Here is a 56,680-nt window from a genome sequence, read left to right as displayed (position 1 = left end):
CGCTCGACCGCTCCGCCCGGGTGAACCGCCCCCGGCACCGGGACATCGACTGGGACCGCACCATCCGCGCCAACCTCAAGAACTACCTCCCCGGGGCCGGCCCGGATGGCAGGGGCACCGTCGTCCCGGAGCGGCTGATCGGCTACGCCCGGGCGCAGCGCGCGGTGAAGAAGGACGTCGTGCTCTGCATCGACCAGTCCGGCTCGATGGCGGCCTCGGTGGTGCACTCGGCGGTGTTCGGCGCGGTGCTGGCCTCGATGCGCAGCCTGGACACCCGGCTGGTCGTCTTCGACACCTCGGTGGTCGACCTGACCGAGCAGCTGAACGACCCGGTCGACGTCCTGTTCGCCACCCGGCTCGGCGGCGGCACCGACATCAACCGCGCCCTCGCCTACTGCCAGTCGAGGATCACCCGGCCGTCCGAGACGATCGTGGTGCTGATCAGCGACCTGTACGAGGGCGGCATCCGCAACGAGATGCTCAAGCGGGTCGCCGCGATGAAGGCGGCCGGGGTGCAGTTCATCGCCCTGCTCGCGCTCTCCGACGAGGGCGCCCCCGCCTACGACCGGGCGCACGCCGCGGCCCTGGCGGAGCTCGGCGCCCCGGCCTTCGCCTGCACGCCGGACGTCTTCCCGGAGATCATGGCCGCGGCGATCGAGAAGCGCCCGCTGCCGGTCCCGGACAACGGCTGAGCCGCCTCACCCGTTCGGGTGCGGCATGTCCGCATCTCACGGCATCGGCATTGTCGATGAGAGACCGGCCTCCGGCCTGCCGGGTGCACCCGTTGTGACGGTTCTCACCAAGCCCGACCCCGCCACGGGCGAAACACGCCCGTCGTACGGGGATAACCTGCCACACGGACGTGACGCGCGTGTTGATTGACGGTGCGCCCGGCGCTGTACGGACCGCAAGGCCGTAGCTCTGCGTACCCGCGCAGCCCCGACGACCCGCAGCGAAGATCCTGCCGTGGCACGCTCGAAGAGACACAATCCGCGACCACGAACAAGGACAAACACGTGGACCTGTTCGAGTACCAGGCGAGGGACCTCTTCGCCAAGCACGGTGTGCCCGTGCTTGACGGCGATGTCATCGAGAACGCCGCAGACGCTGCCGCCATCGCGGAGCGCTTCGGCGGCCGCGCCGTCGTCAAGGCTCAGGTGAAGGTCGGCGGCCGAGGCAAGGCCGGTGGCGTCAAGCTCGCCTCCGACCCGGCGGACGCCGTCGCCAAGTCCGAGGCCATCCTCGGCATGGACATCAAGGGCCACACCGTCCACAAGGTGATGCTGGCCCAGACCGCGGACATCAAGGACGAGTACTACGTCTCGTTCCTGCTGGACCGCACGAACCGCACCTTCCTGGCGATGGCCAGCGTCGAGGGCGGTGTCGAGATCGAGGTCGTGGCGGAGGAGAACCCCGACGCGCTCGCGAAGATCCCGGTCGACGCCAACGAGGGCTGCACCCCGGAGAAGGCCGCCGAGATCGTCGCCGCGGCGAAGTTCCCGGCCGAGGTCGCCGACCAGGTCGCCGAGGTCCTGCAGCAGCTGTGGAAGGTCTTCATCGCCGAGGACGCGCTCCTCGTCGAGGTCAACCCGCTGATCAAGTCGGGCGAGGGCAAGATCATCGCCCTTGACGGCAAGGTCTCGCTGGACGAGAACGCCGACTTCCGCCAGCCGGAGCACGAGGCGCTCGAGGACAAGGCCGCCGCGAACCCGCTGGAGGCCGCGGCCAAGGCCAAGGGCCTGAACTACGTCAAGCTCGACGGCCAGGTCGGCATCATCGGCAACGGCGCGGGCCTCGTCATGAGCACCCTCGACGTGGTCGCCTACGCCGGTGAGAACCACGGCGGCGTGAAGCCCGCCAACTTCCTCGACATCGGCGGCGGCGCCTCCGCCGAGGTCATGGCGAACGGCCTGGAGATCATCCTGGGCGACACCGACGTCAAGTCGGTCTTCGTCAACGTCTTCGGCGGCATCACCGCGTGCGACGCGGTCGCCAACGGCATCGTGCAGGCCCTGGCCCTCCTCGAGGAGAAGGGCGAGGCGGTCACCAAGCCCCTCGTCGTCCGTCTGGACGGCAACAACGCCGAGCTGGGTCGCAAGATCCTGACCGACGCCAACCACCCGCTCGTTCAGCAGGTGGACACCATGGACGGTGCGGCCGACCGCGCCGCCGAGCTGGCCAACGCCAAGTAAGGAAGGGGACTTTCACATGGCTATCTTCCTTACCAAGGACAGCAAGGTCATCGTCCAGGGCATGACCGGCTCCGAGGGCATGAAGCACACCCGCCGCATGCTCGCCTCCGGCACCCAGATCGTCGGCGGTGTGAACCCGCGCAAGGCCGGCACCACGGTCGACGTCGACGGCACCGAGGTGCCCGTCTTCGGCTCCGTCGCCGAGGCCATGGAGAAGACCGGTGCCGACGTCACCGTCATCTTCGTGCCGCCGAAGTTCACCAAGGACGCCGTCGTCGAGGCGATCGACGCCGAGATCGGCCTCGCGGTCGTCATCACCGAGGGCGTGCCGGTCCACGACTCGGCCGCCTTCTGGGCGTACGCCGGTGCCAAGGGCGGCAAGACCCAGATCATCGGCCCGAACTGCCCCGGCCTGATCTCCCCCGGACAGTCGAACGCGGGCATCATCCCCGCCGACATCACCGGCCCGGGCAAGATCGGCCTGGTCTCCAAGTCCGGCACCCTGACCTACCAGCTCATGTACGAGCTGCGTGACCTGGGCTTCTCCTCGGCCGTGGGCATCGGTGGCGACCCCGTCATCGGCACCACCCACATCGACGCCCTCAAGGCGTTCCAGGAGGACCCGGAGACCGAGGTCATCGTGATGATCGGCGAGATCGGCGGCGACGCCGAGGAGCGGGCCGCGGCCTTCATCGCCGAGCACGTCACCAAGCCGGTCGTCGGCTACGTCGCGGGCTTCACCGCGCCCGAGGGCAAGACCATGGGCCACGCCGGCGCCATCGTCTCCGGCTCCTCCGGCACCGCCCAGGCGAAGAAGGAGGCCCTCGAGGCCGCCGGCGTCAAGGTCGGCAAGACGCCGTCCGAGACCGCCCGCCTGGCTCGCGAGCTCTACGCGACCGTCAAGTAAGGCCCGGCGGGCCCCAGGGCCGACGCCACGTACGAGGGCGCCGCGGACAAATCGTCCGCGGCGCCCTCGCCGTTTCCGGCAGTCCTCCCCGGCTCGGCGGGGCACGGGTCAGGGGAGCAGCCGGGGCACCTCCGTCGGGGCGAGGGTCGGGCAGGGCCAGAGCGGTGCGCAGGGCACCGAGAGCGGCAGCGCGTCCGAGGGGCGGCCCAGCGCCACGGGGCCGGTGACCGGCTGCCCGTCGTGCGGGGCCGCGCCCTCGGTCACCGTCCCGCCGCCGCCGGCGCCGTCCGTGCCGACCGTGCCGTCCGTGCCGACCGTGCCGTCCGTGCCCTCCTGCGGGGCCCCGGTGGGCGTGCCCGCGTCCGGGGCGTCCGTGCCGCCGTCCGCCGGTCCGGCCGGGACGGTGACCGGCCGCGGGGCGGTCGGACTGCACCAGGGGCTCCGGAGCCCCGGCTCCCGTCCCGGCGCGGCCGGGCCCGCGCTGCCGGTACCGGCGGAGGAGCACACCTCCGGCGGCGGGGAGACGTCCGTCTGCGGCGCCGCCGCGGGACGGGCGGGGCGCGCCGTGTCGTCCGGCCCGCCGACGACCAGGGTGACGACCATCGCGCCGGCCGTGCCGAGCACCAGCAGCCCCGCGGCAGCGGTCACCGCGTGCTCCCGACGGCGGCCGCCGGTGGCCAACCGGCCCGCAGAAGGGACCCGCGGGGACGGGCAGGCCCGCACCGCCGCCTCGAACAGCAGCGCACCGAGCGCTTCACCGAAGCCCGGCGCCGACGGGTCGGCACCCACCACCTCCGGCACCGACCGGGCCAGCTCCTCGCGTGCCGCCAGGACCCGTCCCCGGGCCGCCGCCGTACTGGACTCGACCTCCTCCGCCACCGCTTCCACCGGCAGCCCCACCGCGTCGTGCAGCACCACCGCCCGGCGCTGCGGCCGGGTCAGCCGGTGCATCGCGGTGAGCAGCGCCCGGTCCCGGGCGGTCGGACGGCTCTCGTCGGTCCGGCGGCGGCGCTCGCCCTTCACCTTGATCGTCCGGTGCGGCAGGAGGTGCCCGCCCGCGCGCCGCGGACCGCCCCGCCGCCACGGCGAGAGCGCCGACTCGAAGGCCGCCGCCCGGACCCAGCCCTCCGGGTCCGGCAGCTCGGCCACCTCGGCCCACCGCAGCGCCGCCGCGCCCAGGGCGATCCGCACGCTGCGGGCCGCCCGGTGCGGCGACCCGGCGACCAGATAGGTCTGCTGCACCAACCGGGTGTGCACGGCCGTACTGAACGCGGCGAACTCCGGCCGTCGCCGCGGCGGACGGGGGGACGCCGCGGCCGGCCGCTCCCGCACCGCCCGCGGGGCCTGCTCCTCGTCCCGGGCCTGCTGCGGGGACGCCCCCGCTGGCTGCGTCGGTGCCGTCTCGGTCGCGGCTGCGCCGGGCACCGGACCGGCGTCGGGCTCCGGTCCGACGGTCCCGGCGGGTTCGGCCTCCCCGGCCTCCCCGGTTGGCGCGGGCGGACCGGGCGGACCGGGCGGACCGGTCTGTGCGGCGGGCCCGGCCGTCCCCAGCAGGGCGGCCAGCCGGACGGCCTCGTCGCGCGTGCCCACGCCGAGCTTGCGCATCGCCCGGTCGAGGTGGTTGCGGACGGTCGTGGGCGCGATGCCGAGCGCGGCGGCGACCGCCCGGTCGTCCTCCCCCGCGGCGACCCGCGCGACCACCTGCGCCTCACGGGGGGTGAGCCGCCGCAGCAGCCGGGCGGCGTCCTTCCGGGCCCGCGCGGACGGTGCCGTGGCGGAGGTCCGGGCAGCAGCGGTGGGGCCGGTGGGGTCGTCCCCGGCCCGGTCGGCCTTCGAAGGTGCGGTCACCGCGGCTCCCCGCGGCGGCTGCAGAGTCGAAAAAGGCACATAAGCAAATAATCCGGGACACGGCGAAGGTTTGCCGCTTCACGGGGCGCAACGGGTGATCTTGGGAGCATGTGGCCCATGACGCAGTTGATGGGCCGTCCGATCCTGGGCCTGCCCGACGATCTGGGCTCCCGCTCCCCGTTCGCCGACCTGCTCGTCGGCGCCCGAACGGCCCTCCTCGCGCTCTCCGTGATCGCCGTCCCCGTCCTCGGCCTGTGGGTGCTCACCCCGTACGGCGACGTCACCGCGCGCGGCGCCCTCCGGCTCGCCTGCGCCCTCTGGCTGCTGGGCCACGGTGCGCCGCTCACCCGCGGTCCGGGCGGTGCACCCTTCACCCTCACCCCGCTGCTGCTCACCGCCGTCAGCGTCGGCCTGCTCCGCCGCGCGGGCGCGCGGGCCGGGGCACGCACCCCGTACGGGGCCGGGGCCTGGCGGGCCACCCTGCCCCTGGGCGCCGGATACCTCGGGGTGGCCGCCCTGGCCGTCGCCGAGTGCAGCGGCGGCGACGCCGTCCTCACGGCCGACCCGGTCGCCGACCTCCCGGTCGTCGCGGCCGTCACCGCCGCCGGCCTCGCCTGGGGATTCTGCGCCGGCCACGGCATCCCGCGGCCGGCCCTGCCGGCCTTCCTCCCGGCGGCCCTGACCGCACGGCTCCGCTCCTGGGCGGCGTCCGAGTGGGCGCCGCCGGAGGACGCCGGCACCGGTCTGCGCCGCACCGCCGGCGGCTGGCTGCTCGGCCTGCTCGCCGCCGGAGGCCTCCTGCTCACGGGGGCGGTCGCCGTCGGCACCGCGGGCCGCTCCGCCGCCGGCCTGGCGGACGGTCCCGCAGGTGTCCTCGGGCTCCTCCTCGCCTGCACGCTGCTGCTGCCGAACGCCGTGCTGTGGGCCGCCGCCTACGCACTGGGGCCCGGCTTCGCCGCCGGCACCGGGACGGCCGTCTCACCGGTGGCCACCCACGTGGGCGCGCTGCCCGACTTCCCGCTCTTCGCCCTCGTCCCGACCGGCAGCCCCGGAGCCGCCGGGCAGGCCGTCCTCGCGGTCCTGCCCCTGCTCACGGGCGCCGTGCCGGCCCTGATCCTGGGCCGCACCGCCGCCGGCCGCGGCACCGACCGCGCCTGGCACCCGGCCGGTACCGCGCTGGTCGCGTTCGCCGCCGTGCTCACGGTCTCCGCCGTCTCCGCCGCGGCCGCCTGGCTCTCGGGCGGCGCCCTCGCCGCCGGACGGATGTCCGCCCTCGGCCCCGTCCCCTGGCAGGCCGCCCTCACCGCGGCCGGCTGGTCCGCCGCGGTCGTCCCGCCGGGGGCCCTGCTCGCCCGCTGGCTGCTCACCCGCACGGACGACCCGGCCGGTGCCCGCCTCGCCGCCCGGTCCGCCGCAGCCCGCTGCCCGCGCCTGCGCCGCACCCTCCACCAGGCCGTCACCCGCCTCGCCGACCTCCACCCCTCACCCCGGGCCTGAACTCGGGGGCACGTGGGGACGCCTCCCGGCCGAAGGCCGGGGGAGAACTGCGCAGCACGAGACCGGCCCACCGCACAGCTGGGGCCGACCCGGCACCGGGCCGCGAGCCCCCGCCGTCAGCGGTTGCCGGGATTGGTGAGCTGGGTGATCACGTCCGGGGCGAGGTTGTCGCAGCTCTGCGCCGCCTCGTTGGTCAGGGCGTCGTTCACGCAGGTCACGTAGTCGTGGTAGTAGAGCTGGAAGCCGAACACGGACAGCGTGAAGATCAGCGCGACGCCGCCCGTGAGCAGCCCGCCGAGGGCGGCCGGCACCTGCGGCCGCGTGGGCTGGGGCTGCGGCTGCGCCCAGCCGGCGACGCGGGCGGTGCCGAGGGCGTGCGGGTTCACGTTCCCCGCGCCGTGCGGGGCGGGGGCGGCGGCCGCGGCCGGACGTTCGGCCCGCAGCGCGCTGATGCCCCAGTACAGCGCGAGTGCGCCGAGCAGCAGCGCGAGGGACCGCATGCCGGTGATCGCGCAGAACAGGCCGGCCATGCCGGCGCTCAGCGCGTACCGGGCACGCCGCTGCACCGGGTCGGTCGGGTCGAAGCGGGGCTGCTGCGGCTCGGACCATCCGCCGCGGTAGCCGGGGCTCCAGGGGTGCGGCGGCGGCACCCGGTCGTCGTCCCGGTCGTCCTCCTCCGGGCGCTCCGCCGAGGGCCGCTGCGGGGCGCGCGGCTGCCACGGACGGTCGGGGGCATCCGCCGGCGGCGGCGCGAACGGGTTGCGCTCGCCGGTGTCGTCTCCGCTGCTCATGGTGTCGGCCATTCCTTCTCGTCCGGGTCGACGGACCGTTCCGGAGCGGTCCGCGCCTCCAATGATCCCGCAGGGCGGTACGGGCTCGGCGGCGCCCTGCCGGGTCGGCCTCCGGACCGCACCGGGCCCCCCGCCCGGCCCGCCGCGGAGCCGTCACCGGGCACCCCGCCCGACCACCCGCAGCCCCACCGCGTCGCCGCCGGCCCGGCCCCCGCCAGGGCGTCCGGCCGTGGCCTCGACCCCGGTCCGGGCGTCCGGCCCGGTCCGTCCGCGGCGACGCAGCCCTCCTACCCGCTCGCCGGCCGCCCACCCGTGTGCGGCCCCGGTCCCGCACGGCGAGATCCGTGTCTCAACTACGCGCGTAGCGTGGCCTGCTGGTGACAGAACGCCTTCGACCAGCCGTTATCGTGGTGACGGTCAGCAGTCCACAGCGGTGCCCCGGGCCCCCGCAGCGCAGCGGAGTCCCCCCGTCGGCACCGTCCGGCTCGACCTGCCGCCGCCCGTAGTGGCCCCACCGACGGTGGACGTACCAGCGGGCGACACGACGTACGGAGATTCGCGCAGTGGCCGCCGCTTCCGCCCAAGTCTTTCCGCCGCGCACGCCCGGACCGGCCCGTCTGGTGGTCCTGGTCTCCGGCTCCGGCACCAATCTCCAGGCGCTGATCGACGCGGTGCAGGACCCGGCCTACGGCGCGGAGATCCTGGCCGTCGGGGCGGACCGCACCGACATCGCGGGGCTGAAGCGGGCCGAGGCCGCCGGCATCCCGACCTTCGTCCACCGGATCGCCGACCACCCCGACCGGGCCGCCTGGGACGCCGCGCTGACCGCCTCGGTCGCCGGGTACGAGCCGGACCTGGTGGTGACCGCGGGCTTCATGAAGATCCTCGGTCCGGAGTTCATCGGCGCCTTCGCCGGCCGGATCGTCAACACCCACCCCGCCCTGCTGCCGGCCTTCCCCGGCGCGCACGGCGTGCCGGACGCCCTCGCCTACGGCGTGAAGGTCACCGGCTGCACCGTCCACCTGGTCGACGCCGGCGTGGACACCGGGCCGATCATCGCGCAGGGCGTCGTGGAGGTCCTCGACGCCGACCACGCCGATGGCGGCGAAGCGCTGCACGAGCGCATCAAGACTGTCGAGCGCACGCTGCTCGTCGAGGTCGTGGGCCGGCTGGCCCGCGAAGGCCACCGCATCGAAGACCGAAAGGTATGGATTCCGGCATGAGCGCCGCCCACAGCACGCCCCCCGTCTCCGAGGACGTACGCCCGATCCGCCGTGCGCTGATCAGCGTCTACGACAAGACCGGACTGGAGGAGCTGGCCCAGGGGCTGCACGCCGCCGGGGTCGCCATCGTGTCCACCGGTTCCACCGCGGGCCGGATCGCCGCCGCGGGCGTCCCGGTCACCGAGGTCTCCGAGCTGACCGGCTTCCCCGAGTGCCTGGACGGCCGGGTCAAGACCCTGCACCCGCGGGTGCACGCCGGCGTCCTCGCCGACCTCCGCCTGGAGTCGCACCGCGCCCAGCTCGCCGAGCTGGGCGTCGAGCCGTTCGACCTGGTCGTGGTGAACCTGTACCCGTTCACCGCCACCGTCGCCTCCGGCGCCACCCCGGACGAGTGCGTCGAGCAGATCGACATCGGCGGCCCGTCGATGGTCCGCGCCGCGGCGAAGAACCACCCCTCGGTCGCCGTGGTCGTCGACCCGGCCCGCTACGACGACGTGCTCTCCGCGGTGAAGGGCGGCGGCTTCGACCTGCTGACCCGCAAGCGCCTGGCGGCCGCCGCCTTCGCGCACACCGCCGCCTACGACGTGGCCGTGGCCTCCTGGTTCGGGGAGTCGGGCTACACGGAGTCGGAGGAGTCCTTCCCGGCCTTCCTCGGCGCCACCTGGGAGCGCCAGAACGTCCTGCGCTACGGCGAGAACCCGCACCAGCAGGCCGCGCTCTACACCGACGGCACCGGCGGCCTGGCGGGCGCCGAGCAGCTGCACGGCAAGGAGATGTCCTACAACAACTACATGGACACCGACGCCGCGCGCCGCGCCGCGTACGACCACGCCGAGCCGGCCGTCGCGATCATCAAGCACGCCAACCCGTGCGGCATCGCGGTCGGCGCGGACGTCGCCGAGGCCCACCGCAGGGCGCACGAGTGCGACCCGGTCTCCGCGTACGGCGGCGTCATCGCGGTCAACCGCCCGGTGAGCGTCGAGCTGGCCGAGCAGATCGCCCCGATCTTCACCGAGGTCGTCGTCGCCCCCGGCTACGAGGACGGCGCCCTGGAGGTGCTGACCAAGAAGAAGAACCTGCGCGTTCTGCGCGCCCCCGGGGCGCCCGCCGACGCGCTGGAGGTCCGCCGGATCAGCGGCGGCGCGCTGCTGCAGCAGGTCGACCGGGTGGACGCGGCCGGCGACGACCCGTCGACCTGGACGCTGGCGACCGGCGAGGCGCTCTCCGCGCCGGAGCTCGCCGAGCTCGCCTTCGCCTGGCGGGCCTGCCGGGCCGTCAAGTCCAACGCCATCCTGCTCGCCAAGGGCGGCGCCTCGGTCGGCGTCGGCATGGGCCAGGTCAACCGGGTGGACTCCTGCAAGCTCGCGGTCGAGCGGGCCGGCGAGCGCGCGCAGGGCTCCTACGCCGCCTCGGACGCCTTCTTCCCGTTCGCGGACGGCCTGGAGATCCTGGTCGCCGCCGGCGTGAAGGCCGTCGTGCAGCCCGGCGGTTCGATCCGCGACGAGGAGGTCGTCGCGGCCGCCGCGAAGGCCGGCGTGACGATGTACCTCACCGGCACCCGCCACTTCTTCCACTGAGCCCGGACGTCCCCCGGACGCCGTGACGCCGAAGGCCCCCGCACTCCGAGGAGTGCGGGGGCCTTCGGGCTCGCCGGACGGATCAGGCGGCCTTGACGACCACGGTGCTCATGATCTTGTCGGCGAAGGTCTGCTTCTTGGCGTCCCACAGCGGCCACAGGTAGCCGACGCAGCAGAAGCCGTCGACGACGTGGCAGATCTGCCGGACGAAGGCCATGCCGAAGCCCATGGGCTGGCCGTCGGCCTCGCGGACCAGGCGGATGTTGACGGCGCGCTGGCCGAGGCTCTGGCCCTTCACACCCTGCAGGTAGGCGAGCAGCAGCAGGGCGCCGACGTACAGCAGGGCGCCGAGGCCGAGCAGCAGGCCGCCGCCGCCGCCCGAGGACGTGGTGGTCGTGGCGGCGACGTACTCACCGGTGACCGGGTCGATGTGGCCGGCACCGATCGAGTTGACCGTGTCGCTGATCATCTTGAAGTAGCCGATGTTCAGCAGGACGGTCGGGATCAGGAAGATCGTGAAGGCGTCGATGATGCGCGCGACCACGCGCGAACCCCAGCCCGCGTAGAACTGCTGCACCTGGGCCGCGTTTCCGTACGGACCCGGCTGCGGCGGGATGCCGTAGCCGCCGGGGGCGCCGTAGCCGGGGGCCGGCGGCGGGGCCTGCTGCGGGTAGCCGTAGCCCGGCGCGGGCGGCGGGGCCTGCTGCGGGTAGCCGTAGCCCGGGGCCGGCGGCTGCTGGCTGTACGGGTTGTTCGGGTCGGGCGGGTAGCTCATCGAATGCCTCCGGGCAGGAAGGAGTGTGGACGGAACTGCAGGAAAACCCTGGGGACGGACGGGCAGTTGAGGCACCGACCGGGTGGGACACTAGCGGAAGGCCCTGACATCGCGGGGTCAATAACCGCAGGGTCCGGCGGACTTCAGGGACGCGAGATGCCGAGGCGGTTCAGCTGCCACGTCCAGGCCAGCAGTAAGGCGGCGCCGATCACCGCGTTGCGCCGCTTGTCCGGCAGCTCCCACCACCAGCGGCCCGGGCCGAGCGGTGCGAGCAGCAGGGCGACCGCAGCCACCGCGGTGACCGGGTTGGCGGCCAGGGCGGCGCCGAAGTGGCCGTGGCCCGCCTCGATGAAGACCGTGGTGCTGCCGCAGCCCGGGCAGGGGATGCCGGTGAAGCGGCGCAGCAGGCAGAGCACGCCGGGGTCGTGGGAGTCGTGCAGCTGGGCCACCGCGACGGCGGCGACCGCGCCGCCCGCGCCGCGCAGCAGCACGCGCATCAGCGCGCCGGACAGCGTGTCGGCGGTGCTCCGCCAACGGCCGGCCAGCGCACCCGCGAACGAGGGCGCCGGGACGGTCACGGCTTGACGCTGAAGTAGAAGACCACGATCGCGATGGAGATCAGCACCGAGAGCACGTTCAGCACGATGCCGCCGATCGCCGCGTTGCGGCCCACCCCGGTCTGGTTCGACTTGTTCAGGCCGGCGATGCCGACGCCCAGCCCGATCAGACCGAGGAAACCGCCGTAGAAGCAGGACGTCAGGATGCCGATGAAGCCCAGCACCACGGACGCGGTGGCCGGCGAGTTCGCCTGGACCACCACCGGGCCGGCGGGCGGGTACGGCTGGGGCTGCTGCTGCGGGTACCCGTAGCCGGGCTGCGGCTGGGGCTGCGGCTGCGGGTACTGCGGTGCGCCGTACCCGGGTGTGCCGTAGGGCGGCTGCTGCGGCTGGCCGTAGCCGCCGTAAGGATCCGGCTGGTACGGATTGCTCACTGTGGTCTTCCCCCGACGATCGTCCCCCGTGGTCCCCGACGGCCTGTCACCAGGACGCGGGCAGCAGAAATTGCTCGGGCCATCGTGGTCGTCACCACGGCGCGCTGTCCAGCCACGACCGCCCCGCGGACGCAACTGTGGCGCAACCGCAACCGGCCCGCGCGCTCCGTGCCGCCTTTGCGGCGGTTCGTTCCGTCCCCGCGCCGGGCGGCCGGCCCGGGGCCCCCGTCCGGCGCGCGCACCGTCCGGCGCGCCCCCGGCGGGCCGTCCGGCCCGCGGCGCGTCCGCCCCCGGCGATCCGGGAGAATGGGGGCCATGACTGCCCAGATTCTCGATGGCAAGGCCACTGCTGCCGCGATCAAGTCCGAACTCGCCGTCCGCGTGGCGGCCCTCAAGGAGCGGGGCGTCGTCCCCGGCCTCGGCACCGTCCTGGTCGGCGACGACCCGGGCAGCCGCTGGTACGTCAACGGCAAGCACAAGGACTGCGCCGAGGTCGGCATCGCCTCGATCCAGCGCGAGCTGCCCGCCACCGCCACCCAGCAGGACGTCGAGGACGTCGTCCGCGAGCTCAACGCCGACCCGGCCTGCACCGGCTACATCGTGCAGCTGCCGCTGCCCAAGGGCCTCGACCAGAACACCGTCCTGGAGCTGATGGACCCGGACAAGGACGCCGACGGCCTCCACCCGACCTCGCTCGGCCGCCTCGCCCTCGGCATCCGGGGCCCGCTGCCCTGCACCCCGCTCGGCATCGTCGAGCTGCTCCGCCGCCACCAGGTCGAGATCGACGGCGCCGAGGTGGTCGTGATCGGCCGCGGCGTGACCGTGGGCCGCTCCATCGGCCTGCTGCTGACCCGCCGCAGCGAGAACGCCACCGTCACCCTCTGCCACACCGGCACCCGGGACCTCGCCTACCACCTGCGCAAGGCCGACGTCGTGATCGCCGCCGCCGGTGTGCCGCACCTGGTCAAGCCGGCCGACGTCAAGCCCGGCGCGGCCGTCCTCGACGTGGGCGTCAGCCGCAGCGAGGGCAAGATCGTCGGCGACGTGCACCCCGGCGTGGCCGAGGTCGCGGGCTGGATCTCCCCGAACCCGGGCGGCGTCGGCCCGATGACCCGCGCCATGCTGCTCAACAACATCGTCGAGGCGGCCGAGCGCCGCGCCGACCACTGAGCCGATGGCAGTCGTACGCGCGCCCCGCACCCGGCGCCGCCCGCTGAGGACCACCGGCACCCTGCCGCCGGAGGGCTCGGCCGCGGCGCTCGGGCGCAGCCACTCGCTGCCGGTGCGGCAGTGGCCGATAACGCTCGTGCTGGCCGTGGCGGGGCTCGGCCTCGCCGTCATCTGGTTCGCCGATTTCAAGATCGGCCTGCTGGTCGTCGGCATCGCGCTGCTGCTGGGCGCGGCCCTGCGCCTCGCCCTGCCCGAGGTCGGCATGCTCGCGGTGCGCAGCCGCTTCACCGACGTCGGCGTGCTGGCGTTCCTCGGCGGCGTGATCGTGCTGCTCACGCTGGTCGCCCAGCCCGATCCGTGGCTGCACCTCACATGGCTGGACGACATCGGGCGGCTGGTCGGCCGGCCCCGGCACTGACCCGGCGCGACCCGGCACGGGCGCGGGGAGGACCTCCCCGCGCCCGCGCCGGAGGGCGGCCCGAGCGCTGTGTGACGCAACAGCCACGCCCGGCGAGGCGGCATACGCTTGCCTTTGCGATAACCTGACGCAGGTCTCTCGACGTCGAGAGATCATCCTCGGCTCCAGTGCGCCGACGACGTGCCTGGGGCACCTGGCGATTTGCTGGAGAAGGTAGAAATGACTCGCACCCCCGTCAACGTCACCGTTACCGGAGCGGCCGGCCAGATCGGCTACGCCCTGCTCTTCCGCATCGCCTCGGGCCACCTGCTCGGCGCCGACGTCCCGGTGAACCTCCGCCTCCTGGAGATCCCGCAGGGCCTCAAGGCAGCCGAGGGCGTCGCGATGGAGCTCGACGACTGCGCCTTCCCGCTGCTGCGCGACATCACCATCACCGACCAGGCCGCCACCGCCTTCGACGGCACCAACGTCGCCCTGCTGGTCGGCGCCCGCCCGCGCACCGCCGGCATGGAGCGCGGCGACCTGCTGCAGGCCAACGGCGGCATCTTCGGCCCCCAGGGCAAGGCCATCAACGACCACGCCGCGGACGACATCAAGGTCCTGGTCGTCGGCAACCCGGCCAACACCAACGCCCTGATCGCCCAGCGCAACGCCCCGGACGTCCCGGCCGAGCGCTTCACCGCGATGACCCGCCTCGACCACAACCGCGCCGTCGCCCAGCTCGCCAAGAAGGCCGGCGTCACCGTCGAGGACGTCAAGAAGGTCACCATCTGGGGCAACCACTCCGCCACCCAGTACCCCGACGTCTTCCACGCCGAGATCGCCGGCAAGTCCGCCTTCGAGGCCACCGGCTCCGACCAGGCCTGGGTGCAGGACTTCTTCATCCCGAAGGTCGCCAAGCGCGGCGCCGAGATCATCGAGGTCCGCGGCGCGTCCTCGGCCGCCTCGGCCGCCAACGCCGCCATCGACCACGTGTACACCTGGGTCAACGGCACCCCGGCCGGCGACTGGACCTCCATGGGCATCGTCTCCGACGGCTCGTACGGCGTGCCGGAGGGCCTGATCTCGTCCTTCCCGGTCACCACCGAGAACGGCACCTTCACGATCGTCCAGGGCCTGGAGCTCTCCGAGTTCGACCGCGCCCGCATCGACGCCTCCGTCAACGAGCTCGCCGAGGAGCGCGACGCGGTGCAGGAGCTCGGCCTCATCTGAGCCGGGGCCCGACGCGGCCAGCACGTGGAGGACGGCCGGGTGCCCAGGGGGCGCCCGGCCGTCCTTCTACACTCCTGCCGTGACCGAAAACATCGAGGACGCCGCGCTCGTCCTCGTCTTCATCATGCTGGGCGGTCTGTTCAACGTCGCCGAGATCTCGCTGATCTCGCTGCGCGAGGGCCAGATCCGCGCCCTGGAGTCGGCCGGCACCCGGCGCGCCGCCCGGGCCGCCCACCTCGCGGCCGACCCCAACCGCTTCCTCGCCGCCGTCCAGGTCGGCGTGACCTGCATGGGCTTCCTGTCCGCCGCGTTCGGCGCCGACACGCTGGCCGGCAAGGTCGCCCCGCTCTTCGTCCGGCTCGGCCTCTCCGAGGGGCTCGCCGACACCGTCGCCCTGGTCGGGCTCACCCTGGTCATCAGCTACGCCTCGCTGGTGCTCGGCGAGCTGACCCCCAAGCGGATCGGCCTCCAGCGGGCCGACTCCATCGCGGTGCTCGCCGCCCCGGTCGTCGACGTCATGTCGGTGGTGCTGCGCCCCGCCATCTGGGTGCTCGGCCTCTCCACCAACCTGATGGTGCGCCTGCTCGGCGGCGACCCGACGGCCGGCCGCGGCTCGATGAGCTCCGAGGAGCTGCGCGGCCTGGTCGCCGCCAACACCGAGCTCGGCAGCGACGAGCGCGCCCTGATCAACGACGTCTTCGCGGCCGGCGAGCGCCAGCTGCGCGAGGTGATGAAGCCGCGCACCGAGGTCACCTTCCTCGACGCCGAGCGGCTGGTCTCCGAGGTCCGCCCGGAGACCGACTCCGCCCCGCACTCCCGCTACCCGGTCGTCGAGGGCTCCTACGACTCCGTCACCGGCTTCGTCCACGTCCGGGACCTCTACGGCGCCCGCGGCGCCAAGGCCGTGCGGGTGCGCGACCTCACCCGGCCGGTCAAGCTGCTGCCCGCCACCAAACGGGTGCTGGAGGCGATGGGCGAGATGCGCCGCGAGGGCCACCACCTCGCGATCGTCGTCGACGAGTACGGCGGCACCGCCGGCATCGTCACTCTGGAGGACCTCGTCGAGGAGGTCATCGGCGAGATCCGCGACGAGTACGACGCCCTCGACACCACCGCCACCCGCCGGCTCGCCGGCGGCGGCATGGAGCTCGACGGCATGCTGAACCTCGCCGACTTCTCCGACGAGACCGGCGTCGCCCTGCCCGAGGGCCCGTACGAGACGGTGGCCGGCTACCTCGTCCGCGAACTGGGCCGGCTGCCCGAGACCGGCGACCAGGTCACCACCGAGGACGGGGTCCGCCTGACCGTCGCCAAGCTCGACGGCCGCCGGATCGAACGGATCCGGGTGAGTGCGGTCACACTGGCGGAACCTCCAGGGGCAGATGTTTCCTGAGCGGTCGGTGAAACTGGAACAATGGCCGACATGGTCAACGCAGCGGTCGCAGGTCCGGTCAAGGACCGTCCCCGGGTGCTCTCCGGCATCCAGCCCACCTCGGGCTCGTTCCACCTCGGCAACTACCTGGGCGCCGTCCAGCAGTGGGTCGCCCTGCAGGACGCCAACGACGCCTTCTACATGGTCGTCGACCTGCACGCGATCACCGTCGAGCAGGACCCGGCCCAGCTCCGCGAGAACACCCGGATCTCCGCGGCCCAGCTGCTCGGCGCCGGCCTCGACCCGGAGCGCTGCACCCTGTTCGTCCAGTCGCACGTGCCCGAGCACGCACAGCTCGGCTGGGTGATGAACTGCCTCACCGGCTTCGGCGAGGCCTCCCGGATGACCCAGTTCAAGGACAAGTCCGCCAAGCAGGGCAGCGACCGCACCACCGTCGGCCTGTTCACCTACCCGATCCTGCAGATCGCCGACATCCTGCTCTACCAGGCCGACCTCGTCCCGGTCGGCGAGGACCAGCGTCAGCACCTGGAGCTCACCCGCGACCTCGCGGACCGCTTCAACTCCCGCTACAGCCCCACCTTCACCGTGCCGAAGCCGCACATCCTGAAGGAGACCGCCAAGATCCTGGACCTCCAGGACCCGACGGCGAAGATGAGCAAGTCGGCCTCCTCCGCCAAGGGCCTGGTCAACCTGCTCGACGACCCCAAGGCCAGCGCCAAGAAGTTCAAGAGCGCCGTCACCGACACCGGCACCGTCGTCTCCTACGACGAGGAGGAGAAGCCGGGCGTCTCCAACCTGCTGCGCATCCACTCCGCGCTCAGCGGGCAGTCGATCGAGCAGCTGGTCGCCCACTTCGAGGGCAAGATGTACGGCGCGCTCAAGACCGAGCTGGCCGAGCTCTTCACCGAGTGGGTCACGCCCTTCCAGGCCCGCACCCGCACCTACCTCGACGACCCGGCCGAGCTCGACCGGGTGCTCGGCCTCGGCGCGGAGAAGGCCCGCGAGGTCGCCTCGGAGACCCTCGCCACGGTCTACGACCGCATCGGCTTCCTGGCGCCCAAGCGCTGATGCCACCCACCGCCGCAGCAGGCGCCGACGGCGGCGGCCCCCCGGAGTTCCGCGGACTCCCGGAGGCCGTCACCATCGGCGTGTCGATATCGGTGCCGGAGCCCTACGGCTCCGCCGTCCAGGACGCCCGCGCGGGCCACGGCGACCCGCTCGCCCGGTCCATACCCACGCACGTCACGCTGCTGCCGCCGACCGAGGTGCCCACCGTGCGGCTGCCGGAGATCGAGGCGCACCTGCGCGCGGTCGCCGCCGCGCACCGGCCGTTCCCGATGCTGCTGCAGGGCAGCGGCACCTTCCGGCCGGTCTCCCCGGTGGTGTTCGTCCGGGTCGAGGGCGGCGCACAGGAGTGCCGCGCACTGGAGGCCGCGGTGCGCTCCGGTCCGCTCGCCCGCGAGCTGGCCTTCCCGTACCACCCGCACGTCACCGTGGCCCACGGGCTGGCCGACGACGTCCTCGACGAGGCCCAGGAGAAGGCCCGCGCCTTCCACGCCGCCTTCACCGTGCCCGGCTTCGGCCTCTCCCGCTTCGGCCCCGACGAGGTCTGGCGGCCCTGGCGCGACTACACCTTCGGGGGGTAGCCGCGCCGGGGCCGCCCGGCCCGGCCGCCTATCATGGCCCGCATGGTCGAGCAGGCGATACCCCAGGTCAGCGTGGTCATTCCGGTCTACAACGCGGTGGACCACCTCGACGAGTGCCTGCAGTCGATCCTCGACCAGACCCTCGGCCGTGACCGCCTGGAGGTCGTCACGGTCGACGACGGCTCCACCGACGGCAGCGGCGAGGCACTGGACCGCTGGGCCGCCGAACACCCGCAGGTCACGGTCGTCCACCAGCCCAACAGCGGCGCCCCGGGGGGCCCGCGCAACCGCGCGATCGCCCTCGCCCGCGGCGAGTACCTCTTCTTCGCCGACCCGGACGACCACCTCGACACCGACGCCCTGCGACGCATGGTCGCCGCCGCCGAACGGGACGGCTCCGACGTCGTCCTCGGCCGGATCCGGGGCGTCGGCCGCAGCGCCGCCCACATCCCCTTCGAGACCGGCGTCACCGTCGGCGACGTGCACACCACCCGCGCGGTGTGGAGCCTCACCGCGCACAAGCTGTTCCGCCGCTCCCTCGTCACCGAGCACGGCCTCCGGTTCGCCGAGGGGGTCCGGCTCGCCGAGGAGCAGGCCTTCGTCGTCCCCGCCTACTTCCTGGCCCGCGCCATCTCGGTGGTCGCCGACCACGACTGCTACTACCTGGTGCAGCGCGACGGCTTCGACCACCTCACCCGCCAGGTCGTCGACCCCGAACCCTTCTACGCCCAGGTCCGCGGCGCCGTGGAGACGGTGCTGGCGCACACCCGGCCCGGGGACGCCCAGGACGCGCTGCTGCTCCGCTGGGTCCAGGAGGAACTGCTCAACCGCTTCCGCGGCGAGTTCCTCGACTGGTCCGAGGACCTCCGCGCGCGGTACGCCCGCGAGTCCGGCGCCGTCCTGACCGACCTCGTCCCCGACTCCGTGCTCACCGCGCTGCCGCCGCTCGACCGGATCCGCGTCCGGCTGCTGCGCGAGGGCCGGCTCGCCGACCTCGAAACCCTCGCCCGCCTCCAGCAGGCCGGCTGCCCCGACCACGCCGCCGTCCACCGGGACGGCCGCGGCTACCGCGTGGAGACCCGCACCGCGTTCACCCTGCCCCCCGGCGCCTTCGGACCGGACGAGCCGCGGCAGAGCCTGCTGCTGCGCCGCACCGGCGGCGGGCCGGAGGTCGAACTCCCGCTGCCCGCGGCGGACGGCGCCCTGTTCACCGCCGGCGTCCGGGTCGACCCGGCGGCCCTGCCCGCGCCCGGCAGCTGGCAGTTCCTGCTGCGCCTGCGGCTCGGGGCCGGCACCTACGACATGCCGCTGCGCCCGGCCGACCTCGGCCCGGCCGGACGGACCAGGCCCGTGCTGGCCGGCGGCCGGCCGCGCGTCACCCGGATCCGCACCGACCGCAAGGGCGAGGCGCTGCTCGACGTCCTGTCGCCGCGCGCGGCGGCCGGCGCCCTGCGCCGCCGCCTGCTCTGACCGGGACACCCGCGGGGCGCCGCTGCGGGCCGCAGCGGCGCGTCCGCGACGGCTACTTCCGCCCGCGGACCTGCCGCGCCGCCGCGAACAGTCCGAGGCAGAGCGGCCCGATGAACAGCGGGGCCACGTTGTAGCGGAACAGCCCGGCGGGCGTGGAGACCATCAGCATCAGCTGCATGCCCAGCAGCACGCCGGCCGTCCCCCACACCGCCCGGTTCCGGCGCCCCATCGCGTAGCAGGCCAGCGCCGCGTACGCCAGGTACGTCCAGGTGGCGCCGCGCCACAGCAGGGTGTCGAAGTGGCGGGCCTTCGAGAGCTCGGTGAACCAGGTGGCGGCCAGGTTCAGGCGCTTCGACAGCGGGTGGCTGCGCAGCGCGGGGAGGTACGGGCTGTCGGCCATCCGGCCGGTGATCTGCACGGCACCGGCCTCGGGACGGGCGGTGCCGGACGAGGCGGCCCAGCCCCACAGGTCACCGGGGCGCTCCAGCGGCGCGATGATGGTGGCGCCGGCGTCCACGCTCCAGTCGGAGAACGGGTCCCACGCGATCGCCCCGCGGCAGAGCCGGGCGTCGACCAGCACGTCCGGCCGCTTCTTGAAGACCTTCATCCACAGGCCGACCAGCTCGTCGTTGTGCTGCTGGGCGGCCTGCCGGTCGAACGGGGCACCGCTGTTGGAGAGCAGGTCGGCGGTGCGGCAGTTGGAGCCGATCTCCCAGGTCGACATCGGCGCGACCTCGGCCAGCAGCCGGCGGTCGGCGCCGCTGAACACCCACGGCACCTCCTTGTAGGCCACCGCGATGTCCGCGTAGTTCATGCCGAACACGGAGTTCGCCGGCGGCTGCGCGACACCGAGCATCCGGTAGCCGCCCAGCTGCGCGGCGCCCGGCAGGACCACCGCGACGAGCGTCAGTGCCGCCAGTGACTTGCGCAGGCCCGGCAGGAACGGCAGCAGCACCAGGCCGGCGAGGAGCGCGACGATCAGCCCGTTGTTGCGGAACAGCCCGAGGCCCAGCAGACCGGCGGAGAACACCAGCAGGTCGAACCGGTAGCCGCCGGGCCGCAGCCAGCGGCCGGGCTCCATCGCGGTGCCGCGCCGCGCGACCAGCCGGGCCGCCGCGGCGAACACCAGCAGCGCGCTGATCGTGAAGGGCACGTCCTTCCAGACGAACACCACGAAGGTCCCGGTCGGCGGCAGCACGGCGGTGGCCAGCGCGGCCGTCGCGCACCAGCGGGCCCGCACACCGAGGTCCCGGACGGCCGCGCAGGCGTAGCCGAGCGCCACCGACATCGCGGTGGTCTGCGCCAGCGTGAGCAGGGCGAACTTGCCCGGCAGGTGCAGCGCCAGCCAGACCATCGCGTCGTACAGCACGGAGTGGTCGGAGGTCCAGTGCCCGGTGGTGACCTGCCAGGTGTACATCACCGAGTCGAAGCTGAGCAGCCCCGGGTAGAAGGCCGCCCAGTAGAACAGCCAGACCACCTGGCAGCCGACCGTCACCAGCAGCGGCATGCGCCACCGTGGCGCGACCCGCCGGGCCGCCCGGTGGAGGCGTCGGCCGGCGGCGGGACCGACGGCGACGGCTGAGGTGTCCAGCACGGTTCTCTCCGTATCGCGGGTGCGGGGTCGGCGCGGAACGGGTGTCCGAGCGGTGCCACCCTATCGGGCGGTTCCCGCCCGGCCGCCGCGGGCAGTAGGCGTCAGCCGGCGAGCATCCGGTCGACCACCCGGGCGCTCGCCTTGCCGTCGTCCAGCACGCAGTGCAGCGCGCGGAACGCCGCGTACCGCTCGGCGTGGTCCGCGGTGGCGGCCGTGACGTCGCGCAGCGCCTCGACCAGCGCCTCCGAGGTCGGGATCAGCGGACCCGGGGCCTCGGTCTCGAAGTCGAAGTAGAAGCCGCGCAGGACGTCGCGGTAGCGCTCCAGGTCGTAGGTGAAGAAGAGGATCGGCCGGCCGGTGATCGCGAAGTCGAACATGATCGACGAGTAGTCGGTGACCAGCACGTCGGCGACGAGCAGCAGCTCCTGGACGTCCGGGTAGTCGCCGACGTCGTACAGGAAGCCGTCGCCGGCGCCGGGCAGCGGCTCCCGGACGTGCGCGTGCGGGCGCACCAGCAGCACGTGGTCCTCGCCGAGCGCGGCCCGGGCCGCCTCGGTGTCCAGCTGCAGGTCGAGCCGGAAGCCCGCGCCGTTGTCCCGCTGCTGGTCCTCGCGCCAGGTCGGCGCGTACAGCACGATCCGGCGGCCCTCGGGGATGCCGAGCCGGGCGCGGACCTCGGCGGCGAGGGCGTCGTCGCCGGTGGCCAGCAGGTCGTTGCGGGGGTAGCCGGACTGCAGGATCTCGCCCTCGTAGCGGAACGCCCGGCCGAGGATCGGGGTCGCGAACGGGCTGGGGGAGACCAGGACGCTCCAGTGCGGCGTCTCGTGGTCCAGCGCCTCCAGGTAGCCGACGTCCGCCAGGTAGGCGTTCTCCACGTCGTGCGCGATCCGCTTCAGCAGCGAGCCGTGCCAGGTCTGCACGACCACCTGGCCGGGCCGGCGCTCGACGAAGTCCGGGAAGTGCGTGTTGCCGACCAGGTAGCGGCTGGTGGCCAGCGCCTCGTACCACTCCGGGCTCTGCACCCGCACCGTCCGCACGCCGGCCGGCACCTGCCCCTGGGCGTCGTTGACCGCCCAGATGTGCTCGACGTCGACGCCGCGGCGGACGAGCTCGCGGTGGACGGCGCCCGGCGAGTCGGCGTACCCGCGGCCGCCGAACACGTCGTAGAAGACGGCCTCGCGCAGCGCGTCCCGGCCGGCCGCCGGGTAGTCCACCGTGCGCAGCCGGTGCTGGGCGAAGGCGCTGCGCTCCTCGGCGGTCAGCACGGAGGAGGAGTCCACGAAGAGGGAGTCGAGGTGGCGGCGCTCCAGCTTCACCGTCTTCGGACCGACGGTGACGGTGGCCGGCAGGGCCTCGAAGGCGCTCGGCGCGACGGTCAGCGGGCGCTCGGCGCCGTCGGCCGTGCGCAGCAGCAGCTCCCACACGCCCATCCGCAGCGGGAGGCGGTCGCCGCCAGCGGTGGTGGTGCCGGCCGGCAGGGTGGCCCGGAAGCGCTCGGCGCTGGTCGCGGTGGCCGGGTGGCGCAGCTCGGCGATGCCGTCCGAGTGCCGCAGCACGAGCTCCAGCGGCCCCTGACCGGTCGTCGGGGTGGAGCCGCCGAGGACGAAGCCGTCCTGCAGCTCGGTGATCTCGTCGACCCGGGCGACGGGCGGGCGGACGGCCAGTTCGAGGCCGTCCCGGCGGTCCCGTGCGACGTGCAGCAGGTCCGCGGTGCCGGCCAGCGGGAACTGGCCGGTGACCGGGCCGCCGCGCTCGTCGACGACCAGCGGCTCGGTGCGGCCGTCGGTGTGCACCAGCTCGGCCTGCCACGCCTCGGTACCGGCCCCGCCGGCGGTCAGCACCGCCAGGGGTATCCGGGCGGTGAAGCCGGCGCCGTCGGCGGTCAGTCCGACGACCGCCCCGGCGTCGCCCTCGCCGCGGTGGAGCCGGAGCGCGGTGCCCTCGACCGGGCCCGTCGCGGCGCCGGCGAGTTCGAGGGCGTCCTCGGTGACGGCGGCCGACCGGACCCGGAAGGGTATGCGCTCGACCCGCAGCCGCAGGTGCTTGGCGCGGAACACCGGGACGACCCGGACGTCGTCCGCGACCCAGTGCGCCGGGGGCGTCTCCGCGGTGCCGCACCAGTGGCCCTGGAACCCGCCCTGGCTGCGCTTCAGACCGGTGAAGACCGTGGCGGACACCCGCCACTCGCCCTCCGTCCACGCGCCGCGGCGGCGGAACCGGGCCGGGTCGATCGCGGCGGTGAATCCCGCCCAGTCGTGGTTGAGCTCCGGCAGGCCGCTGTCCTCGGTGGACTCCGGGAGGTACACCGGCCGGGTGCCCACCCAGCCGAAGGACCTGCTGCCGGTGCGGCGGAGCACCAGCACCGTCCGGGCGCTGCCCCGGGTGGCCGCGGGCCGGTCCTGCGGGTGCGCGAACCCGGTCAGCAGCAGCCTGCCGTCCTCCCAGCGCAGGGAGCGTATGACGGCGCGCGGCTCGGTCGGCGACGCGGCGCCGGCGGGATTCACAGACACGGGGGCGGCCCTTCACGGGGGGAGCCGGTCAGGAGGACATGACCGGCGGACCCGGCCGCCGTGGGGCGGTCCGGGTCCGGGACATCTCACACCGTGACGCCCCCGCCGGTCAACAAGCGCGGCGGGGGCACCGGACGGAGCGGATCAGCCCTCGTGCGCGAGCAGTCCGTCCACGACCCGGGCGCTCGCCCGGCCGTCGTCCAGGTGGCAGTAGGCCTCGCGGAAGGCCGCGTACCGGTCCGCGTACTCCTCGGCGACCTCCGCCGTCCGGCCGAGGGCCTCGACGAGCGCCTCGGAGGTGGACAGCAGCGGGCCGGGCGCGGTCGCCTCGAAGTCGAAGGAGAAGCCGCGCAGGTTGTCCCGGTAGTGCTCCAGGTCGTGGGTGAAGAACAGCATCGGCCGGCCGGTGACCGCGAAGTCGAACATGATCGACGAGTAGTCCGTCACCAGCACGTCCGCCGCCAGCAGCAGCTCCGCGGTGTCCGGGTAGGTGCTGACGTCCCAGACGAAGCCGTCGCCGGCGTCCGGCACCTGGCCGCACATCAGCGGGTGCCGCCGCACCAGCAGCACCTGGTCGTCGCCCAGGGCGGCCCGGGCCGCCGCCAGGTCGATCCGCAGGTCCAGCTGGTAGCCGTCCTGCGGCCGCCGCATGTCCTCGCGGAAGGTCGGCGCGTAGAGCACCACCTTCTTGCCGTCCGGCAGGCCGAGCCGGGCGCGGACCAGCTCGGCGGTCTTCTCCCGGTCGGCGGCGAGCAGCACGTCGCTGCGCGGGTTGCCCGCCTCCAGGACCTCGCCGTGGTAGTCGAAGGCCCGCCGCAGCACCGGCGTGGAGAAGCCGTTGCCCGACACCAGCAGGCTCCAGTGCGGCACCTCGCGGCGCAGGTGCTTGAGGTACTCCGCGTCGGTGAACCAGACCTTCTCGAAGTCGAGGCCGATCCGCTTCAGCGGGGTGCCCTGCCAGGTCTGCAGCACGGTCTGGCCGGGCCGGCGCTCGAAGAAGTCCGGCAGGTGCGACTCGGTGACGACGTACCGCGCGGTGGCCAGCGCCTCGTACCACTCCGCGCTGTCCTGGCGCAGCGCCTCGACGGTGCCGGGCAGCGCCGCCTGCTGGTCGTCCACGCTCCACAGGTGGCGCAGCGGCAGGCCGCGCTGCAGCAGCTCCTCGTGGACCGCGCGCGGCGAGCCGGCGTACCGGTCGCCGTGCGAGGTGAGGTACAGCACGGTGTCGGTGACCGGGCGGGTGCGGGCCGCGGGGTAGTCGTTGATCCGCAGCTGCCGGTGCCGGTAGCCGCTGCGCTCCTCCGGGAGGAGGTCGGAGTGGGCGAGCAGCGTGAGCGAGTCGTAGCCGCGCCGCTCCAGCACGACGCGCTTGCCGCGCGTCTCGGTCTCCACCGGCAGCGCGGGGTGGCAGTGCGGCGCGAGCAGCACGGGCGGCCACACCGCGTCGGCCGGCGCGCCGACCGGCCGCAGGACGACCTCCCAGAGGCCCTGGCGCAGCGGCACCTCGCCGGCGAAGGCCGCGGTCGGCACGGCCGGCAGCGCCGCCCGGAACCGCCCGTCGACGATCTCGACCGGGTAGGTGTGCTCCTCCTCGTGCCAGTCGTGGCGGATCACCAGCTCGTAGGTGTGGGTGCCCGGCAGCGGGAAGGTGCCACTGAGCAGGAACCCGTCCGCGCCGCGCGCGGTGACCTCCTCCACGACCGGCTGCAGCACCTGGTCGCTGAACTGCAGGTACCCGCTGGGGGAGGCCTTGGTGAAGATCGCCCGGGTGTCGTTCTCGACGGGCAGGTCGAGCTGGATCGCCGCGGTGCGCTCGTCGAGCACGACGGGCACCCGCTTGCCGTCGGCGAGCTGCAGCTCGGTGTCCCAGCGGTCCCGCAGGCGCTCGGCGGACGCCGGGTCGAGGGCGGCCCAGGCCTTGCGGACGGCGGTCAGCTCGTCGACCGGGAAGTGCGCGGTGAACGGCACGTCGCGGCCGACGGGGGAGCCCAGCTCCAGCGGGAAGAACAGCTCGCGGTCGGACTCCACGTGCAGCAGCCGCAGCCGGGCGCCGGCCAGGTCCAGGCCCGAGGAGGCCCGGCCGCCGACGGTCACCGTGCCGTGCTCGGCCGTCACCGCGGCGGCGCGCGCCCGCACCATCTCCACCCGCAGGTTGACGTGGTTGTCCCTGAGCCACGGCACGACCCGGACGTCGTCCTCGACCCAGTGCACCGGCGGGTACTCGGCGCGGTCGCTCCAGCCGCCGGAGATCCGGCCCTTGTACACACCGCCCTTGCCGACGCCGGCGATCAGCACCCGCCAGGAGCCCTCGCGCCACTGGCCGCGGTGCTTCAGCCGCTTCGGGTCGATGACGGCGCGGAAGCCCGCCCAGTCACAGCTGTACAGGTCGTGCGGGGAGCTGGCGGTCGCCTCCGGGCTGTACTGCGCCCTGGCCGGCAGGGCCAGCACGCGGCGGCCCTTGGCCTCGCGCAGCACCAGCACCTTGACCATGTCGCTGCGGTGCTCGGCGCCCAGGTGCTCGGGGAAGGCGTGCCCGGTCAGGTGCAGCTTGCCGTCCGTCCAGGCCGCGTCGTACAGCCGGGTGCGCATCACCAGGGCGTTGTCCAGGCGCAGCACGTCCGAGGGGACGCTCTTGCGGCCGCCGCGCAGGAAGGGGTAGTCGGCGTAGGCGCGCAGCAGGCCGCGCGCCGGCGCGGCGCCCTTGGTGTCGCGCTCGAAGCGGATCTGCTCGACCAGCTCGTCGATCCGGCCCTGCAGCGTCAGGTGGTACTTCAGCCGCAGCGGCGCGCGCAGCTTGCGGATCTGCTCCGGCCCGATGGCACGCAGCAGCCGGCCGGCGCACTCCAGGTAGGCGTCCCGGTAGTCGGTGTCGCCGTCCAGGACGGACCCGAAGAACATCGGGATCTCCTCGACGAGGTTGTTCTCGTCGTAGGTGCGCAGGTAGCGCTTGAACTTCGGGTCGGTCTGCTCCAGCAGCCAGGCCCGGACGAGCTCCATCGAGGTGACCCGGTCGATCAGGCCCTTGGGGTTGGTCTTCATCTGCGTGATCGACATCTCGCCGACCTCGCGCTCGCGCCAGTGGTAGATCGGCTCGGAGAGCACGTCCACGCTGGTCGCCAGGTAGTGGTGCGGCACGCTCACCGGGGCGTCCTCGTACAGGATGCCCTCGGGGTAGAGGATGCCGGCGCCGTCGAAGAAGCTGCGGCGGTACACCTTGTTCCACGCGGTGCGGTCGGTGACCAGCGTCGGGACCTCGGTGACGTGCGTCCGCAGCCGGGTCTCCTTGAACGGCTTGCGGTGGCCGCCCGACTGGTAGTAGCCGACGGCGCGGAACCGCTGGACGTTGCCGGTGCAGAAGTCCGAGCCGGTCTCGTCCAGGGTGCCGATCATCAGCTCGTAGGCGCTCGGCGGCAGCGTGTCGTCGCTGTCGACGAAGGCGAGGAACTCGGTGCCGTCGGCGATGTGCCGGTAGCCGGTGTTGCGGGCCGCACCGAGGCCCTTGTTCTCCTGCCGGACGAGCCGGAACCGCGCGTCCTTCGCGGCGTAGGCCTCGGCGATGGCGGCGCTGCCGTCCTTCGACCCGTCGTCGACCATGACGCATTCCAGGTCGGTGAAGGTCTGCGCGGCGATGGAGTCCAGGCACTCCTCGAGGTAGCGCTCGACGTTGTAGATCGGGACGACGACGGAGAGGCGAGGGGCCATCGGGCTTGCGGGCCTTTCATCGGGGGCGTCGGGCCGCGGGCGAATCGGCACAGATGTACGGAGATCCTACCGTCCGGGTGCGTCCCGGCCCCGGAGCGGTCCGGGCCGTCCGGGCGCCGGCGCGGGCGGCGCACGGGCCCGGGCGGCGCGGGTCCGGCCGGTCGGGGGGTGCGCGCCCCCGGCCGCGGCGGCTACTCTGCCGCTGGCCGCGCGCCGGTTCCCGGGCGAGACCCGTCCGGAGATCACGGTCGACTGAGCGCCCCCTTAGAATGAGCTGCAAATGCCCCGCTTCAGCGTGATCGTCCCCGTCTACCAGGTCGAGGAGTACCTGGCCGAGTGTCTCGACTCGGTGCTGTCCCAGTCGTGCGCGGACTTCGAGCTGATCGCCGTCGACGACCGCTCGCCGGACGGCTGCGGGACGATGCTGGACGACGCCGCCGCGCGGGACGCGCGCATCCGGGTGCTCCACCTCGACGAGAACGTCGGCCTCGGCCGCGCCCGCAACGCCGGCCTGGCCGTCGCCGCCGGCGACTACGTGATCTTCCTGGACAGCGACGACACGCTCACCCCCGGCCTGCTGCAGGCGATCGACGAGCGGCTGAAGGCCTGCACCGACCCGGACATCCTGGTCTACGACTACGCGCGCACCTACTGGGACGGCCGCGTCGTCCGCTCCGCCTCGGCCCCGCTGTTCGCCCGCTCCGGCCCCGACGTCTTCGACCTCGACGGCCGCCCGGACCTCCTCGACCTGCTGATGGTGGTCTGGAACAAGGCCTACCGCCGCGACTGGATCGACGCCGAGGGCCTGACCTTCCCCGCCGGGTACTACGAGGACACCCCGTGGACCTTCCCGGCGCTGCTCGCCGCCGGGCGGATGACCGTGCTCGACCGGGTCGGCGTGCACTACCGCCAGCGCAAGCAGGGCGGCAACATACTCGCCACCGTCAGCCGCAAGCACTTCGACATCTTCGACCAGTACGACCTGGTCTTCGCCTTCCTCGACCGGCGGCCCGACCTCGCCCGCTGGCGGCCGGTGGTGTTCGCCCGGATGGTGCACCACCTCAACACCGTGGTCAGCCGCCCCGACCGGGTGCCGCCCGGCGACCGCCGGGAGTTCTTCCGCCGCGCCGCCCGGCACTGCGCCCGGCTCCGCCCGGCCGACTACCGGCCCGCCGCCGGCGCCGAGGGCGTGCGCACCGAGCTGCTCAGCCACGGCCACTACCTGACGTACCAGAGCGTCCGCGCCCTCGCCCGGACGCGGCAGCTCGCCGCCCGGGCGGCCCGGGCCGCCCGCCGGGCCAAGGGCGCCGCCGGCGTCCGCGACACCACCCCGGCGCAGGGCCGCCCGGCGCCGCAGTCCGCACAGACCGCCGCGCGCGCGGACGACACCGCCTCCGACGTGGGCACGCACACCGGCTCCTGACCGCCCGCCCGATCCCGGCCCGGCTGTAGGCCACCCAGGGTCAGGCCGTCCGGCGCGCCGACGCGACCAGCCGCACGCGATCACCGCGCACGGTATACAGGACCGGTCGTCGCTCGTTCAGGTGATCCCGATGGGGTGGACCCGTGGACTTCCTCACCCGTCTCCCGGTCGTCGGTCCGTTCGTGGCCCGGCTGATGCGCAGCCGCGCCTGGCAGGCCTACCAGCTGTTCACCGACACCCAGGGCAACCGGCTCGCGGGGGCGGTCACCTTCTTCGGCTTCCTCGCGCTCTTCCCGCTGCTCACCGTGGCCCTGGCGATCGCCGCGGCGACGCTCTCCCAGCACCGGGTCGACGAGCTCCAGAAGGACATCGCCGACCAGGCCTCCGGCCTCGCCGACGCGATCGACCTGAACTCCCTGGTCGACAACGCGGCCACGGTCGGCGTGATCAGCGGCGTGGTGCTGCTGCTCTCCGGGCTCGGCTGGGTGGAGACCATGCGCGGCTCGGTCCGGGCGATCTGGCGGCTGCCCCAGGACCCGGGCCAGGTGTTCGTCCGCAAGGCCTGGGACTGCGTCGTCCTGCTCGGCCTCGGCGTGGTCTGCCTGCTGTCGCTGGGCGCCTCCGCCGGCGCCACCACGCTCGCCCGCCGGCTCGCCGACGCCGTCGGGCTGGACGGCAGCGCCGGCCGCGCCGTGCTGACCGTGGTCGGCTTCCTCGTCGCCGTCGGCGCCGACCTGCTGCTCTTCGCCTACCTGCTGGCGCCCTTCCCGCGGATCACCGACCAGTCCCGCCGTGCCCTGTTCGGCGGTGCGCTGATCGGGGCCGTCGGCTTCGAGATGCTCAAGGTCGCCCTCTCCTCGTACCTCGGCTCGGTCGCGGGCCGCAGCCTCTACGGCGCCTTCGGCGTTCCGATCGCCCTGCTGCTCTGGATCGACTTCGTCGCGAGGCTGCTGCTGTACTGCGCGGCCTGGACGGCGCTCGCCGACCCGGCCGCCGCCCGGATGCGCGCACGCGAACAGGGCCGCAGGCTGATCGAAGCGTCGGCCGAGAAGTGAGATCACGCCCCTGTCGGGCACACTCGGACGTGACTAGGATCACGACCTACGTCTCATCCGGTTCTCATCCGGTCCTCATCCGGCTGTCGTCAGGCACACCCCCGCCGACGGGAGCCCGTAAACGCGCCACCCCGTCCGCCGCACCCATGGAGCACCCCGTGACCAGCGCAGACACCGCCACCGCGACCCCCGTCCCGCGTACTCCGGACGACGTGCCCGGTTGGTTCTGGAAGGCGGACCAGGAGATCTTCGGCTGGCTCCTCAGCCGCCAGACGGCCGCCGGCACCAACGGCGACCTGCTGGAGCTGGGCGCCTACCTCGGCCGCAGCGCCGTCGTCCTGGGCCGCTACCTGCAGCCCGGCGAGACCTTCACGGTCTGTGACCTGTTCGACTCCGACGCCCCCGACGAGGACAACTCGGCCGAGATGGCCATGTCCTACCGCAAGACCCTCACCCGGCAGGCCTTCGAGTCCAACTACCTCGCCTTCCACGAGGAGCTGCCGGTGATCGTCCAGGCGCCCACCTCGGTACTGGCCGACGGACGCGTCCCGGCCGACTCCTGCCGCTTCGTCCACGTCGACGCCTCGCACCTGTACGAGCACGTGGCCGGTGACGCCCTGGTCGCCCGGGACGTCCTGGCCAAGGACGGCGTGGTCGCCTTCGACGACTACCGGGCACCGCACACCCCGGGCGTCGCCGCGGCGGTCTGGGAGGCCGTCTTCGACCTCGGCCTCAAGCCGGTCTGCCTTACCCCGGAGAAGTTCTACGGCACCTGGGGCGACGCCGAGGCCGTCCAGAAGGAGCTGCTCGCCCGCGACTGGCGCGCCGAGGGCTTCCGGATGGACGACGAGCAGATCGCCGGCCACACCTGCTACCGGCTGGCCTTCGACGGCCCCCAGCCGAACGGCGCCCCGCAGACCCGCCGGGCCCCGGAGCGCTCCACCGCGCGCCGGATCGCCATCGACGTGCTGCCGCCGTTCGCCACCCGGGCCGCCCGCCGGGCACTGCGCTCCGCCCGGGCCCGCAACGCCCGCTGACGTCCGCCGCCGCACCGGCCCGGCCGGTGCGGCGTGCCGGTCAGCGCCGTCGCACGGCCGTCGCGGCCCCTGCCCAGCGGCGCAGCGCCGGCCGCAGCGACAGCCGCCCCGCGCGGTCCCGGCGCAGCCGCAGGGCCGCCGCCAGGGCCGCCACCGCGCACAGGCCGGCCGCCATCGCCCCCGCCGTGCCGCCCGTCCTCCGGGCGTGTTCCGGCTGCCGCCCGTCGGCCGGCGCGGCCACCGGCGGCGCGGCCGGCACCGACCGCGGCGGGCTCGGCGCGGCGGACGGGACGGTGTCCGGCACCGGGTTGGGCCGCGGCTCCGCCGTCGGGGCGGCCCGCACCGCGGAGGTGTCCTCGGCCAGCTCGCCCACCGGGCTCACCCGGTCGGCCGCGGCGAAGCCCCAGTCGAGCAGGGCGGCCGCCTCGTCGTAGACCTTCTGGTAGGTCGTCGTGTGCATCACGGTGACCAGCAGCAGCCGGCCGTCCCGTTCCGCCGCCCCGGTGAAGGTCGACCCCGCGTTGGTGGTGTAGCCGTTCTTCACCCCGATCAGGCCCGGGTACTTGCCCAGCAGCCGGTCGGTGTTGGCGATCCCGAAGCTGCCGCGCTGCCCGGTCGTCCGGTCCACCGCGCCGGGGAACTGCGCGTCCCGGGTCGAGCAGTACGCCCGGAAGTCCGGATTGCGCAGCCCCGCCCGGGCGAACAGCGTCAGGTCGTACGCCGAGGAGACCTGGCCGTCCTGGTCGTAGCCGTCCGGGGTGACCACGTGGGTGTCGTGCGCCTGCAGGGCGTCCGCCCGGGCCTGCATCTGGGCGACCGTCCGGTCGACGCCGCCGTTCATGTGGGCCAGCACGTGCACGGCGTCGTTGCCCGAACTCAGGAAGACCCCGCGCCACAGGTCCTCGACCTTGTAGTCGAGGTCCTCCTTGATCCCGACCAGGCTGCTGCCCGAGCCCAGCCCCGTGAGCTCCTCCGGGGCGACCCGGTGCACCGCCTCGCGGTCCAGCTTCGGCAGCACCGTGTCCGCGAACAGCATCTTCAGCGTGGACGCCGGCGGCAGCTCGGCGTGCGCGTTGTACGAGGCCAGCACCTCCCCGGAGGTGCCGTCCGCGACCAGCCAGGACCGCCCGGTGAGGTTCCCGGGCAGCGCCGGCGCGTCCGAGCCCGGCGCCACCTGCACCCCCGGCCGGGCCAGCCGCTCACCGCCGACCACCTCGGCGGCGGCCCGCGGCCGGGCGGCCGCCGGGGCGGCCGGAGCGAGGACGAACAGGCCGGCGGCGGCTGCGGCGGCACATCGGTGCGCGAAGTGACGGTCGGTCAGCATTTCCGGAACGTACCCGTACGGCCCGGCGCCGCCGCCCCGCCGCCGCCGACTCCCCCCGAACGGATGCGCCCGGCCGGGCTGCGCATACTGGACGGGCAACACCGCCGACGCCCCGAGAAGGACCCCCGATGACGCTCAGCCGCCGCACCTCCTGGTTCCTCGCCGCCTTCGGCGTGTGGTCCCTGATCATCTGGACGACCTTCGTGAAGAACCTCTGGAAGGACTCCGGCGGCCAGGCCTTCGTGAACGGCGACCACGCGCAGCCGACCGCCTTCTTCTGGGTCCACCTCCTGCTCGCCGTCACCTCGCTCGTGCTCGGCGTCGCCGTCGGCGCCGTCGGTGTCCGGGGCCTGCGCGGGCTGCGTGCCCGCACCGCCGACTGACCGTCGAAACCCGTTGCCCGGCGGGGAGTTCCACTGGAATGATCTCCGCCGTGTGCGCACCGTGCGTACACACATCCGTTGTATCGGGGTGGGTCACACAGTGTTCCGTACGGTCTCTCCGCGCCTGCTGGCCTCGGCCGCCGGCGTCGCCCTCGCCACCGGCCTGCTGGCCGCACCGGCGGCCTCCGCAACCACGGACGGCAGGGCCACCGGCCCCGCCGTCGTGCCGAGCCCCGGCTTCCTCGGCACCGGCGTCCGCACCGACGCCTGCGACAGCACCACCGCGCCAGGCTGGATCGCCACCACCGCGCCGGAGCTCACCGCCCGCACCACCGCCGACCGGGCCCGCTTCAAGGTCCTGGACGAGACCGGCAGCAAGGTCTTCGACGCCGAGGGCACCGCGGTCGACGGCACCGCCACCGTGCGGCCCACCGGCCTCGCCGAGGGCCGCACCTACACCTGGTGGGCCAAGGGTGCGGGCGGCGGCGCGCCCACCGCCGAGTGCCACTTCCGCATCGACACCACCGCGCCCGCCCTCACCGTCGACTCGGCCGACTTCCCGAGCTCCGACAGCGGCCGGACCCCGCAGAAGTACGCCGGCCAGACCGGCACCTTCACCGTCGCCGGCAGCGACGCCGCCTCCGGCGTGGCCTGCTACCGGTACGTCCTGAACGGCACCCCGAGCACCGGCGGCGACTGCACCGGCGCCGTGCGGCCCGCCGCGGACGGCAGCGCCACCTTCACCCTCAAGCCGAAGGACCAGGGCACCAACGTCCTCACGGTGCAGGCCTTCGACGAGGCCGGCAACGCCTCCCAGCCGCTCTCCTACACCTTCTACGCGCCGGCGAACCCCAACCCGCCGCAGACCGTCCCCGGCGACGTGAACGCCGACGGCGTCCCCGACATCCTGCTGCCCGACGCCGAGGGCAACCTCCAGGTCGTCAGCGCGGACGCCACCGGCACCGACCCGGCCTCCACCACCGCCGCCGCCTACGGCCCCGCCGGCACCTGGACGGGCACCGTGACCGCGCACCGCGGCTGGGACTCCGGCCACGCGCCCGCCGACGACCTGTTCGTCCACGTCCCCGGCGGCACCGCGCTGTACCTCTACCGCAACCTCGACCAGGGCGCCTTCCAGCGCACCCCCGTCCTGCTCGCCCGGCCCACCGCCTGCGCCGCGGCCGGCTGCGCCGCCGACTGGTCCGCCACCGACCAGCTGGTCGCGCTCGGCGCCCTCGGCGGCGGCCGGCAGAGCTCGCTGGTGACCGTCGAGAACGGCGACCTCTGGCTGTTCCGGGCCGGCGCCGTCGGCTACCGCTACGCCACCGCCGAGCGGCTCTCCACCGGCGGCGCCTGGGCCGGCCACGACGTCGTCGCGCCCGGCCGGGCCGCCGACGGCAGCCTCGTCCTGTGGTCCCGCGAGCGGGCCACCGGCACCCTGCGCTCGTACCCCGTCACGAAGCAGGCCGACGGCACGTACGACCTCTCGGCGCTCGCCGACCCGTCCGCAGGCACCGTCCTCGCCGGCACCCTCCCGGCCGCCGACTACCCGGTGCTCGGCAGCTCCGGCGACGGCAACGGCGACGGCCGCCCCGACCTGTACGCCGTCACCGCCGCCCGCCACCTGCTGACCTTCGACGGCACCACCGCCCCGAAGGACCTCGGCGCCCTGCGCTGAACCCCGCACGGCAGAACGCCCGAGGGCCCGACCGGACGTACCGGTCGGGCCCTCGGGCGTTGCAGCGGGGCGCTCAGAAGCGGCGGGTGACCAGCGCGCGCTTCACCTCGGCGATCGCCTTGGTGACCTCGATGCCGCGCGGGCAGGCCTCCGAGCAGTTGAAGGTGGTGCGGCAGCGCCACACGCCCTCACGGTCGTTCAGGATCTCCAGCCGCTGCTCCGCACCCTCGTCGCGCGAGTCGAAGATGAAGCGGTGCGCGTTGACGATCGCGGCCGGGCCGAAGTACTGGCCGTCGTTCCAGAACACCGGGCAGGACGACGTGCACGCGGCGCACAGGATGCACTTGGTGGTGTCGTCGAACCGCTCGCGGTCCTCCTGCGACTGCAGGCGCTCGCGCGTCGGGTCGTTCCCCTTGGTGATGAGGAACGGCATGACGTCCTTGTACGCCTGGAAGAACGGGTCCATGTCGACGATCAGGTCCTTCAGGACCGCGAGGCCCTTGATGGGCTCGACCGTGATCGGCTTCTCCGGGTTGACGTCCTTGATCAGCGTCTTGCACGCCAGCCGGTTGCGGCCGTTGATGCGCATGGCGTCCGAGCCGCAGATGCCGTGGGCGCACGAGCGGCGGTACGTCAGGGTGCCGTCCTGCTCCCACTTGACCTTGTTGAGGGCGTCCAGGACGCGCTCCTTCGGGTCCATCAGCAGCTGGTAGTCCACCCACACCGCGTCCGGGTGCTCCTCCGGGTTGAACCGGCGGATCCGCAGGGTGACGTTGATCAGCGCGGTCGCGCCCGCCTCGGCCGCGTCCAGAGCGGCCGAGTGCTTCTCCAGGGTCGGAGTGCTCATCAGTACTTACGCTCCATCGGCTGGTAGCGGGTCTGCACGACCGGCTTGTAGTCGAGGCGGACGGAGGTGCTGCCGTCGGCGGCCTCCTCGCGGTACGCCATGGTGTGCTGCATGAACTTCACGTCGTCGCGGGTCGGGAAGTCCTCGCGGTAGTGGCCGCCGCGGGACTCCTCGCGGGCCAGCGCCGACACGACCGTGACCTCGGCCAGGTCGAGCAGGTTGCCCAGCTCGATGGCCTCCAGCAGATCGGTGTTGAAGCGCTCGCCCTTGTCCTGGATGGCGACGTTCTTGTACCGCTCGCGCAGCGCGGCGATGTCGGCGACGGCCTGCTTGAGGGTGTCGCCGGTGCGGTACACGGACGCGTTGGCGTCCATGCTCTCCTGCATCTCCTTGCGGAGCTGCGCCACCGACTCGGTGCCGGTCGACTCGCGCAGCGAGTCGACCAGGTCCTGCACCAGCGCGGCCGGGTTCTCCGGCAGCGGTACGAACTCGTTGTTCGCGGCGAACGCGGCGGCGGCGAGGCCGGCGCGGCGGCCGAACACGTTGATGTCCAGCAGCGAGTTGGTGCCCAGGCGGTTGGCGCCGTGCACCGAGACGCAGGCGACCTCGCCGGCGGCGTACAGGCCGGGGACGACCTCGGTGTTGTTGAGCAGCACCTCGCCCTCGACGTTGGTCGGGATGCCGCCCATGCCGTAGTGCGCGGTGGGCTGGATCGGGATCGGGTCCGTGTAGGGCTCGATGCCGAGGTAGGTGCGCGCGAACTCGGTGATGTCGGGCAGCTTGGCGTCCAGCTGCTCCGGCGGGAGGTGCGTCAGGTCCAGGTAGACGTGGTCGCCGTCCGGACCGCAGCCGCGGCCCTCGCGGATCTCGCTGTAGATCGCGCGGGAGCAGACGTCGCGGGAGGCGAGGTCCTTCATGACGGGCGCATAGCGCTCCATGAAGCGCTCGCCGTCCTTGTTGCGCAGGATGCCGCCCTCGCCGCGGGCGCCCTCGGTGAGCAGGATGCCCATGCGCCAGATGCCCGTCGGGTGGAACTGGAAGAACTCCATGTCCTCCAGCGGCAGGCCCCGGCGGTACGCCACGGCCTGGCCGTCACCGGTCAGGGTGTGCGCGTTCGAGGTGACCTTGAACATCTTGCCGGTGCCGCCGGAGGCGAAGACGACCGCCTTGGCCTGGAAGACGTGGATCTCGCCGGTGGCCAGCTCGTAGGCGACGACGCCGGCCGTGCGGCCCTCGTTGATCAGCAGGTCGAGGACGTAGAACTCGTTGAAGAACTCGACGCCGTGCTTGACGCAGTTCTGGAACAGCGTCTGGAGGATCATGTGACCGGTGCGGTCGGCCGCGTAGCACGAGCGGCGGACGGGCGCCTCGCCGTGGTTGCGGGAGTGGCCGCCGAAGCGGCGCTGGTCGATCCGGCCCTGGTCGGTGCGGGAGAAGGGGAGACCCATCTTCTCCAGGTCGATGACCGCGTCGATGGCCTCCTTGCACATGATCTCGGCGGCGTCCTGGTCGACCAGGTAGTCACCGCCCTTGACCGTGTCGAAGGTGTGCCACTCCCAGTTGTCCTCCTCGACGTTGGCGAGGGCGGCGCACATGCCGCCCTGGGCCGCGCCGGTGTGGGACCGGGTGGGGTAGAGCTTGGTCAGCACCGCGGTGCGGCTGTGCTGCGTCGACTCGATGGCCGCGCGCATGCCCGCGCCGCCGGCGCCGACGATGACCGTGTCGTACTGGTGAATCTGCATGGGGGTAAGCGCCTCTGGCTCTGCCGATTAGATGTTCGGGTCGAAGGTGAAGATCACCAGGGTGCCGAGCAGCACGGTGAACACCGCGGCGGCGCCCATGAGGGTCTTCAGCCAGAGCCGAGTGGAGTCCTTCTCGGCGTAGTCGTTGATGACGGTCCGCATGCCGTTGGCGCCGTGGAGCATGGCGAGCCAGAGCATCAGAAGGTCCCAGCCCTGCCAGAACGGCGAGGCCCAGCGACCGGCGACGAAGGCGAAACCGATCTTCGAGACGCCGCCGTCCAGCACCAGCATGATCAGCAGGTGGCCGAGGATCAGGAAGACGAGCACCACGCCGGAGAGGCGCATGAACAGCCACGCCAGCATCTCGAAGTTGGTGCGGGTGCGGCGCGGCGTCCGCTTGGTGCGCGCGCGGGCCGGCTCGACGACGAACGCGTCGGCGGGGTTGCCGGTGCCGAGGCCCTGGCCGGTGTGGGCCTGGGCGGCGGGGACGACCAGTGTGTCCGAGTTCTCGATGGCCATGGCGGATCAGCCCCCGAACCAGGTGCGAAGAGTGTGCTGCAGAATCGGGTAGAAGGCGCCGGCCATCAGGACGACCCAGACGCCCACGACGGACCAGAGCATCTGCTTCTGGTACTTGGCGCCCTTCGACCAGAAGTCGACCGCCACGACCCGCAGGCCGTTCAGCGCGTGGAACAGGATGGCGGCCGTGAGGCCGTACTCCATCAGGTTCACGACGGGGTTCTTGTACGTCTCGATGACGGTGTCGTAGTCCTGCGGGGACACACGGACCAGCGCGGTGTCGAGGACGTGCGCGAAAAGGAAGAAGAAGATGAGGACGCCGGTGACTCGGTGAGCCACCCAGCTCCACATGCCTTCCCGGCCGCGGTACAGCGTTCCAGCCGGCACGGAAAACCCTCCGGAAGCGATTGGGGGCTCGGCCGGCTTCGGTGTCGGTCAGCCCGGCCGGGTACGGTCCACCGGCCGCGAGCATCCTATCGACGCGCTGTCGGGAAACGCCTCCGGGGGGCTCAGGTGTGATCAATCAGGCACTCACGGCCTAACGGTCCCGGGAACCATGACAGGCTGTGTCCGGGCGGTCGCGCTGCGGTGTGCGGCACGTCCTGCCGCCGCCTGCCCGCGCCCACCCCAAGGACCGCCGTGCCCCACCGCCCGACCGCCCTGCTGTGCTGTGCCGTGCTGCTCGCGGCGGCCGGCTGCACCACCGTCTCCGCCTCGGCGGACCGGGCGCCGGGGCCGGCCGGGCGCACCCTGGACGCCGCCGGACTGCGGGCCGCCGCCGTCACCGACGCCGACCTCGGCGCCGGCTGGCGGGTCACCGTGGCGACCCCGGGGCCGACGGCCGCCGCACCTCGGGCGGTGCGCGAACTGGCGGACGTGCCCGCCTGCCAGCCGGTGCTCGACACGTTCGCGCCGGCGGGCGGGCGCTCCGGCCCGCTCGCGGAGACCGACCTGAGCGCCGTCCGCGCCGGGCGCCCCCGGGAGACCGTCAACGCCGGGCTGCTCGCCTTCGGGCCGGGCCGCGCGGAGGAGGTCCGCAGCGCGCTGGACCTGCTGCTCCCGCGCTGCGCGGCGTTCCGCTCCACATCGGCGGCCGGGCCGGCCCGCGCCGCCGGCAAGGGTCCCGCGGCGAAACCGGTGTCCGTGCTGCACCGGTTGCGGCGGGCCGATGCGGCCGTTCCGGAGGGGGTGGACGCGATGACCTCGTTCACCCTGACGGATGAATCGGGCGGCTCCCCGCTCAGCCGGCGGGCCGTGGTGGCCCGGGTCGGGACGGCGCTCGCCGTCTTCCTGACGGTCGGCACGGCCGCCGACCCGGCGCCGGACCCCGACGAGCGCCTCGTCCGGACGCAGGCCGTGCGGCTGCGGGCCGCGCAGCACTGAGCCCCGCCCCGGGCGGGCCGGGACGGGGATTCCTGCGGTCGGATCCGGGGATCAGTGCGCGCCTGCCTCCGCGGAGTGCCGGGCCACCAGGTGCGCCAGGCGCATCAGCGCTATCCGGCGCAGCTCGTCGGAGGCGACCAGGCGTTCCTCGTCCGGGTCGTTGGCGAGCCGGGTGCGGATGGAGGTGAGCACCGTGTCGAGCATCTCCTCCGGCTCCACGCCCTCCAGGCAGACCACGAAGACGTGGCCGAACCGCGCCTCGTACGCGGCGTGCGCCGCGCGGAGGGCGGTGTGCGCGGCCTGGCTGCCGGGAGCGCGCATGCCGAGCAGCGGCTGCGGCATCCAGCTCTCGTCGGCCAGGGCCTCGGCGAGGTCCGCGGGGCGCAGGTCGTAGGAGGCCTCGCTGGCCGCGGCGAGCAGGGACTCTATGTCGGGGTAGGGCCGGTGGGCGGTCAGCCGCAGGGCCCAGCGGTGGCTGCCGCAGCAGGCGAGCAGCGCCTCCTCGGCGGCGCCGGCATCGGCTTCGTTGAAGCGGTGCAGCCCGAGCAGGGACGGATCCGTCGAAGCGTCGAGGCGCTGCGGCGGGATGTCGCTGGCCAGCGGGTCCTCCTCGTGAGGGCGGGAAGGGGGGGTGCTCCAGAGACGAAAGGTAGGTGCTGCGGAGAAGCGCGGCGTACCGGGGAGACCGGCGGGCCCGGGAAGAGGGAGAGTGCGGAGGGAAGGCTGACGGAAGGCTGCGGGGCGCGGAGAACGGCGCCCGCGCCGCGCCTTCAAGGTAGTTGAGGGCTCATCAGTTGGGGAGGGAGCGGGCAGAATTCACCCGAACGAGCTATCAAGTTGTGACGTTGACGGTTGCTCGACAGCTCCCTCCCCTCCGGAGGGCGGGCTCAGAGTTCGCGGTGGACCTTGTGGTTGGCCGCCTGGGCGCGCGGGCGGACGACCAGCAGGTCGATGTTGACGTGCGGCGGGCGGGTCACCGCCCAGGAGACCGTGTCCGCGACGTCCTCCGAGGTCAGCGGCTCGGCCACGCCCGCGTACACCGCGGCCGCCCGGTCCTCGTCGCCGCGGAAGCGGGTCACCGCGAAGCCCTCGGACCTCACCATGCCCGGCGCGATCTCGATCACCCGGATCGGCTCGCCGCACAGCTCCAGCCGGAGCGTCGCGGCGATGGTGTGCGCCGCGTGCTTGGCCGCCACGTATCCGCCGCCGCCCTCGTAGGCCGCCATCGCGGCGGTCGAGGACATCACCAGCACCGTGCCGTCGCCGGTGGCCCGCAGCGCCGGCAGCAGCGCCTGGGTCACGTTGAGCACGCCGATCACGTTGACCTCGTACATCGCCCGCCAGTCGGCCGGGTCGCCGGTCTCGACGCTCTCCGCGCCGATCGCGCCGCCGGCGTTGTTGACCAGGACGTCGACCCGGCCGATCTCGGCCGCGAAGGCGTCCACGGCCGCCCGGTCGGTGACGTCCAGGGTGCGGGCGCGGCCGCCGATCTCCTTCGCCAGGGCCTCGATCCGGTCGGTGCGCCGGGCGGTCAGCACCACGTCGAAGCCGTCCGCGGCCAGCCGCCGCGCCGTCGCGGCACCGATGCCGCTGCTGGCGCCGGTGACGACGGCCACCTTCTGCTCGGTCATTGCCCCTCCCGGGGAGAAGTTCCGGTCTGCGGAACCGATCATCCCAGCCCGCCCCGGACGGCCGCCGGGCGGTGCCCCCGCCTGCGCCTCCGCCCGCGGAGGGCCGCCGCCGGTTAGATTGCAGGGGCCAGGCCAGAGTCCGCCCGCCCGGGCCGCCGCGCCCGGGCCGCGTGCCACGGAGGACCGCCATGCCGCCCGAGCCCCGCAGGTCCGAGTCCGGTCTGCCGATCGAGCCGGTGTACGGCCCGGAGAGCCTGGCGGGGCGGCCCCCGGCGGCCGGGCCGGGCGAGTACCCGTTCACCCGGGGCGTGTACCCGACGATGTACACCGGCCGGCCGTGGACGATGCGCCAGTACGCCGGCTTCGGCACCGCGGCCGAGTCCAACGCCCGCTACCGGCGGCTGATCGCCGACGGCACCACGGGCCTGTCCGTCGCCTTCGACCTGCCCACCCAGATGGGCTACGACTCGGACGCCCCGCTCGCGGCCGGCGAGGTCGGCAAGGTGGGCGTGGCGGTCGACAGCGTCGAGGACATGGCCGTGCTGTTCGACGGGATCCCGCTGGGCGGGGTCTCCACCTCGATGACCGTCAACGCCCCGGCCGCCGTGCTGCTGCTGCTCTACCAGCTGGTCGGCGAGGCCCAGGGGGTGCCGGCGGCCCGGCTGACCGGGACCGTCCAGAACGACGTGCTCAAGGAGTACATCGCCCGCGGCACGTACATCTTCCCGCCGCGGCCCTCGCTGCGGCTGGTCTCCGACCTGTTCCGGTACTGCCGGGCCGAGATCCCCCGGTGGAACACCATCTCGATCTCCGGCTACCACATGGCCGAGGCAGGCGCCGACCCCGCGCAGGAGATCGCCTTCACGCTCGCCGACGGCATCGAGTACGTGCGCACGGCCGTCGCGGCCGGCATGGCGGTGGACGACTTCGCCCCGCGGCTCTCCTTCTTCTTCGTCGCCCGCACCACCCTGCTGGAGGAGGTCGCCAAGTTCCGCGCGGCCCGCCGGATCTGGGCCCGGGTCATGCGCGAGGAGTTCGGCGCGAAGGACCCGCGCTCGCAGATGCTGCGCTTCCACACCCAGACCGCCGGCGTGCAGCTCACCGCCCAGCAGCCCGAGGTCAACCTCGTCCGGGTCGCCGTCCAGGCGCTCGCCGCGGTGCTCGGCGGCACCCAGTCGCTGCACACCAACGGCTTCGACGAGGCGATCGCGCTGCCCACCGAGAAGGCCGCCCGGCTGGCGCTGCGCACCCAGCAGGTGCTGGCGTACGAGACCGACGTCACCGCCACCGTCGACCCCTTCGCCGGCTCCTGGGCCGTCGAGCGGATGACCGACGACCTGGAGGAGGCGGTGCTGGCGCTGATGGCCCGGGTGGAGGAGCTCGGCGGCGCGGTCGCCGCGATCGAGCTGGGCCACCAGAAGGCGGAGATCGAGCGGACGGCCTACCGCCTCCAGCAGGAGCAGGAGGCCGGCACCCGGACGGTGGTGGGCGTGAACCGGTTCCGGCTGGACGCCGATGAGCCCTACGAGCCGCTCCGGGTGGATCCGGCGATCGAGGAGCAGCAGGCGCGGCGGCTGGCCCGGCTGCGGGCGGAGCGGGACGGCCGGGCGGTCGCCCGCGGCCTGGACGGCCTGCGGCGGGCGGCGGAGGGCCGGGACAACGTGCTGTACCCGATGAAGGAGGCGCTGGCCGCGCGGGCGACGGTGGGGGAGGTGTGCGATGCGCTGCGCGCCGTATGGGGCACCTACACGCCGGTCGAGCGCTTCTGACGCGCCGTCGGGGCCGGCCGGCCCCGCCCCCGCCGGGGCGGCCGGAGGCCGGACGGGCGTCCGGCGTGTCCCCGCGGCGGCAGGGTCGTTGCACAGGTCGGTGATCACCCGGGAAGGCGGCTGAATCGGAATGTCATACCCATCTGTGCGGCCGGTATGCACCGAACGGGGCACGACTTCGCGGGAAGTCGGGCCAAATCCCCCCGCCCGGCCTACTCTTGTTGAGGTGAACGATCCTCAGCCCGCCGATCGGGCCGCCCTCGCCACCGCCGTCCGTGCCGGACGGGACCTGCGCACCCGGGTACGGGCGCACGAGGCCGAGCTGATCGCCTTCCGCCGCGATCTCCACCGGCACCCGGAGCTGGGCCGGCAGGAGTTCCGCACCACCCGCCTCCTGCGCGAGCGGCTCGTCGAGGCCGGCCTGGAGCCGCGGGTGCTGCCGGGCGGCACGGGGATGACGGTGGACATCGTCCCGCCGGGCACGCCCGAGGGCACCCCGCTGCTGGCGTTCCGGGCGGACATCGACGCGCTGCCGATCGACGACGCCAAGACCGACGTGCCCTACCGCTCGACGCTGCCGGGCCGGGCGCACGCCTGCGGGCACGACGTGCACACCGCGGTGGTGCTGGGCACCGGTCTGGTGCTGGCCGAGGCGGCCCGCACCGGCGGGCTGCGGCAGCCGGTGCGGCTGGTCTTCCAGCCCGCCGAGGAGGTCATGCCCGGCGGCGCGCTGGACGTGATCAAGGCCGGCGGGATGGACGGCGTCGGCCGGATCTTCGCGGTGCACTGCGACCCCAAGGTGGAGGTCGGCCGGATCGGGCTCAAGGTCGGGGCGATCACCTCGGCCTGCGACCGGCTGCTGCTGTCGCTGGACGGCCCCGGCGGCCACACCGCCCGGCCGCACCTCACCACCGACCTGGTCACCGCGGTGGCCCGGATGGCGGCGGACCTGCCGGCGGCGCTCGGCCGGCGGATGGACCCGCGCTGGGGCGTGAGCCTCGTCTTCGGCCGGATCGCGGCCGGCTCCGCGCCCAACGCGATCCCGCAGCACGCGGAGCTGGAGGGCACCGTCCGCTGCCTGGAGCTGGCGGGCTGGCGGGAGGCCCCGGAGATCCTCGACGAGCTGATCGCCCGGATCGCCGAGACCCACCGGGCGAAGTGGACCCTCGACTACCACCGCGGGGTGCCGCCGGTGGTCAACGAGCACGTGTCGATCGCGCAGCTGGAGCGGGCCATGACCGCCTGCTTCGGGGACGGCGGCGCCCCCGTGGTGGAGGACACCGAGCAGAGCCTCGGCGGCGAGGACTTCTCCTGGTACCTGGAGCACGCGCCGGGTGCGCTGGCCCGCCTCGGCGTCCGGGCGCCGCACGAGAAGGGCGTCCGCGACCTGCACCAGGGCCGGTTCGACGTGGACGAGCGGTCGATCGGCATCGGGGTGGAGCTGTTCTGCGCGCTGGCCCTGGAGCACGGGACGGTCTGAACGCGCACGACCCGGGCCGCGTCGGACTGGTGTCCGGCGCGGCTCCTGCCTGCCGTGGACGCATCCGCGTACTGTGGTGCTCGAATATCACTCGGTAGTGACATCGCGTTGAACAAAGGTGGCGGTCTGTCCTGATTTGACCAGACAGATGACCACATTTTGATAACAACCCGAATGCCTCCGCAGGCCGTAACACAACCGTGTTCTACGCGCGTTACGGTGGCGCTCGACCACGCCAAACGGGTGTGTGAGAAGGAGATACTCCCTTGCGCCGTTCACTGAAGCTCGCCGCGGTAGTGCTCTCGGGTTCCCTGGGCATCGCCTCGCTCGCCGCTTGCGGCGCAAAGAGCACCGACAACAACACCTCGTCCGGCGCCTCCTCCGGCGCCTCCAGCGTCAAGGTCGGCATGGCCTACGACATCGGCGGCCGCGGCGACCAGTCGTTCAACGACTCCGCCGCCCGCGGTCTCGACCAGGCCAAGGACCAGCTCGGCGTCCAGGTCACCGAGGCCGAGGCCAAGACCGGTGAGGCCGAGGCCGACAAGGAGGCCCGCCTCAAGTCGCTGGTCAGCGCCGGTTACAACCCGGTCATCGCCGTCGGCTTCGTGTACCAGTCGGCCGTCGAGAAGGTCGCCAAGGAGAACCCGAACGTCAAGTTCGCGATCATCGACTCGGCCTCCGACACCCAGCCGAGCAACGTCACCTCGCTGACCTTCTCGGAGCAGGAGGGCTCGTACCTTGCCGGCGTCGCCGCCGCCTCCAAGAGCAAGGCCAAGCACATCGGCTTCATCGGTGGCGTGCAGTCCGAGCTGATCAAGAAGTTCGAGGCCGGTTACAAGGCGGGCGCCAAGTCCGTCGACCCGAACATCGTGATCGAGACCACCTACCTCACCACCCCGCCGGACTTCAGCGGCTTCAACGACCCGGGCAAGGGCAAGGAGGCCGCGCAGGGCCAGCTGGACAAGGGCGCGGACGTCATCTACTCCGCCGCCGGCTCCTCCGGCAACGGCTCGATCGAGGCCGTCGCGTCCAAGGGCAAGTGGGCCATCGGCGTCGACTCCGACCAGGCCAGCCAGCCCGCGCTGTCGAAGTACAAGGCCAACATCCTGACCTCCATGGTCAAGAACGTGAACGTGGCCGTCTTCGACTACATCAAGGCGTACAAGGACGGCAACCCGCTGACCGGCGTCAAGAACTTCGACCTGAAGGCCGAGGGTGTCTCGCTGGCCCAGACCGGCGGCTTCCTGAAGGACATCCAACCGAAGATCGACGCCGCCACCCAGGCGATCACCTCCGGCGCCACCAAGATCCCCACCACCCCGGAGAACTGATCCGACGCTCCTGACCACCGCCACCTGCCGGCGGCGGCACCGGGGCCGACGAACATCACCGGAGGGCCCGGCGGGGCGCGCAGGACGCGTCCCGCCGGGCCCCGCCCGTTCCACCCACAGACAGAACACCAGGCACTCCGGCGCAACGGTGCGCACGACGACTTCAGGAGATCGCCATCACCGCTTCCGATCCCGCCCTCGACCAGGGCGGCACCCCCAGCGCGGGGACGGCGACACCGGCCGTCGAACTGCGCGGCATCACCAAGCGCTTCCCCGGCGTCGTGGCCAACCACGACATCGACATCACCGTGCGACGCGGCACCGTGCACGCCCTCATGGGCGAGAACGGCGCCGGCAAGTCCACCCTGATGAAGATCCTCTACGGCATGCAGCGGCCGGACGAGGGCACCATCGCCATCAACGGCAAGCAGGTCCAGCTCGGCACCCCGGCCGACGCCATCGACCTCGGCATCGGCATGGTGCACCAGCACTTCATGCTCGCGGACAACCTGACCGTCTGGGAGAACATCGTCCTCGGCGGCGAGAAGCTCCACGGCATCGGCGGCAAGGCCAAGGCGAAGATCCAGGAGATCTCCGACCAGTACGGCCTGGGCGTGCGCCCGGACGCCCTGGTCGAGGACCTGGGCGTCGCCGACCGCCAGCGCGTGGAGATCCTCAAGGTCCTCTACCGCGGCGCGAACATCCTGATCCTCGACGAGCCGACCGCCGTCCTCGTCCCGCAGGAGGTGGACGCGCTCTTCGACAACCTCCGCGAGCTCAAGGCGGAGGGCGTCACCGTCATCTTCATCTCCCACAAGCTGCACGAGGTGCTCGCCGTCGCCGACGCGATCAGCGTCATCCGCCGCGGCACCACCGTGGGCGACGCCGACCCGAAGACCGTCACCGCCCGCCAGCTCGCCGAGCTGATGGTCGGCGCCGAGCTCCCCTCGCCGGAGAGCCGCGAGTCGACCGTCACCGCGGACGAGATGCTCGCCGTCGAGGGCCTGCGGATCGCCAAGACCGACGCCGAGGGCATCGAGCGCGTCGTCCTCGACGACGTCTCGCTGCGCATCCGCCGCGGCGAGGTGCTGGGCATCGCCGGCGTCGAGGGCAACGGCCAGGCCGAGCTCGTCGAGGCGATCATGGGCATGATCCCGCTGGACGCGGGCACCGTGAGCCTGAACGGCAAGGACGTCACCTCCGCGCTCACCCGCGCCCGCCGCGAGGCCGGCATCGGCTACATCCCCGAGGACCGCCACCGCCACGGCCTGCTGCTGGAAGCCCCGCTCTGGGAGAACCGCATCCTCGGCCACGTCACCGAGACGCCCAACTCCAAGGGCGTCCTGCTGGACCCGGCCGGCGCCCGCAAGGACACCCAGCGGATCGTCGAGGAGTACGACGTCCGCACCCCCGGCATCGAGGTCACCGCGGCCTCCCTCTCCGGCGGCAACCAGCAGAAGCTGATCATCGGCCGCGAGATGAGCCACGACCCGAAGCTGCTGGTCGCGGCCCACCCGACCCGCGGCGTCGACGTCGGCGCGCAGGCCCAGATCTGGGACCAGATCCGGAAGGCACAGCGCGAGGGCCTTGCCGTGCTGCTGATCTCCGCCGACCTCGACGAGCTGATCGGTCTCTCCGACACGATCCGGGTGATCTACCGAGGCCGCCTGGTCGCCGACGCCGACCCGGCCACCGTCACCGCCGAGGACCTCGGCACCGCGATGACCGGTGCCGCCCGCGGCCACATCGAGTCCGAGACCGACGCCGTCGCCGAGGAGAAGGCGACCGCCGCCGAGGGCACCGAGGCCGCGTCCGACAGTTCCGCCGACGACACGCAGGCGGGGGAGTAATCCATGACCAGTCCCAACCCGCCCGCGAAGCGCTCCTTCACCTCGCGGTTCGACGGCGAGAAGATCCTGCTCGCCCTGGCCGCGCCGGTGCTGGCCGTCCTGCTCTCGCTGGCGATCTGCTCCGTGCTGCTGGCCGTCTCCGGCAAGGACCCGTTCGACGCCTTCGACGTGATGATCCGGTACGGCACCGCCTCCGACGGCCAGGTGCTGACCCTCAACCGGGCCACCGTGTACTACATCGCCGGTTGCGCCGCGGCGTTCGGCTTCCGGATGAACCTGTTCAACATCGGCGTCGAGGGCCAGTACCGCCTCGGCGTGCTGTTCGCCGCCTACGTCGGCAGCCAGGTCGACCTGCCGTCGTTCATCCAGATCCCACTGCTGCTCGTCACCGCGATGCTCGTCGGTGGTCTGTGGGCCAGCATCGCCGGTGTGCTCAAGGTCTACCGCGGCGTCAGCGAGGTCATCTCGACCATCATGCTGAACGCGATCGCCACCGCGGTCGTCGGCCTGCTGCTCATCCCGGGCCGCTTCGCCCCGGCGAAGAGCGCCAACGCCAACGCGATCCAGACCGCCCCGGTCTCCGAGTCGAGCCACTTCTTCTCGATCGAGACCGCCGGCGGCACGCTCTGGGGCTTCATCTTCGTCGCCGTGCTGATCGGCGTGCTGTTCCAGTTCACCCTGACCCGCACCCGGTTCGGCTTCGACCTGCGCGCCACCGGCCGCTCGGAGACCGCCGCCAAGGCGTCCGGCGTCAACGTCAGGCGCATGGTGCTGACCAGCATGGCGGTCTCCGGTGCCATCGCCGGTCTGATCGGCATCCCGGAGCTGCTGCAGAGCTCGTTCTACTTCGGTCAGAGCATCCAGCTGAACCTCGGCTTCATCGGCATCTCGGTGGCCCTGCTCGGCCGCAACAGCCCGATCGGCATCGCCTTCTCGGCCCTGCTGTTCGCCTTCCTCGACGTCTCCGGCACGCAGCTCCCGCTGCACGGTGACTACCCGCAGGAGATCGTCCTCGTCATGCAGGGCACCATCGTGATCTGCGTCGTCGTCGCCTACGAGCTGGTGCGCCGCTTCGGCCTCAAGCGCCAGCAGCAGAAGGTCGGCGCCGAGCTCGCCGCCCAGGCCGCGGCCGCCGCCAACAAGGAGGTTGCCGCGTGAGCACCGCCACCACCGCCCGGCCGAAGTCGCCGGGAGCCCCGACGAAGAAGCCGAAGATCACCTGGCCGGTCGTGCTGCTGCTGATCGCGGCCGCGCTCGTCCTGGTCTCCGCCGTCGGCGCGGCCACCGGCAACCACGGCCTGACCGCCTCCGGCCAGATCAACGCCGCCCTCGGCGCCGCCGTCCCGATCGCGATGGCCGGTCTCGGCGGTCTGTGGTCGGAGCGGGCCGGCGTGGTCAACATCGGCCTCGAAGGCATGATGGTCGCCGGCACCTTCTGCGGCGCCTGGGTCGGCTTCCTGGTCAACCCCTGGGTCGGCCTGCTCGCCGGCATGGCCGGCGGCGCCCTCGGCGGCCTGCTGCACGCCCTGGTCACCGTCACCTTCGGCGTCGACCACATCGTCTCCGGCGTCGGCATCAACCTGCTGATCCCCGGCATCTGCGCCTACGTGAACCGGATCTACTACCGGGACTACGTGGCCAACGGCGCGGGTGCCAACCAGTCGCCGCCGGCCGACTCGCTGCCCAACATCACGATCCCCGGGCTGTCGGACTGGCTGGCCGACATCGAGAAGCACCACTGGTTCCTGGTCTCGGACGTGGCGGGCATCGTCGGCGGTGTGGTCACCGACCTGTCGGTGGTCATCGTGATCGCCGCCGTGCTGATCGTCGCCAGCTACTTCCTGCTCTGGCGGACCGTCTTCGGCCTGCGCCTGCGCTCCTGCGGCGAGAACCCGACCGCCGCCGAGTCGCTGGGCGTCAACGTCTACAAGTACAAGTACATCGCGGTCATCTCCTCGGGCGCTTTCGCCGGCCTCGCCGGTGCGTACCTCTCGCTGGTCGCGGCGCACTTCTACAAGGACGGCCAGACTCAGGGCCGCGGCTTCATCGGCCTCGCCGCGATGATCTTCGGCAACTGGATGCCGGGCGGACTCGCCATCGGCTCGGGTCTGTTCGGCTTCACCGACAGCCTCCAGCTGCGCGACGCGGACAACGTCCACGTGCTGCTGCTGGTGATCGCGCTCGCCATGGGCCTGCTCGCGATGTGGCACGGCTACCGTCGCAAGTACACCACCGCGGTGATCAGCCTGGTGGTCGCCGGCGGCCTCGGCCTCTGGTTCGCGCTGACCGACTCGGTGGAGCGTCCGCTGATCGTGGCCACCCCGTACGTGATCACGCTGGTCGTGCTCGCGCTGGCCTCGCAGCGCCTGCGTCCGCCGAAGGCCGACGGCCAGATCTACCGCAAGGGCGAAGGCAAGTGACGACCGCACCGGCACCCGACTGGGAGGTGCTGCGGGAGGCCGCGCGCGGCGCGATGGCGCACGCGTACGCCCCCTACAGCAAGTTCCCGGTCGGGGCGGCGGCCCTGGTCGACGACGGGCGGATCGTCACCGGCTGCAACGTGGAGAACGCCTCGTACGGACTCGGCCTGTGCGCCGAGTGCGGCCTGGTCTCCGCGCTGCACTCCAGCGGCGGCGGCCGGCTGACGGCCTTCACCTGCGTGGACGGGGCGGGCAGTCTGCTGATGCCGTGCGGCCGCTGCCGGCAGCTGCTGTACGAGCACGGCGGGCCGGAACTGCTGGTGGACCTGCCGTCCGGGGTGAAGACCATGGACGAGGTCCTGCCCGACGCCTTCGGGCCGGAGCGGCTCTAGCACCTCCCGTTGTTACGCGCGTAGAGTGTCGCGGAGGGCCCCGGAAGGGGCCCGCCGCGGCACTCTTCGCACTTCCTGCACCTGAGCACCCCTGCACCTCTTGGAGACCCCATGGACGCCCCCTCCGTCATCAGGACCAAGCGCGACCGCGGAGAGCTGACCGACGGCCAGATCGACTGGGTGATCGACGCGTACACCCGCGGCGAGGTCGCCGACGAGCAGATGTCGGCCCTGGCCATGGCCATCCTGCTGAACGGCATGAACCTCCGCGAGATCAGCCGCTGGACGGACGCGATGATCCGCTCCGGCGTCCGCATGGACTTCTCCTCGCTCGGCGTGCCGACCTCCGACAAGCACTCCACCGGCGGCGTCGGCGACAAGATCACCCTGCCGCTCGCCCCGCTGGTCGCCGCCTGCGGCGCCGCCGTCCCGCAGCTCTCCGGCCGCGGCCTCGGCCACACCGGCGGCACCCTCGACAAGCTGGAGTCGATCCCCGGCTGGCGCGCCCTGCTCTCCAACGAGGAGATGCTCCAGGTGCTGAACGACACCGGCGCCGTCATCTGCGCCGCCGGCGACGGCCTCGCCCCCGCCGACAAGAAGCTCTACGCGCTGCGCGACGTCACCGGCACCGTCGAGGCGATCCCGCTGATCGCCTCCTCGATCATGTCGAAGAAGATCGCCGAGGGCACCGGGGCGCTCGTCCTCGACGTCAAGGTCGGCTCCGGCGCCTTCATGAAGAACCTCGCCGACGCCCAGGAGCTCGCCCGCACCATGGTCGGCCTCGGCAAGGCGGCCGGCGTCAACACCGTCGCCCTGCTCACCGACATGTCCACCCCGCTCGGCCTCACCGCCGGCAACGCGCTGGAGGTCCGCGAGTCGGTCGAGGTGCTGGCCGGCGGCGGCCCCGCCGACGTCGTCGAGCTCACCCTGGCGCTCGCCCGCGAGATGCTCGACGCGGCCGGCGTGCACGGCAAGGACCCGGCCGACGCGCTGCGGGACGGCTCCGCGATGGACCACTGGCGCCGCATGATCGCCGCTCAGGGCGGCGACGTCGACGCCCCGCTGCCGGTCGCCCGCGAGCAGCACGTGATCACGGCCCCGGCCTCCGGCGTGCTCACCGCCCTCGACGCCTACGCCGTCGGCGTCTGCGCCTGGCGCCTGGGCGCCGGCCGCGCCCGCAAGGAGGACCCGGTGCAGGCCGGCGCCGGCGTCGAGATGCACGCCAAGCCGGGCGACACCGTGGTGGCCGGCCAGCCGCTGCTGACCCTGCACACCGACACCCCCGAGCGCTTCGACTACGCGATCGAGGCCCTCAAGGACGGCGTCACGGTCGCCCCCGAGGGCACCGCGTTCACCCCGAACCCGATCGTCCTCGACCGCATCGCCTGACGCACCGCATCGCCTGCGCCACGTCCCCGGGGCTGCCGGCGCCCGCCTGCCCGTCAGGCGTACGTCAGCAGCCCCGAGGTGTCGACCCGCCAGGGGCCGACGGGGACGGTGTCCCCGAACGCGAAGTGCGTCCGCGAGGCGTAGCCGGGCTCGTCGTGCACGATGCCGGTGCCCTTGCGGGGGTCGACCAGCAGGTAGAGCGGGATGCCCATGGCCGCGTAGTCGCGGACCTTGGCCTCGTAGTCGTTCTCCGGGTTGGACTTGGAGACGATCTCGACCACGAGCAGCACCTCGTGGGGGAGGAGCGACGGCTGTTCCCGTTCCAGTGCTTCCTCGGCGAACACCATGAGATCCGGGCAGCGCAGCCGACCGAGCCCGGCATCCTCCAAGTCGGCACCGGGGTGGGCGACATAACCCGGATGTGTCGAGGGGAGTTGGGCGTTGAGCTGGCGGGCGATCCTCAGCACGGCGAGTTCGTGCCGTCGGACCGGTGACATCATCATGACGATCTCGCCGTTCGCGATCTCGACCTTCCCTATCCCCGGGACCTTCGGCAGCTGATCCGCGATCTCGCGCAGCCGGGCGTACACAGCCGGATCGATGCTCATGCCCGGAGTTTAGCTTCGCTCCTCCTCGTCAGCGGGCGCCGGTGAGGGTGCGGCGTTCGACGACCGCGCGGCGGGTGGCGTAGAGGGTGATGCCGGCCGCCAGGGTCATCGCGCACAGGCCCACGGCCGCGGCGCCGGACCAGCCGGTGGCGTGGTAGGCGTCGGCGCCGATCGTGCCGCCGAGGCTGTTCCCGAGGTAGTAGGCGATCAGGTAGAGCGCCGAGGCCTGGGCGCGGCCCTCGGTGGCGGTGCGGCCGACCGCCGAGGAGGCGGTGGCGTGGCCGGCGAAGAACCCGGCGGTGATCAGCACGAGCCCGGCCAGGGCGGCCACCAGCGAGCCGGAGAGCGACAGCAGCAGGCCTGCGGTGGTGAGGCCGATCGCCGTGTAGAGGGTGCCGCGGCGGCCCAGCCGGCCGACCAGCTTCCCGGCGGAGGCCGAGGAGACCGTGCCGACCAGGTAGACCACGAAGATCGAGGCGGCCACCGACTGCGGCAGGTCGAACGGCGCGGCGACCAGCCGGTACCCGACGGTGTTGTAGACGGCGCCGAACACCGCCATGAAGAGCAGCCCCAGGGCGTACAGCCGCAGTAGCAGCGGGTTGCGCAGGTGCCCGCCGACGGTACGGGCGAGCGCGTGGGCGTCCACCCGGGCCGGGGTGAAGTGGCGGGCCGCCGGGATCAGCGCACGGAAGGCGAGCACCGACAGCAGCGCCAGCAGGGCCGAGACGGCGAGGCCCCAGCGCCAGCCCCAGGCGGCCGCGGCCCAGCCGGAGACCAGCCGCCCGCTCATCCCGCCGATCGAGTTGCCGGCCACGTACAGCCCCATCGCCGAGGCCAGCGCGGTCGGGTGGACCTCCTCCGCGAGGTAGGCCATCGCCGTGGCGGGCAGCCCGGCGAGCGCCGCGCCCTGGAGGACCCGCAGCACCACCAGCGTGGTGAGGTCCGGGGCGAACGGCAGCGCCAGGGCCAGCACGGCGGCGGAGGCGATCGAGACCGACATCACCGCGGTGCGCCCGAACCGGTCGGACAGCGCACTGGCGGGCAGCAGCGCGAGGGCGAGGCCCAGGGTCGCCGCGGACGCCGTCCAGCTGGCCTGACCCGGGGTCAGGTCGAGGTCGGCGGAGAGGACCGGCAGCAGGCCCTGCGTGGAGTACAGCAGGACGAAGGTGGCCACACCCGCGGCGAACAGGGCCAGGTTGGCGCGCCGGAAGGCGCGGTCCCCCGGCCGGAGACGGCGGTCGGCGGCGGTCGCGGCGGCCTCAGGGGCTGCTGCGGGCGCGGCATCGGCGGCGGACGGGGACGACGGCGTGGGGGCACCCGGCAGCGTGGCTGAGGATGCCCCGGTACTGGCGGGCGACATGGCTCGAACGTAGGCCCCGCCCGGCTGATGCGTCCAATACATGAATCGTGCAGAATCCATGCCATGACGCATGACAGCAGCTCACCGCCGCTGCGCCCGGCCGAGCTGGATCCGGAGTCGGCCGTGGTCCGCCTCACACCGCAGCTGGCGCAGTTCGCCGCGGTCGCGCGCTTGGAGCACGTCACCCAGGCCGCCCAACTGCTCGGGATGCCGCAGCCGACGCTCTCCCGGTCAGTGGCCCGCCTGGAGGCCGAACTCGGTGTGGACCTGCTGGCCCGTCAGGGCCGGACGGTACGGCTGACCCGCGCCGGCCGACTGCTGCTCGCCTCGGTGGAGCGGGCGCTCGCCGAACTGGAACGCGGCGCCGAGGCGGCCCGGGCGGAGGCCGACCCGGCGGCGGGCCGGGTGGCCTTCGGCTTCCTCCACACCATGGGGACGGAGGCGGTGCCCGCACTGCTGCGGGACTTCCGCTCCACCCACCCGCGGGTCCGCTTCCAGCTGGTGCAGGACTACGTGGCGGCGATGCTGGAACGGCTGCGGGCCGGCGAGCTCGACCTGTGCCTGGTCTCGCCGCTGCCGGACGCACCCGACCTCACCGCCCGCCACCTGGACGAACAGCGGCTGCCGCTGGCCGTCCCGGCCGACCACCGGCTCGCCGGGCGGCGCCGGATCCGGCTGGCGGAGGTCGCCGAGGAGCCGTTCGTCGCCGTCGAGGAGGGGTACGGGCTGCGGCTGATCACCGACGGCTTCTGCGCGGAGGCCGGCTTCGCGCCGCGGATCGCCTTCGAGGGCGAGGAGGCCGAGACGCTGCGCGGGCTGGTCGCGGCCGGGCTGGGCGTGGCCCTGCTGCCGCCGGCGCTGGTGCCGCGGCCGGGCGTGGTGGAGCTGGAGGTGACGGCACCGCGGACCCGCCGGGCGATCGGCCTGGCCTGGGTGTCGGGGCGGCCGCTCACTCCGCCGGCCGCCGCCTTCCGAGACTTCGTGCTGTCCCGCAAGGGCGCGCTGCTGGGGCGGCACTAGGACGTGTCCTCAAGGGCGAAGGGCGACACATGGGGGCGCGTGGGGGCACCTCCCGGCCGAAGGCCGGGCGTGAACTGCGCGATTCGGATGCGGCCCCCATCGGATCAGGGGTGAGCCGGATCGGTCAGGAACACCAGTCCCGGGCTGCGCAGTTCCCCGCGCCCCTGAACCGACCTCCCGAGTGCCCTGTGAAGACGACTCCTGCAGGGGTGCTGTCGGGCGTCCGTCAGGTCAGGACCGTGTCGAGGCGGGCGAGGACGCCGGGCCAGCCCTTGCCCATGCCGTCGAGGGCGGTGCGGCCCATCGGGGAGTCCAGATCGAAGCCGGCGTGTTCGAGGAAGAGCCGGGTGCCGTGGCCCTCGGGGACGAGCCGCCAGGTGACGGTGGTGTCGAGGCTGCCCTCGGCGAAGGTGTAGCGCAGCAGCCGCTCCTCCTCGACGGCGGTGACCTCGCAGGGCTGGCTGCCCCACGGGCCCATGTCCAGGCCGAAGCGGTGCCCGACCACCGGCCGGACGTCGCCGGCCGCCCACCAGCGGGCGTGCAGCTCGGGGTCGGTGAGGGCGCGCCAGACCGCGGCCGGCGGATGCGGCAGGTAGCGGTCGCAGTGGATCGTGTCGGAGTCGGTCACGGTCTCTCCTCGTCGAGCAGGTCGCTGAGGGCGCGCAGACGGTCGCGCCAGTAGTGTTCGAACGGATGCAGCCAGTCCCCGACCTCGGCGAGCGGGGCCGCGTCGAGGTGGTACCAGCGCTGCCGGCCGCGGGGTTCCTCGCGGACGAGACCGGCCTGCCGCAGCAGCTGCAGGTGCTCGGAGACGGCCGGCCGGCTGAGGTCGAAGAGGCCCGCCAGGTCGTTGACCGGGCGCGGGCCCTCCAGCAGGGCTGCGAGCAGGGCGCGCCGCACCGGGTTGGCGAGCGCTCCGAAGACGTCCGTTGCCATGCCCGGACCATACGTCGGGATTTTCCGACACGTCAAGCGTCGGAAAATTCCGACATGGCGACACGCGCGGCGATCCGAGTAGGAATCTACGCGCGTAGGAGCTACACTCCCGCAATGGAGAAGCAGATCCCTGCCACCGCGGGCACCACTGGCCCCCGCATTCCCGCCGCCGATCAGATCGCCCGTGCTCCCAAGGTGCTCCTGCACGACCACCTGGACGGCGGCCTGCGCCCCGAGACGGTCGTCGAGCTCGCCGCCGCGTGCGGGTACGAGGGTCTCCCCACCACCGACCCGGTCAAGCTCGGCGAGTGGTTCCGCGAGGCCGCAGACTCCGGCTCGCTGGTCCGCTACCTGGAGACCTTCGCCCACACCTGCGCGGTGATGCAGACCCGCGAGGCGCTGATCAAGGTCGCCGCCGACTGCGCCGAGGACCTCGCCGCCGACGGCGTCGTCTACGCCGAGGTCCGGTACGCCCCCGAGCAGCACCTGGAGGCCGGGCTCACCCTCGACCAGGTCGTCGAGGCCGTCAACGAGGGCTTCCGGCTCGGCGAGGCGAACGCCCGCGCTGCCGGCCGCCGCATCCGGGTCGGCACCCTGCTGACCGCGATGCGCCACGCCGCGCGCTCCACCGAGATCGCCGAGCTGGCCAACCGCCACCGCGACCAGGGCGTGGTCGGCTTCGACATCGCCGGCGCCGAGGCGGGCCACCCGCCCACCCGGCACCAGGCCGCCTTCGACTACCTCAAGGGCGAGAACAACCACTTCACCATCCACGCGGGCGAGGCCTTCGGCCTGCCGTCGATCTGGGAGGCCCTGCAGTGCTGCGGCGCCGACCGGCTCGGCCACGGCGTCCGCATCGTCGACGACATCACCGTCGGCGAGGACGGCTCGGTGCAGCTCGGCCGGCTCGCCGCGTACGTGCGCGACAAGCGCGTCCCGCTGGAGATGTGCCCCACCTCCAACCTGCAGACCGGTGCCGCCGCCTCCTATGCCGAGCACCCGATCGGCCTGCTGAGCCGGCTGAAGTTCCGCGTCACCGTCAACACCGACAACCGCCTGATGAGCGGCACCAGCATGAGCCGCGAGTTCGAGCACCTGGTCGAGGCCTTCGGCTACACCCTGGGCGACATGGAGTGGTTCAGCGTCAACGCCATGAAGTCGGCGTTCCTGCCCTTCGACGAGCGGCTCGCCATGATCAACGACGTGATCAAGCCGGGCTACGCCGAGCTCAAGGCGGAGTGGCTGTTCGCCGGCGCCTGAGCCGGCAGGCCGGACGCGTCCGGAACTCCGGTCGGGGCGGGGCCGTCGCCGGGGCCCCGCCCCGACCGGTTGTCTGACTAATCAGTCCTGTGAGTGACGCTCCGTTGATCCGCATTCCATGTTCTCACTACGGTGTGCCAGTCACTGCTGACCCGGTGTGACGACGGGCGCTCCCCGGGGCGGCCGTACCACGGGCACCGACGAGGAACCGAGGACCAACGCATGAAGCAGGCAACTCTGAAGGCCGCAGGCACCGCCGCTCTGGGCGTCGCGATCGCCGCCGTGGCCGCAGGCAGTGCCTCCGCGGCCGCCCCCGGCGGGCTCGGGCTGCCGACCAGCGCGCTGACCAACCCCGGGCTGACCAGCGCGGTGCCCGGTGCCGTGCAGAAGGTTCCCGGCGGCAACGAGGTCACCCAGGCCGTCGGCACCCTCAACCCGGAGGTCGGCGGCAAGCTGACCCCCGCCGCCCCGGCCGCCCCGGCAGAGGCCCCCGCTGCGGAGGCACCGGCCGCCGACGCCGCTCCGGCCGCGCCCGAGGCCGCCGCGGACCGTGCCCTCCCGCCCGTCCCGGGCGCCCAGGGCCTGGAGAAGACCCCGGTCGGCGGCGTGCTCGGCACGGTCAGCGGCCTGGGTGCTGGCCCCGGCGGTGCCCTGCCCGGCATCGGCGGCTGACACCGCCCGCGGGCCGGACGGACTGCACGCCCGGCACGGCGAAGGGCCGCCCCCGCACTGCGGGGGCGGCCCTTCGCCGTGCCTCACGGCTCCTGCGGGAGGATCAGCCAGAGCGCCAGGTAGATCAGGAACTGCGGGCCGGGCAGCAGGCAGGAGAGCAGGAAGATGATCCGCACGGTCCACGGGGCGAGGCCGAAGCGCTTGGCCAGCCCGGCGCAGACGCCGGCGATGACGCGGTTGTGGCGGGGGCGGGCG

The 56,680-nt window shown here is 73.3% G+C and carries 50 protein-coding genes (2 of these 50 running past the window's edge); 30 read left to right on the top strand and 20 right to left on the bottom strand.

Features of this window, described 5'->3' with window-relative positions:
• The 3 genes from IE98_RS0102545 to sucD all read left to right on the top strand — a co-directional run.
• Positions 1-692, top strand: partial view of a VWA domain-containing protein gene (locus tag IE98_RS0102545; RefSeq protein ID WP_030263293.1) — the 3' portion only. It extends 493 nt beyond the left edge of the window; only the last 692 of its 1,185 coding nucleotides appear in the window; its start codon lies beyond the left edge, outside the window; the stop codon is at positions 690-692.
• A gap of 324 nt (positions 693-1,016) precedes the next feature.
• Complete coding sequence (gene sucC / locus IE98_RS0102540; protein ID WP_030263290.1) at positions 1,017-2,192, top strand: ADP-forming succinate--CoA ligase subunit beta; 1,176 nt, start codon at positions 1,017-1,019, stop codon at positions 2,190-2,192.
• 16 nt (positions 2,193-2,208) lie between these two features.
• Positions 2,209-3,099, top strand: coding sequence for a succinate--CoA ligase subunit alpha (gene sucD / locus IE98_RS0102535; RefSeq protein WP_030263288.1), 891 nt, complete (start codon positions 2,209-2,211; stop codon positions 3,097-3,099).
• A 108-nt stretch (positions 3,100-3,207) separates the two neighbouring features.
• Here the strand turns inward: sucD and IE98_RS44175 are convergent, their stop codons facing one another.
• On the bottom strand, positions 3,208-4,947 hold the full coding sequence (locus tag IE98_RS44175) for a LuxR C-terminal-related transcriptional regulator (protein WP_052390043.1): 1,740 nt from the start codon (positions 4,945-4,947) through the stop codon (positions 3,208-3,210).
• 117 nt (positions 4,948-5,064) lie between these two features.
• Here IE98_RS44175 and IE98_RS0102525 point away from each other — a divergent pair, with 117 nt between their 5' ends.
• A complete protein-coding gene (locus tag IE98_RS0102525) occupies positions 5,065-6,444 on the top strand; it encodes a DUF6350 family protein (RefSeq protein WP_159400812.1) in 1,380 nt (459 codons plus the stop codon).
• Positions 6,445-6,560: 116 nt separating this feature from the next.
• Here the strand turns inward: IE98_RS0102525 and IE98_RS0102520 are convergent, their stop codons facing one another.
• Positions 6,561-7,235, bottom strand: coding sequence for a hypothetical protein (locus IE98_RS0102520; protein WP_234443380.1), 675 nt, complete (start codon positions 7,233-7,235; stop codon positions 6,561-6,563).
• Between the two features lie 563 nt (positions 7,236-7,798).
• On the opposite strand from IE98_RS0102520, the gene purN reads away from it, so the two are divergent.
• Positions 7,799-8,458: a phosphoribosylglycinamide formyltransferase gene (gene purN, locus IE98_RS0102515; RefSeq protein WP_043173292.1), complete on the top strand. Its 660-nt coding sequence runs from the start codon at positions 7,799-7,801 to the stop codon at positions 8,456-8,458.
• On the top strand, positions 8,455-10,035 hold the full coding sequence (purH, locus tag IE98_RS0102510) for a bifunctional phosphoribosylaminoimidazolecarboxamide formyltransferase/IMP cyclohydrolase (protein ID WP_030263279.1): 1,581 nt from the start codon (positions 8,455-8,457) through the stop codon (positions 10,033-10,035). Before purN ends, purH begins: the two co-directional genes overlap by 4 nt.
• Positions 10,036-10,117: 82 nt before the next feature.
• Here purH and IE98_RS0102505 read toward each other — a convergent pair whose 3' ends face one another.
• From IE98_RS0102505 to IE98_RS49970, 3 genes are all read right to left on the bottom strand, one after another.
• Positions 10,118-10,810 (bottom strand): RDD family protein, encoded by a 693-nt coding sequence (locus tag IE98_RS0102505; protein ID WP_030263275.1) that lies wholly within the window; start codon positions 10,808-10,810, stop codon positions 10,118-10,120.
• Between the two features lie 143 nt (positions 10,811-10,953).
• Positions 10,954-11,388, bottom strand: coding sequence for a DUF2752 domain-containing protein (locus tag IE98_RS0102500; RefSeq protein ID WP_199922858.1), 435 nt, complete (start codon positions 11,386-11,388; stop codon positions 10,954-10,956).
• Positions 11,385-11,801 carry a hypothetical protein gene (locus IE98_RS49970; protein ID WP_030263271.1) on the bottom strand — a complete coding sequence of 139 codons (417 nt, stop codon included), beginning with the start codon at positions 11,799-11,801 and terminating at the stop codon, positions 11,385-11,387. The genes IE98_RS0102500 and IE98_RS49970 overlap by 4 nt, the downstream gene beginning before the upstream one ends.
• Positions 11,802-12,116: 315 nt before the next feature.
• On the opposite strand from IE98_RS49970, the gene IE98_RS0102490 reads away from it, so the two are divergent.
• The 7 genes from IE98_RS0102490 (at position 12,117) to IE98_RS0102460 (ending at position 19,110) form a co-directional block, all read left to right on the top strand.
• Positions 12,117-12,971, top strand: coding sequence for a bifunctional methylenetetrahydrofolate dehydrogenase/methenyltetrahydrofolate cyclohydrolase (locus tag IE98_RS0102490; protein ID WP_030263267.1), 855 nt, complete (start codon positions 12,117-12,119; stop codon positions 12,969-12,971).
• A gap of 4 nt (positions 12,972-12,975) precedes the next feature.
• Entirely contained in the window at positions 12,976-13,389 is a 414-nt protein-coding gene (locus IE98_RS0102485; RefSeq protein ID WP_043173291.1) for a DUF3017 domain-containing protein, read from the top strand.
• A gap of 219 nt (positions 13,390-13,608) precedes the next feature.
• Positions 13,609-14,601 (top strand): malate dehydrogenase, encoded by a 993-nt coding sequence (locus tag IE98_RS0102480; protein WP_030263262.1) that lies wholly within the window; start codon positions 13,609-13,611, stop codon positions 14,599-14,601.
• A gap of 79 nt (positions 14,602-14,680) precedes the next feature.
• Positions 14,681-15,994, top strand: coding sequence for a hemolysin family protein (locus IE98_RS0102475; RefSeq protein ID WP_030263255.1), 1,314 nt, complete (start codon positions 14,681-14,683; stop codon positions 15,992-15,994).
• Positions 15,995-16,024: 30 nt separating this feature from the next.
• Positions 16,025-17,062, top strand: coding sequence for a tryptophan--tRNA ligase (trpS, locus tag IE98_RS0102470; protein WP_030263252.1), 1,038 nt, complete (start codon positions 16,025-16,027; stop codon positions 17,060-17,062).
• On the top strand, positions 17,062-17,640 hold the full coding sequence (locus tag IE98_RS0102465; RefSeq protein ID WP_078660727.1) for a 2'-5' RNA ligase family protein: 579 nt from the start codon (positions 17,062-17,064) through the stop codon (positions 17,638-17,640). The genes trpS and IE98_RS0102465 overlap by 1 nt, the downstream gene beginning before the upstream one ends.
• Before the next feature lie 42 nt (positions 17,641-17,682).
• Positions 17,683-19,110 carry a glycosyltransferase family 2 protein gene (locus IE98_RS0102460; RefSeq protein WP_106976493.1) on the top strand — a complete coding sequence of 476 codons (1,428 nt, stop codon included), beginning with the start codon at positions 17,683-17,685 and terminating at the stop codon, positions 19,108-19,110.
• 52 nt (positions 19,111-19,162) lie between these two features.
• Here IE98_RS0102460 and IE98_RS0102455 read toward each other — a convergent pair whose 3' ends face one another.
• From IE98_RS0102455 to IE98_RS0102445, 3 genes are all read right to left on the bottom strand, one after another.
• A complete protein-coding gene (locus tag IE98_RS0102455) occupies positions 19,163-20,704 on the bottom strand; it encodes a hypothetical protein (protein WP_030263245.1) in 1,542 nt (513 codons plus the stop codon).
• Between the two features lie 101 nt (positions 20,705-20,805).
• Positions 20,806-23,214, bottom strand: a complete 2,409-nt coding sequence (locus IE98_RS0102450; protein WP_159400811.1) for a CDP-glycerol glycerophosphotransferase family protein — start codon at positions 23,212-23,214, stop codon at positions 20,806-20,808.
• A gap of 144 nt (positions 23,215-23,358) precedes the next feature.
• Positions 23,359-26,916 carry a bifunctional glycosyltransferase/CDP-glycerol:glycerophosphate glycerophosphotransferase gene (locus IE98_RS0102445; RefSeq protein WP_030263240.1) on the bottom strand — a complete coding sequence of 1,186 codons (3,558 nt, stop codon included), beginning with the start codon at positions 26,914-26,916 and terminating at the stop codon, positions 23,359-23,361.
• A gap of 280 nt (positions 26,917-27,196) precedes the next feature.
• On the opposite strand from IE98_RS0102445, the gene IE98_RS0102440 reads away from it, so the two are divergent.
• The 3 genes from IE98_RS0102440 to IE98_RS0102430 all read left to right on the top strand — a co-directional run bounded on the left by IE98_RS0102440 (position 27,197) and on the right by IE98_RS0102430 (position 30,431).
• Positions 27,197-28,339: a glycosyltransferase family 2 protein gene (locus tag IE98_RS0102440; protein WP_052390039.1), complete on the top strand. Its 1,143-nt coding sequence runs from the start codon at positions 27,197-27,199 to the stop codon at positions 28,337-28,339.
• Positions 28,340-28,482: 143 nt separating this feature from the next.
• Entirely contained in the window at positions 28,483-29,394 is a 912-nt protein-coding gene (locus IE98_RS0102435) for a YihY/virulence factor BrkB family protein (RefSeq protein WP_030263236.1), read from the top strand.
• A 146-nt stretch (positions 29,395-29,540) separates the two neighbouring features.
• Entirely contained in the window at positions 29,541-30,431 is an 891-nt protein-coding gene (locus IE98_RS0102430; protein ID WP_030263234.1) for a class I SAM-dependent methyltransferase, read from the top strand.
• A 40-nt stretch (positions 30,432-30,471) separates the two neighbouring features.
• Here the strand turns inward: IE98_RS0102430 and IE98_RS0102425 are convergent, their stop codons facing one another.
• Positions 30,472-31,755 (bottom strand): D-alanyl-D-alanine carboxypeptidase family protein, encoded by a 1,284-nt coding sequence (locus IE98_RS0102425; protein WP_078660726.1) that lies wholly within the window; start codon positions 31,753-31,755, stop codon positions 30,472-30,474.
• 128 nt (positions 31,756-31,883) lie between these two features.
• Here IE98_RS0102425 and IE98_RS0102420 point away from each other — a divergent pair, with 128 nt between their 5' ends.
• Positions 31,884-32,138, top strand: coding sequence for an SCO4848 family membrane protein (locus tag IE98_RS0102420; RefSeq protein WP_030263229.1), 255 nt, complete (start codon positions 31,884-31,886; stop codon positions 32,136-32,138).
• A gap of 100 nt (positions 32,139-32,238) precedes the next feature.
• Positions 32,239-33,816 carry a hypothetical protein gene (locus tag IE98_RS0102415; protein WP_030263226.1) on the top strand — a complete coding sequence of 526 codons (1,578 nt, stop codon included), beginning with the start codon at positions 32,239-32,241 and terminating at the stop codon, positions 33,814-33,816.
• A 73-nt stretch (positions 33,817-33,889) separates the two neighbouring features.
• Here IE98_RS0102415 and IE98_RS0102410 read toward each other — a convergent pair whose 3' ends face one another.
• The 4 genes from IE98_RS0102410 to sdhC are packed head-to-tail and all read right to left on the bottom strand — an operon-like array spanning position 33,890 to position 37,311.
• On the bottom strand, positions 33,890-34,663 hold the full coding sequence (locus IE98_RS0102410; protein WP_030263223.1) for a succinate dehydrogenase iron-sulfur subunit: 774 nt from the start codon (positions 34,661-34,663) through the stop codon (positions 33,890-33,892).
• Positions 34,663-36,405: a succinate dehydrogenase flavoprotein subunit gene (gene sdhA, locus IE98_RS0102405; protein ID WP_030263220.1), complete on the bottom strand. Its 1,743-nt coding sequence runs from the start codon at positions 36,403-36,405 to the stop codon at positions 34,663-34,665. Before sdhA ends, IE98_RS0102410 begins: the two co-directional genes overlap by 1 nt.
• Positions 36,406-36,432: 27 nt before the next feature.
• On the bottom strand, positions 36,433-36,924 hold the full coding sequence (locus IE98_RS0102400) for a succinate dehydrogenase hydrophobic membrane anchor subunit (RefSeq protein WP_030263217.1): 492 nt from the start codon (positions 36,922-36,924) through the stop codon (positions 36,433-36,435).
• 6 nt (positions 36,925-36,930) lie between these two features.
• Positions 36,931-37,311: a succinate dehydrogenase, cytochrome b556 subunit gene (gene sdhC / locus IE98_RS0102395; protein WP_043173290.1), complete on the bottom strand. Its 381-nt coding sequence runs from the start codon at positions 37,309-37,311 to the stop codon at positions 36,931-36,933.
• 252 nt (positions 37,312-37,563) lie between these two features.
• Between sdhC and IE98_RS0102390 the strand changes: the two genes are divergently transcribed.
• A complete protein-coding gene (locus IE98_RS0102390; protein WP_030263212.1) occupies positions 37,564-38,307 on the top strand; it encodes a hypothetical protein in 744 nt (247 codons plus the stop codon).
• A 51-nt stretch (positions 38,308-38,358) separates the two neighbouring features.
• Here IE98_RS0102390 and IE98_RS0102385 read toward each other — a convergent pair whose 3' ends face one another.
• Together IE98_RS0102385 and IE98_RS0102380 are read right to left on the bottom strand one after the other, a co-directional pair.
• The gene (locus IE98_RS0102385) at positions 38,359-38,907 is read right to left on the bottom strand and encodes a 2-oxo-4-hydroxy-4-carboxy-5-ureidoimidazoline decarboxylase (protein ID WP_420706157.1); all 549 of its coding nucleotides are present in this window, start codon (positions 38,905-38,907) and stop codon (positions 38,359-38,361) included.
• Positions 38,908-39,194: 287 nt separating this feature from the next.
• Positions 39,195-39,938 (bottom strand): SDR family oxidoreductase, encoded by a 744-nt coding sequence (locus IE98_RS0102380; protein ID WP_030263208.1) that lies wholly within the window; start codon positions 39,936-39,938, stop codon positions 39,195-39,197.
• Between the two features lie 188 nt (positions 39,939-40,126).
• Here IE98_RS0102380 and IE98_RS0102375 point away from each other — a divergent pair, with 188 nt between their 5' ends.
• The 8 genes from IE98_RS0102375 to IE98_RS0102340 all read left to right on the top strand — a co-directional run bounded on the left by IE98_RS0102375 (position 40,127) and on the right by IE98_RS0102340 (position 50,569).
• Positions 40,127-41,707 (top strand): acyl-CoA mutase large subunit family protein, encoded by a 1,581-nt coding sequence (locus IE98_RS0102375; RefSeq protein WP_030263205.1) that lies wholly within the window; start codon positions 40,127-40,129, stop codon positions 41,705-41,707.
• Between the two features lie 289 nt (positions 41,708-41,996).
• Complete coding sequence (locus IE98_RS0102370) at positions 41,997-43,187, top strand: amidohydrolase (protein WP_030263202.1); 1,191 nt, start codon at positions 41,997-41,999, stop codon at positions 43,185-43,187.
• 266 nt (positions 43,188-43,453) lie between these two features.
• The gene (locus IE98_RS0102365; RefSeq protein WP_030263199.1) at positions 43,454-44,518 is read left to right on the top strand and encodes a BMP family lipoprotein; all 1,065 of its coding nucleotides are present in this window, start codon (positions 43,454-43,456) and stop codon (positions 44,516-44,518) included.
• A 335-nt stretch (positions 44,519-44,853) separates the two neighbouring features.
• The gene (locus tag IE98_RS0102360) at positions 44,854-46,368 is read left to right on the top strand and encodes an ABC transporter ATP-binding protein (protein WP_234443390.1); all 1,515 of its coding nucleotides are present in this window, start codon (positions 44,854-44,856) and stop codon (positions 46,366-46,368) included.
• A gap of 3 nt (positions 46,369-46,371) precedes the next feature.
• Complete coding sequence (locus IE98_RS0102355; protein WP_052390037.1) at positions 46,372-47,526, top strand: ABC transporter permease; 1,155 nt, start codon at positions 46,372-46,374, stop codon at positions 47,524-47,526.
• Positions 47,523-48,788 carry an ABC transporter permease gene (locus tag IE98_RS0102350; protein ID WP_030263191.1) on the top strand — a complete coding sequence of 422 codons (1,266 nt, stop codon included), beginning with the start codon at positions 47,523-47,525 and terminating at the stop codon, positions 48,786-48,788. The genes IE98_RS0102355 and IE98_RS0102350 overlap by 4 nt, the downstream gene beginning before the upstream one ends.
• Complete coding sequence (locus IE98_RS0102345) at positions 48,785-49,180, top strand: cytidine deaminase (RefSeq protein ID WP_030263188.1); 396 nt, start codon at positions 48,785-48,787, stop codon at positions 49,178-49,180. The genes IE98_RS0102350 and IE98_RS0102345 overlap by 4 nt, the downstream gene beginning before the upstream one ends.
• A gap of 111 nt (positions 49,181-49,291) precedes the next feature.
• Positions 49,292-50,569: a thymidine phosphorylase gene (locus tag IE98_RS0102340; RefSeq protein ID WP_030263185.1), complete on the top strand. Its 1,278-nt coding sequence runs from the start codon at positions 49,292-49,294 to the stop codon at positions 50,567-50,569.
• Between the two features lie 53 nt (positions 50,570-50,622).
• Here IE98_RS0102340 and IE98_RS0102335 read toward each other — a convergent pair whose 3' ends face one another.
• Positions 50,623-51,177, bottom strand: coding sequence for a Uma2 family endonuclease (locus tag IE98_RS0102335; RefSeq protein WP_030263183.1), 555 nt, complete (start codon positions 51,175-51,177; stop codon positions 50,623-50,625).
• 28 nt (positions 51,178-51,205) lie between these two features.
• Positions 51,206-52,537 (bottom strand): MFS transporter, encoded by a 1,332-nt coding sequence (locus tag IE98_RS0102330; RefSeq protein ID WP_030263180.1) that lies wholly within the window; start codon positions 52,535-52,537, stop codon positions 51,206-51,208.
• Between the two features lie 63 nt (positions 52,538-52,600).
• Between IE98_RS0102330 and IE98_RS0102325 the strand changes: the two genes are divergently transcribed.
• Positions 52,601-53,557 (top strand): LysR family transcriptional regulator, encoded by a 957-nt coding sequence (locus IE98_RS0102325; protein ID WP_030263177.1) that lies wholly within the window; start codon positions 52,601-52,603, stop codon positions 53,555-53,557.
• Positions 53,558-53,783: 226 nt separating this feature from the next.
• Here the strand turns inward: IE98_RS0102325 and IE98_RS0102320 are convergent, their stop codons facing one another.
• Both IE98_RS0102320 and IE98_RS0102315 read right to left on the bottom strand, forming a co-directional pair.
• Positions 53,784-54,185: an SRPBCC family protein gene (locus IE98_RS0102320; RefSeq protein ID WP_030263174.1), complete on the bottom strand. Its 402-nt coding sequence runs from the start codon at positions 54,183-54,185 to the stop codon at positions 53,784-53,786.
• Positions 54,182-54,493 (bottom strand): ArsR/SmtB family transcription factor, encoded by a 312-nt coding sequence (locus IE98_RS0102315; RefSeq protein WP_030263172.1) that lies wholly within the window; start codon positions 54,491-54,493, stop codon positions 54,182-54,184. Before IE98_RS0102315 ends, IE98_RS0102320 begins: the two co-directional genes overlap by 4 nt.
• Positions 54,494-54,607: 114 nt before the next feature.
• Here IE98_RS0102315 and IE98_RS0102310 point away from each other — a divergent pair, with 114 nt between their 5' ends.
• Together IE98_RS0102310 and IE98_RS0102305 are read left to right on the top strand one after the other, a co-directional pair.
• Entirely contained in the window at positions 54,608-55,753 is a 1,146-nt protein-coding gene (locus IE98_RS0102310) for an adenosine deaminase (protein ID WP_052390036.1), read from the top strand.
• 222 nt (positions 55,754-55,975) lie between these two features.
• Positions 55,976-56,425 (top strand): hypothetical protein, encoded by a 450-nt coding sequence (locus IE98_RS0102305; protein ID WP_030263167.1) that lies wholly within the window; start codon positions 55,976-55,978, stop codon positions 56,423-56,425.
• 83 nt (positions 56,426-56,508) lie between these two features.
• Here IE98_RS0102305 and IE98_RS0102300 read toward each other — a convergent pair whose 3' ends face one another.
• A protein-coding gene (locus IE98_RS0102300) for a PspC domain-containing protein (protein ID WP_030263165.1) crosses the window boundary here: on the bottom strand, positions 56,509-56,680 show its 3' portion. It continues 11 nt past the right edge of the window; the window shows 172 of its 183 coding nt (coding positions 12-183); its start codon lies beyond the right edge, outside the window — the gene reads right to left on this strand; its stop codon occupies positions 56,509-56,511.

It is taken from the genome of Streptomyces sp. NRRL B-24484 (assembly GCF_000717715.1).
In the GTDB taxonomy this organism is placed as follows: domain Bacteria; phylum Actinomycetota; class Actinomycetes; order Streptomycetales; family Streptomycetaceae; genus Kitasatospora.
This window is presented reverse-complemented; position numbering and strand designations above follow the sequence as displayed.

Bases quoted from the DNA above. Each gene is read 5' to 3' on its own strand.
- IE98_RS0102315 (WP_030263172.1), bottom strand. From the start codon at position 54,493: ATGGCAACGGACGTCTTCGGAGCGCTCGCCAACCCGGTGCGGCGCGCC.
- IE98_RS0102425 (WP_078660726.1), bottom strand. From the start codon at position 31,755: ATGCTGACCGACCGTCACTTCGCGCACCGATGTGCCGCCGCAGCCGCC.
- IE98_RS0102360 (WP_234443390.1), top strand. From the start codon at position 44,854: ATGGGCGAGAACGGCGCCGGCAAGTCCACCCTGATGAAGATCCTCTAC.
- IE98_RS0102335 (WP_030263183.1), bottom strand. From the start codon at position 51,177: ATGAGCATCGATCCGGCTGTGTACGCCCGGCTGCGCGAGATCGCGGAT.
- IE98_RS0102355 (WP_052390037.1), top strand. From the start codon at position 46,372: ATGACCAGTCCCAACCCGCCCGCGAAGCGCTCCTTCACCTCGCGGTTC.
- IE98_RS0102430 (WP_030263234.1), top strand. From the start codon at position 29,541: ATGGAGCACCCCGTGACCAGCGCAGACACCGCCACCGCGACCCCCGTC.
- IE98_RS0102410 (WP_030263223.1), bottom strand. From the start codon at position 34,663: ATGAGCACTCCGACCCTGGAGAAGCACTCGGCCGCTCTGGACGCGGCC.
- IE98_RS0102400 (WP_030263217.1), bottom strand. From the start codon at position 36,924: ATGGCCATCGAGAACTCGGACACACTGGTCGTCCCCGCCGCCCAGGCC.
- IE98_RS0102490 (WP_030263267.1), top strand. From the start codon at position 12,117: ATGACTGCCCAGATTCTCGATGGCAAGGCCACTGCTGCCGCGATCAAG.
- IE98_RS0102505 (WP_030263275.1), bottom strand. From the start codon at position 10,810: ATGAGCTACCCGCCCGACCCGAACAACCCGTACAGCCAGCAGCCGCCG.
- IE98_RS0102460 (WP_106976493.1), top strand. From the start codon at position 17,683: ATGGTCGAGCAGGCGATACCCCAGGTCAGCGTGGTCATTCCGGTCTAC.
- purH (WP_030263279.1), top strand. From the start codon at position 8,455: ATGAGCGCCGCCCACAGCACGCCCCCCGTCTCCGAGGACGTACGCCCG.
- sucD (WP_030263288.1), top strand. From the start codon at position 2,209: ATGGCTATCTTCCTTACCAAGGACAGCAAGGTCATCGTCCAGGGCATG.
- IE98_RS0102375 (WP_030263205.1), top strand. From the start codon at position 40,127: ATGCCGCCCGAGCCCCGCAGGTCCGAGTCCGGTCTGCCGATCGAGCCG.
- IE98_RS0102305 (WP_030263167.1), top strand. From the start codon at position 55,976: ATGAAGCAGGCAACTCTGAAGGCCGCAGGCACCGCCGCTCTGGGCGTC.
- IE98_RS0102420 (WP_030263229.1), top strand. From the start codon at position 31,884: ATGACGCTCAGCCGCCGCACCTCCTGGTTCCTCGCCGCCTTCGGCGTG.
- IE98_RS0102310 (WP_052390036.1), top strand. From the start codon at position 54,608: ATGGAGAAGCAGATCCCTGCCACCGCGGGCACCACTGGCCCCCGCATT.
- IE98_RS0102380 (WP_030263208.1), bottom strand. From the start codon at position 39,938: ATGACCGAGCAGAAGGTGGCCGTCGTCACCGGCGCCAGCAGCGGCATC.
- IE98_RS0102340 (WP_030263185.1), top strand. From the start codon at position 49,292: ATGGACGCCCCCTCCGTCATCAGGACCAAGCGCGACCGCGGAGAGCTG.
- IE98_RS0102325 (WP_030263177.1), top strand. From the start codon at position 52,601: ATGACGCATGACAGCAGCTCACCGCCGCTGCGCCCGGCCGAGCTGGAT.
- sdhA (WP_030263220.1), bottom strand. From the start codon at position 36,405: ATGCAGATTCACCAGTACGACACGGTCATCGTCGGCGCCGGCGGCGCG.
- IE98_RS0102440 (WP_052390039.1), top strand. From the start codon at position 27,197: ATGCCCCGCTTCAGCGTGATCGTCCCCGTCTACCAGGTCGAGGAGTAC.
- IE98_RS0102480 (WP_030263262.1), top strand. From the start codon at position 13,609: ATGACTCGCACCCCCGTCAACGTCACCGTTACCGGAGCGGCCGGCCAG.
- IE98_RS0102485 (WP_043173291.1), top strand. From the start codon at position 12,976: ATGGCAGTCGTACGCGCGCCCCGCACCCGGCGCCGCCCGCTGAGGACC.
- IE98_RS0102445 (WP_030263240.1), bottom strand. From the start codon at position 26,916: ATGGCCCCTCGCCTCTCCGTCGTCGTCCCGATCTACAACGTCGAGCGC.
- IE98_RS0102465 (WP_078660727.1), top strand. From the start codon at position 17,062: ATGCCACCCACCGCCGCAGCAGGCGCCGACGGCGGCGGCCCCCCGGAG.
- IE98_RS0102520 (WP_234443380.1), bottom strand. From the start codon at position 7,235: ATGAGCAGCGGAGACGACACCGGCGAGCGCAACCCGTTCGCGCCGCCG.
- IE98_RS0102525 (WP_159400812.1), top strand. From the start codon at position 5,065: ATGACGCAGTTGATGGGCCGTCCGATCCTGGGCCTGCCCGACGATCTG.
- trpS (WP_030263252.1), top strand. From the start codon at position 16,025: ATGGTCAACGCAGCGGTCGCAGGTCCGGTCAAGGACCGTCCCCGGGTG.
- IE98_RS0102330 (WP_030263180.1), bottom strand. From the start codon at position 52,537: ATGTCGCCCGCCAGTACCGGGGCATCCTCAGCCACGCTGCCGGGTGCC.